Annotated in this window: 52 protein-coding genes and 1 tRNA gene (2 of these 53 cut by a window edge); 28 read left to right on the top strand and 25 right to left on the bottom strand. The window is 56.8% G+C overall.

Going from position 1 to position 57,671, the window contains the following annotated elements; all coding sequences use genetic code 11:
- From SADFL11_RS19185 to SADFL11_RS19165, 5 genes are all read right to left on the bottom strand, one after another.
- Positions 1–2,470 carry the 5' portion of an AsmA family protein gene (locus SADFL11_RS19185; protein ID WP_008195834.1) on the bottom strand. Its footprint begins 443 nt before the window's first position, so 2,470 of the gene's 2,913 nt are visible here — the first part of the coding sequence; it begins with the start codon at positions 2,468–2,470; the stop codon falls past the left edge of the window.
- 145 nt (positions 2,471–2,615) lie between these two features.
- Positions 2,616–3,758: a DUF1513 domain-containing protein gene (locus SADFL11_RS19180; protein ID WP_040451092.1), complete on the bottom strand. Its 1,143-nt coding sequence runs from the start codon at positions 3,756–3,758 to the stop codon at positions 2,616–2,618.
- The gene (locus SADFL11_RS19175; RefSeq protein WP_008194230.1) at positions 3,748–4,821 is read right to left on the bottom strand and encodes an imelysin family protein; all 1,074 of its coding nucleotides are present in this window, start codon (positions 4,819–4,821) and stop codon (positions 3,748–3,750) included. The genes SADFL11_RS19180 and SADFL11_RS19175 overlap by 11 nt, the downstream gene beginning before the upstream one ends.
- Positions 4,821–6,350: a di-heme oxidoreductase family protein gene (locus SADFL11_RS19170; RefSeq protein WP_040452626.1), complete on the bottom strand. Its 1,530-nt coding sequence runs from the start codon at positions 6,348–6,350 to the stop codon at positions 4,821–4,823. The genes SADFL11_RS19175 and SADFL11_RS19170 overlap by 1 nt, the downstream gene beginning before the upstream one ends.
- An 88-nt stretch (positions 6,351–6,438) precedes the next feature.
- Positions 6,439–7,701: an imelysin family protein gene (locus SADFL11_RS19165; RefSeq protein WP_008194508.1), complete on the bottom strand. Its 1,263-nt coding sequence runs from the start codon at positions 7,699–7,701 to the stop codon at positions 6,439–6,441.
- A 352-nt stretch (positions 7,702–8,053) separates the two neighbouring features.
- On the opposite strand from SADFL11_RS19165, the gene SADFL11_RS19160 reads away from it, so the two are divergent.
- The 3 genes from SADFL11_RS19160 (at position 8,054) to SADFL11_RS19150 (ending at position 9,909) form a co-directional block, all read left to right on the top strand.
- Positions 8,054–8,527: a tellurite resistance TerB family protein gene (locus SADFL11_RS19160; RefSeq protein WP_008190957.1), complete on the top strand. Its 474-nt coding sequence runs from the start codon at positions 8,054–8,056 to the stop codon at positions 8,525–8,527.
- Between the two features lie 93 nt (positions 8,528–8,620).
- The gene (locus SADFL11_RS19155) at positions 8,621–9,376 is read left to right on the top strand and encodes a glutamine amidotransferase (protein ID WP_050776011.1); all 756 of its coding nucleotides are present in this window, start codon (positions 8,621–8,623) and stop codon (positions 9,374–9,376) included.
- An 89-nt stretch (positions 9,377–9,465) separates the two neighbouring features.
- Positions 9,466–9,909, top strand: a complete 444-nt coding sequence (locus SADFL11_RS19150) for a GNAT family N-acetyltransferase (RefSeq protein ID WP_008197354.1) — start codon at positions 9,466–9,468, stop codon at positions 9,907–9,909.
- 444 nt (positions 9,910–10,353) lie between these two features.
- On the opposite strand, the gene pyc is transcribed toward SADFL11_RS19150, so the two are convergent.
- Positions 10,354–13,794, bottom strand: a complete 3,441-nt coding sequence (pyc, locus tag SADFL11_RS19145; protein WP_008193110.1) for a pyruvate carboxylase — start codon at positions 13,792–13,794, stop codon at positions 10,354–10,356.
- A gap of 822 nt (positions 13,795–14,616) precedes the next feature.
- Between pyc and SADFL11_RS19140 the strand changes: the two genes are divergently transcribed.
- From SADFL11_RS19140 to SADFL11_RS19120, 5 genes are all read left to right on the top strand, one after another.
- Positions 14,617–17,673 (top strand): helicase-related protein, encoded by a 3,057-nt coding sequence (locus SADFL11_RS19140; RefSeq protein WP_040451093.1) that lies wholly within the window; start codon positions 14,617–14,619, stop codon positions 17,671–17,673.
- A 47-nt stretch (positions 17,674–17,720) separates the two neighbouring features.
- Positions 17,721–18,092 (top strand): RNA-binding S4 domain-containing protein, encoded by a 372-nt coding sequence (locus SADFL11_RS19135; protein ID WP_228198292.1) that lies wholly within the window; start codon positions 17,721–17,723, stop codon positions 18,090–18,092.
- Between the two features lie 227 nt (positions 18,093–18,319).
- Positions 18,320–18,652: a ferredoxin FdxA gene (fdxA, locus tag SADFL11_RS19130; protein WP_008192880.1), complete on the top strand. Its 333-nt coding sequence runs from the start codon at positions 18,320–18,322 to the stop codon at positions 18,650–18,652.
- Between the two features lie 455 nt (positions 18,653–19,107).
- Positions 19,108–19,707, top strand: coding sequence for a CarD family transcriptional regulator (locus SADFL11_RS19125; protein WP_008196212.1), 600 nt, complete (start codon positions 19,108–19,110; stop codon positions 19,705–19,707).
- A 216-nt stretch (positions 19,708–19,923) separates the two neighbouring features.
- Positions 19,924–20,799, top strand: a complete 876-nt coding sequence (locus SADFL11_RS19120) for an RNA polymerase factor sigma-32 (protein WP_040451095.1) — start codon at positions 19,924–19,926, stop codon at positions 20,797–20,799.
- 51 nt (positions 20,800–20,850) lie between these two features.
- On the opposite strand, the gene SADFL11_RS19115 is transcribed toward SADFL11_RS19120, so the two are convergent.
- On the bottom strand, positions 20,851–22,302 hold the full coding sequence (locus SADFL11_RS19115; protein ID WP_040452628.1) for a M48 family metalloprotease: 1,452 nt from the start codon (positions 22,300–22,302) through the stop codon (positions 20,851–20,853).
- Between the two features lie 58 nt (positions 22,303–22,360).
- Positions 22,361–23,041: a hypothetical protein gene (locus SADFL11_RS19110; RefSeq protein ID WP_134853085.1), complete on the bottom strand. Its 681-nt coding sequence runs from the start codon at positions 23,039–23,041 to the stop codon at positions 22,361–22,363.
- 380 nt (positions 23,042–23,421) lie between these two features.
- Here SADFL11_RS19110 and SADFL11_RS19105 point away from each other — a divergent pair.
- A tRNA-Arg gene (locus SADFL11_RS19105) sits at positions 23,422–23,498 on the top strand.
- Here SADFL11_RS19105 and SADFL11_RS19100 read toward each other — a convergent pair.
- From SADFL11_RS19100 to SADFL11_RS19050, 11 genes are all read right to left on the bottom strand, one after another.
- The gene (locus SADFL11_RS19100; RefSeq protein WP_008190951.1) at positions 23,499–24,587 is read right to left on the bottom strand and encodes a tyrosine-type recombinase/integrase; all 1,089 of its coding nucleotides are present in this window, start codon (positions 24,585–24,587) and stop codon (positions 23,499–23,501) included.
- Complete coding sequence (locus tag SADFL11_RS19095) at positions 24,571–24,777, bottom strand: hypothetical protein (protein ID WP_008196394.1); 207 nt, start codon at positions 24,775–24,777, stop codon at positions 24,571–24,573. The genes SADFL11_RS19100 and SADFL11_RS19095 overlap by 17 nt, the downstream gene beginning before the upstream one ends.
- Positions 24,778–24,815: 38 nt before the next feature.
- Positions 24,816–25,403, bottom strand: coding sequence for a MerR family transcriptional regulator (locus SADFL11_RS19090; RefSeq protein WP_008189705.1), 588 nt, complete (start codon positions 25,401–25,403; stop codon positions 24,816–24,818).
- 201 nt (positions 25,404–25,604) lie between these two features.
- On the bottom strand, positions 25,605–26,372 hold the full coding sequence (locus SADFL11_RS19085; RefSeq protein WP_008190402.1) for a substrate-binding periplasmic protein: 768 nt from the start codon (positions 26,370–26,372) through the stop codon (positions 25,605–25,607).
- A gap of 377 nt (positions 26,373–26,749) precedes the next feature.
- Entirely contained in the window at positions 26,750–28,951 is a 2,202-nt protein-coding gene (locus SADFL11_RS19080; protein WP_008193986.1) for a xanthine dehydrogenase family protein molybdopterin-binding subunit, read from the bottom strand.
- Positions 28,951–29,403, bottom strand: a complete 453-nt coding sequence (locus SADFL11_RS19075) for a (2Fe-2S)-binding protein (RefSeq protein WP_008195912.1) — start codon at positions 29,401–29,403, stop codon at positions 28,951–28,953. Before SADFL11_RS19075 ends, SADFL11_RS19080 begins: the two co-directional genes overlap by 1 nt.
- Before the next feature lie 11 nt (positions 29,404–29,414).
- A complete protein-coding gene (locus SADFL11_RS19070; RefSeq protein WP_008189360.1) occupies positions 29,415–31,031 on the bottom strand; it encodes an MFS transporter in 1,617 nt (538 codons plus the stop codon).
- A gap of 63 nt (positions 31,032–31,094) precedes the next feature.
- On the bottom strand, positions 31,095–31,961 hold the full coding sequence (locus SADFL11_RS19065) for an efflux RND transporter periplasmic adaptor subunit (protein ID WP_040451097.1): 867 nt from the start codon (positions 31,959–31,961) through the stop codon (positions 31,095–31,097).
- Between the two features lie 27 nt (positions 31,962–31,988).
- Positions 31,989–33,725 carry an amidohydrolase gene (locus SADFL11_RS19060; RefSeq protein ID WP_050776012.1) on the bottom strand — a complete coding sequence of 579 codons (1,737 nt, stop codon included), beginning with the start codon at positions 33,723–33,725 and terminating at the stop codon, positions 31,989–31,991.
- A 73-nt stretch (positions 33,726–33,798) separates the two neighbouring features.
- Complete coding sequence (locus SADFL11_RS19055; RefSeq protein ID WP_040451099.1) at positions 33,799–34,449, bottom strand: hydrolase; 651 nt, start codon at positions 34,447–34,449, stop codon at positions 33,799–33,801.
- A gap of 16 nt (positions 34,450–34,465) precedes the next feature.
- Positions 34,466–34,726 (bottom strand): DUF1427 family protein, encoded by a 261-nt coding sequence (locus tag SADFL11_RS19050; RefSeq protein WP_008188779.1) that lies wholly within the window; start codon positions 34,724–34,726, stop codon positions 34,466–34,468.
- 146 nt (positions 34,727–34,872) lie between these two features.
- Between SADFL11_RS19050 and SADFL11_RS19045 the strand changes: the two genes are divergently transcribed.
- The gene (locus SADFL11_RS19045) at positions 34,873–35,832 is read left to right on the top strand and encodes a LysR substrate-binding domain-containing protein (protein ID WP_008191087.1); all 960 of its coding nucleotides are present in this window, start codon (positions 34,873–34,875) and stop codon (positions 35,830–35,832) included.
- 5 nt (positions 35,833–35,837) lie between these two features.
- Here the strand turns inward: SADFL11_RS19045 and SADFL11_RS19040 are convergent, their stop codons facing one another.
- Both SADFL11_RS19040 and SADFL11_RS19035 read right to left on the bottom strand, forming a co-directional pair.
- Positions 35,838–36,443 carry an alpha/beta hydrolase gene (locus tag SADFL11_RS19040; protein WP_008196337.1) on the bottom strand — a complete coding sequence of 202 codons (606 nt, stop codon included), beginning with the start codon at positions 36,441–36,443 and terminating at the stop codon, positions 35,838–35,840.
- Between the two features lie 13 nt (positions 36,444–36,456).
- The gene (locus SADFL11_RS19035; RefSeq protein WP_040451100.1) at positions 36,457–37,389 is read right to left on the bottom strand and encodes a ring-cleaving dioxygenase; all 933 of its coding nucleotides are present in this window, start codon (positions 37,387–37,389) and stop codon (positions 36,457–36,459) included.
- Positions 37,390–37,500: 111 nt separating this feature from the next.
- Here SADFL11_RS19035 and SADFL11_RS19030 point away from each other — a divergent pair, with 111 nt between their 5' ends.
- Positions 37,501–38,415, top strand: coding sequence for a LysR family transcriptional regulator (locus SADFL11_RS19030; protein WP_040451101.1), 915 nt, complete (start codon positions 37,501–37,503; stop codon positions 38,413–38,415).
- A 50-nt stretch (positions 38,416–38,465) separates the two neighbouring features.
- On the opposite strand, the gene SADFL11_RS19025 is transcribed toward SADFL11_RS19030, so the two are convergent.
- Positions 38,466–39,416: a LysR family transcriptional regulator gene (locus SADFL11_RS19025; protein WP_040451102.1), complete on the bottom strand. Its 951-nt coding sequence runs from the start codon at positions 39,414–39,416 to the stop codon at positions 38,466–38,468.
- Positions 39,417–39,513: 97 nt separating this feature from the next.
- On the opposite strand from SADFL11_RS19025, the gene SADFL11_RS19020 reads away from it, so the two are divergent.
- The 16 genes from SADFL11_RS19020 to SADFL11_RS18945 all read left to right on the top strand — a co-directional run bounded on the left by SADFL11_RS19020 (position 39,514) and on the right by SADFL11_RS18945 (position 54,576).
- On the top strand, positions 39,514–40,386 hold the full coding sequence (locus tag SADFL11_RS19020) for a dioxygenase family protein (protein WP_008194566.1): 873 nt from the start codon (positions 39,514–39,516) through the stop codon (positions 40,384–40,386).
- Entirely contained in the window at positions 40,383–41,444 is a 1,062-nt protein-coding gene (locus SADFL11_RS19015; protein ID WP_008195511.1) for a maleylacetate reductase, read from the top strand. Before SADFL11_RS19020 ends, SADFL11_RS19015 begins: the two co-directional genes overlap by 4 nt.
- Positions 41,445–41,469: 25 nt before the next feature.
- Positions 41,470–42,750: an ABC transporter substrate-binding protein gene (locus SADFL11_RS19010; RefSeq protein ID WP_008190836.1), complete on the top strand. Its 1,281-nt coding sequence runs from the start codon at positions 41,470–41,472 to the stop codon at positions 42,748–42,750.
- 51 nt (positions 42,751–42,801) lie between these two features.
- Positions 42,802–43,521, top strand: a complete 720-nt coding sequence (locus tag SADFL11_RS19005) for an ABC transporter ATP-binding protein (protein WP_008188884.1) — start codon at positions 42,802–42,804, stop codon at positions 43,519–43,521.
- The gene (locus tag SADFL11_RS19000; RefSeq protein WP_008188679.1) at positions 43,521–44,228 is read left to right on the top strand and encodes an ABC transporter ATP-binding protein; all 708 of its coding nucleotides are present in this window, start codon (positions 43,521–43,523) and stop codon (positions 44,226–44,228) included. Before SADFL11_RS19005 ends, SADFL11_RS19000 begins: the two co-directional genes overlap by 1 nt.
- Positions 44,225–45,088, top strand: a complete 864-nt coding sequence (locus SADFL11_RS18995; protein WP_008192725.1) for a branched-chain amino acid ABC transporter permease — start codon at positions 44,225–44,227, stop codon at positions 45,086–45,088. The genes SADFL11_RS19000 and SADFL11_RS18995 overlap by 4 nt, the downstream gene beginning before the upstream one ends.
- Positions 45,089–45,099: 11 nt before the next feature.
- A complete protein-coding gene (locus tag SADFL11_RS18990; protein WP_040451103.1) occupies positions 45,100–46,188 on the top strand; it encodes a branched-chain amino acid ABC transporter permease in 1,089 nt (362 codons plus the stop codon).
- Positions 46,181–47,938: an FAD-dependent oxidoreductase gene (locus SADFL11_RS18985; RefSeq protein ID WP_008192631.1), complete on the top strand. Its 1,758-nt coding sequence runs from the start codon at positions 46,181–46,183 to the stop codon at positions 47,936–47,938. Before SADFL11_RS18990 ends, SADFL11_RS18985 begins: the two co-directional genes overlap by 8 nt.
- Before the next feature lie 10 nt (positions 47,939–47,948).
- Positions 47,949–48,842 (top strand): intradiol ring-cleavage dioxygenase, encoded by an 894-nt coding sequence (locus SADFL11_RS18980; protein WP_008190674.1) that lies wholly within the window; start codon positions 47,949–47,951, stop codon positions 48,840–48,842.
- Positions 48,839–49,672: a 3-oxoadipate:acetyl-CoA acetyltransferase gene (locus SADFL11_RS18975; protein ID WP_008194063.1), complete on the top strand. Its 834-nt coding sequence runs from the start codon at positions 48,839–48,841 to the stop codon at positions 49,670–49,672. Before SADFL11_RS18980 ends, SADFL11_RS18975 begins: the two co-directional genes overlap by 4 nt.
- 76 nt (positions 49,673–49,748) lie before the next feature.
- The gene (locus SADFL11_RS18970; RefSeq protein ID WP_040452632.1) at positions 49,749–50,351 is read left to right on the top strand and encodes a malonic semialdehyde reductase; all 603 of its coding nucleotides are present in this window, start codon (positions 49,749–49,751) and stop codon (positions 50,349–50,351) included.
- A 12-nt stretch (positions 50,352–50,363) separates the two neighbouring features.
- Positions 50,364–50,756, top strand: a complete 393-nt coding sequence (locus SADFL11_RS18965; protein ID WP_008189029.1) for a YciI family protein — start codon at positions 50,364–50,366, stop codon at positions 50,754–50,756.
- A gap of 26 nt (positions 50,757–50,782) precedes the next feature.
- Positions 50,783–51,829, top strand: a complete 1,047-nt coding sequence (locus tag SADFL11_RS18960) for a C4-dicarboxylate TRAP transporter substrate-binding protein (protein WP_008193535.1) — start codon at positions 50,783–50,785, stop codon at positions 51,827–51,829.
- A 14-nt stretch (positions 51,830–51,843) separates the two neighbouring features.
- Positions 51,844–53,805, top strand: a complete 1,962-nt coding sequence (locus tag SADFL11_RS18955) for a TRAP transporter large permease subunit (protein WP_134853084.1) — start codon at positions 51,844–51,846, stop codon at positions 53,803–53,805.
- A gap of 8 nt (positions 53,806–53,813) precedes the next feature.
- Positions 53,814–54,122 carry a YciI family protein gene (locus tag SADFL11_RS18950; protein ID WP_008195743.1) on the top strand — a complete coding sequence of 103 codons (309 nt, stop codon included), beginning with the start codon at positions 53,814–53,816 and terminating at the stop codon, positions 54,120–54,122.
- A gap of 19 nt (positions 54,123–54,141) precedes the next feature.
- Positions 54,142–54,576, top strand: coding sequence for a GFA family protein (locus SADFL11_RS18945; protein ID WP_050776013.1), 435 nt, complete (start codon positions 54,142–54,144; stop codon positions 54,574–54,576).
- Positions 54,577–54,943: 367 nt separating this feature from the next.
- On the opposite strand, the gene SADFL11_RS18940 is transcribed toward SADFL11_RS18945, so the two are convergent.
- The 3 genes from SADFL11_RS18940 to SADFL11_RS18930 form a co-directional block, all read right to left on the bottom strand.
- Positions 54,944–55,861 carry a YihY/virulence factor BrkB family protein gene (locus SADFL11_RS18940; protein ID WP_008195736.1) on the bottom strand — a complete coding sequence of 306 codons (918 nt, stop codon included), beginning with the start codon at positions 55,859–55,861 and terminating at the stop codon, positions 54,944–54,946.
- A 315-nt stretch (positions 55,862–56,176) separates the two neighbouring features.
- Positions 56,177–57,091, bottom strand: coding sequence for a PRC-barrel domain-containing protein (locus SADFL11_RS18935; RefSeq protein WP_134853083.1), 915 nt, complete (start codon positions 57,089–57,091; stop codon positions 56,177–56,179).
- Between the two features lie 111 nt (positions 57,092–57,202).
- Positions 57,203–57,388, bottom strand: a complete 186-nt coding sequence (locus SADFL11_RS18930; RefSeq protein ID WP_008189426.1) for a PLD nuclease N-terminal domain-containing protein — start codon at positions 57,386–57,388, stop codon at positions 57,203–57,205.
- Positions 57,389–57,573: 185 nt separating this feature from the next.
- Between SADFL11_RS18930 and SADFL11_RS18925 the strand changes: the two genes are divergently transcribed.
- A protein-coding gene (locus SADFL11_RS18925; protein WP_040451105.1) for a DUF1328 domain-containing protein crosses the window boundary here: on the top strand, positions 57,574–57,671 show its 5' portion. It continues 73 nt past the right edge of the window; the window shows 98 of its 171 coding nt (coding positions 1–98); the start codon lies at positions 57,574–57,576; its stop codon lies off the right edge, out of view.

The following is a 57,671-nucleotide window of genomic DNA, read 5'->3' as shown; positions in this document are numbered from 1 at the left end:
GCTCTACGCGCCAGGACAGCCGTTGATTGGGCATGTCCGTGGTACCGCCACCACTCATGCGGATCAACGGCCCGATCAGAGACAGGTCACTGGTGGTCGCAATTCCGTTTTCGATCTGAAAAGAAGCCCCGAGCGACGAAAAGTCCGTCTTCTCGGAGGGGCTCGCCTGCCATCCAAGCAAGGTCTCAACAGAGAGGTTGCGCACCATCTGAGGAATATTGACCCCGCGGATTGCACCGTCTTCAAACATATAGCTGGCCGTGCCTTTGAGGTTCTGGACCATCTGCTGCTCGCTGGCACCTGACGTTGTTACATTCAGGCCAATCAGCGTTTTGCCATCGATCCAGGTAAAGTCCGCCGCGTCCCGAAGAAGCGGATAGGCATTCAGGCCGGAGAGGTCAAACTTTGCCGACAATTCAGGTGTAACAGCGGCGCCATTCAGTCTGACGGAGCCCGTGCCTGTGCCGTCATAAAGCGACAGTTTCTCAAGATCCGCAGTCAGGACGCCGTCCTGGATCGCAACCGAGAGGGCGCTTTGTCCAATCCGGATCTTGTCCATCCGGATCTCGTTTGCAATTGCCTTGAAGTCGACATTCGCGGCTTTCAGGCCCGAAAAATCGATTGGCTCTGTGCTCCAGGATTTGCCCGCCACCGGGGGCGCTGTTGCCGCTGGCGCCGAACCGCTAACGCTGCCAGACTGAGCTGCAGGTTGTCCGCCGGTCGACCCGCCGCCAAGGTAAGGGTCCAAGACGAGCTCGCGCAAATCAAGACGTGCCGTCACCGTCGGCTTGCCGCCCAGGGTCACGCGGCCATTGGCTTCGCCGGAAGTTTCATCCAGCGTGAAGCGTGTTTCCTCGAACGAAATCGTGTCGCCTTGAAAACCGAAAATCCCGGAGGCACTGAACGCACCCAAGCCACCACCGGCCGCCAAGGGCTGCCCCATCCAGGCCATCAAACCTCGAAGGTCAGCCGTTTGCATCCGAGCAGCGCCATCCACAGTGCTTGGCAGTTGAGCTGATCCATCAAACCCGACGCTCAACCGATTGCCCTTAAGGGAAACAGAAACTGCGCCGGATTGGCCTGCCAACAATGTGGACGTATCGGCTTCACCGGTCAGACTGAACCCTTCTCCGCGCCAGGTCAGTGCACCGCTTGCAGACAGTGGGGCTTCAAGTCCTTGCATCTCTAGAGCAAGAGACAGTCCGGTAATCCGGTCGGCTTCCGGGTCGCCGCCCACAGCATCTGCAAGGCCCAATCCGCCAATTTCACCTTCGGAGATGTTGACCGATCCGTTGACATCCAGTCCGGCCAGCATTTCTTCACCGGTCAGGCCAACCGTCTCAAATGCCAGATCTGCGCTCAGCAGCCCGCTTGCCGGCAACTCCTGACCGGCGAGAAGCAACAGGTCCGCAATGGAGCCGTCTTTCAGGACAAGCCGGCCGGAGACTTCCGGAACCAATCCAGAGAGATCCGCATCGGCCGCACCGCCAAGGGAAAGCTGGCCCAATACCAAATGAAGATCTGACACTGAAACGGCTGCTTCAGAGCCCCGCACCTTTGCATCAAACTGGAAGGCACCGGGATCCGCATCCAGCGACTGACCGCCCAGCGCGGCCAGGGTTTTCAACGAGGGCCCTGACGCCGCAATTTCCAGTTCAGCACGCACTGGCTCCAGCCCCGTGGTCCCCTTGAGCGTGATGGAGTTTTCCGACGAGGTCAAAGCCAAATCGACCGGCACCTGGTCGCCGGACGCCAATCCCAGAGGGTTGGACAACGTGCCGGAAATCTCAAGAGGAACGTCCTGAAACTGGAAATCGGAGGTAAGCTGGACATCCCCGGTTAAGTCCGGTGCAGCGAGTGAAAGGTTGAGGGCCTGAATGACAAAGTTCTGATCTGCCGTGGCATCAATGTATGTCAGCTGACCGCTGGTGATCTGGAGACTGTCGACACCAATGCTCTCCAGATATCCCTCACCGCCGGAATCCCCCGCGTTGTTCTCTGCAACGCTGTCCGGCGCGGACTGCGCTTTAGCGCTTTCCGGAGCGCTGGTTTCTTCAGCTTCGCCGGTCAGAACTTCCAATGACCGGCGCGGTGCCCAGCTGGTGGCGCCGTTTGCGTTTTTCTCGAGATAAATCAGCGGTTCGTCGAGCGCGATGCCGGTGACTTTCACATTGCCCGACAGCAGACCGGACCAGGCGAGACCGAAGTCCATGCGTTTTGCTTTGGCGAACTCAATGCCATCCGCGCCAGCGGCACCGGAAATACCAATATCCTCCGCCGTCAACTGAAAGCCGGGAAAGAGTGACAAGGAAACAGGGCCATCGAGCCGCACGCGCCAACCGAAGCGGTTGTCTATCTGTTGGACCACCTGCTGCTTGATCTGATCCTTAGGCAGGAAAAACGGAACCACAAGAAGAGCGGTGACAACCAGAAACAGGAAGCTGCCCAGACCGATCAAAAGCCGTTGCATATCAATGTCTCCTCGTGGCGAATCGCCACAATGTAGACCAAACCGACCGACAACATGCCGGTAGATTTTGACAAAAGGTGGAAAAACGGCGGTTTATCAGGAATTTCCATTGCAAGGCAAGTTTGGCAGGACCTATTTGGCCTGCTTAGATCCGCAGAGCCGTCATGTGGTTGTCCCACGCAAAACCAGCGGGCCGGGCCAGTATTTCCGCCCGCTCTCCGGGCTCTGAAAGATAGGAAACGCCACCATTCCCATCGGAGATCAGAAAACTTCCCTGATCGATAGGCGCGACACCGCACCCATCAGCAATGTTCTGATGGCCAAGATAGTCTCCGGTCTCCGCATTCCAGAACAAGGTCTTGCCGCCACGCGGCGCTGATGTGGCGATGACATTTTGATCCGTGGTGGCTGTCACAGACCCGATGTAGTTTTCAAGCTGGCTCGCAAGTTTCTCGGGCAAGTCCAACAAGACCGGCGCTTCATCTCTTGAAATAATGGCAACCAGTGGCGGTGTATCCGTCTTCGAGCCTTGAAACTGCCCACCGGCCCATGCCCGGCCAGTCCCATCCAAAGCCATGTGACGCAATGACAATTGATGCAGGGAACTGTCCAGACGATGTTCTGCCAGCAGGTCTCCGGTTTTCACATCGAGAAACACCACAGTGGGCGACATAGTCTCCAGGTTGAGCTTCTCGCGCCCGTGGTCGGGGTGCGTTTCAATCCCGCCATTCGCAACGATCAGGACATTGCCATCCTTGCTCAACAGAACCTCATGCGGGCCGATGCCATGACTGTCGAACTCGCCCAGCCAGGCGTTAGTCTCTCCGCTCACGTCATAAACGCCGACAACACCGCGAGCAGCCTCAAAATCATTTTCCACCGCGTAGAGAATTCGCCCATCTTTGGAAAAACAGCCGTGCCCGTAATAGTGCCGGCCGGGTGCGGCAACGATGGTCTGCATTGGCCGACCGGAAAATGGCCAGGCAACGACTGCGAAGATTCCCGGGCGACGGGCAAATGCGGCAAAACACTCCCTGGTCTCAGACACAGCAATCCCATGACCGCGCCCGGGCAGTGAGATTTCCGCCTGGATCTGACCCAGATCGTCGAGGACAGCAACGCCATACCCGCCCGCAGACTTTTTGAAAGCGCTGGCAAAGAGTGGCGCATCTGAAGTGCTCAGCAAACTCGCTCCGAGACCGGATCCAGCAAAGGCCGGGAACGCAGCCAGTCCGCCCAGCGCAGACAAAAACCCGCGTCTGGAAAACTCTGCAGGCCTAGTCGCCATCAAGGGCATTAAACCCTCCGGCAAGTCCCAACGCGCCCGCAACCCGCTCACCGACAAGCCGCTGAAGGGAGTTCAAGGAAATGACCAAGAGTGACAATTGGCCATAGGCGCCGGACACTTCAAATGTCTCACGCAACGGCGGTTGGAGTTTTTTCAGGGTTTTCAAAGCGTTTTCGAACTCGAAAGTCATTGACCCGATCAACCAAGCGTGTTCCTCCGGCATCATGGGTTCTAGATCCATGCTCCGGATTGCATCCAGGATTCCGTTCATTTCAGATGTCAGAAACACAACACCGTTGCCGGACCGTGAGAACGGGATCCGGTTCGGCCTCACCTTCTCTTCCGAGCTTCCCAATGCAGGCGTAATGTTTTGGTCCCGAACGACGATCAGCGCCGTGGACAGCGTTTGAAACACATCTTCCAAGGCTTCCGTGTCGGTCTGATAGCGGACGTTGCTGCCGCCTGTTTGCAGAAGAGTATTCGAAAAGCCATCGGCATCGAACCAGGAGAGCATGACGTTCCAGGCAATGCTGGCAACATTCTCAGAGATCGCCAGCGCATAAGAACAGGTGAAGTCCCTGCGTTCACCCTTTTCGCCAAGTATGACAGCGCCAGTCTTGTCGAATGCAATCAACTGAAGCGCTGTCAGCCCTTGCAAAGCCACACTTTTTTCCGAGAGGCTTTCGGCCGTCCATACGCTCTCATCCTGCACCGCATAGAGCTTGCGGATCTGCCTTTGAGCAATGCCGCGAGGGTCTGGCTGGAAGGCGAGACGGCTAATGCGGTCTTCTTCAATCAGTGGGCCAAGCCGAAGAAAATGAATGCGGGCAAACTGACCAACAGCATCTGAGAACACAACCTTGAAATCAGCTTTTGCCTCATCGGCCGGCTCTTGGCAGACCTCTTTGACAGCCTCCGGCAAGCGGGCTGCAACATCAGCAAATACCCTAGCTTCAGGCTGAATGTAACCGGCAATCATCTTCTCAACGGGCTGCGTGAGATCAGCAGCAAGTGCCGGCCATGCCATCAGGGCTGCAGCCGCGGAGACAAGAATTCGCTTCATTACAAGGACTCCAGAAACCGGATGAGAGACGTGCGGTCGTCCGGCTCCATGGCGACCACCTGATAGCGGGCAGCTTCCGCTTCCCCGCCGTGCCACAGAACGGCTTCAAGCCAATTGCGCGCCCGGCCGTCGTGCAGGAAACGGGTATGATTGTTGACCGTTTCCGTCAAGCCAATGCCCCAAAGCGGCGGGGTCCGCCACTCGCGGCCCGTCGCATCGCCAACCGGGCGATCGTCGGCAAGGCCGTCGCCCATGTCATGCAACAAGAGATCCGTATAGGGCCAGATCAGCTGAAACTGATGCGCCTTTGTTTCTGCATCACGGCGCGTAACAAACTTCGGCTGATGGCACTTGGCACAGCCGACCTCATAAAACAGCTCTTTGCCGCGCAGAACTTCCGGATCAGACACATCACGCCGGGCTGGAACTGCCAGGTTTTCCGAATAGAACGTCACCAGCTCCATGACCGGATCGGGCGCTTCTGACACCCCAAGTTGTGCCTGCTCACCGTGCGGCAATGAACGGCATTCGATCTGGCGTTGTGTGCAATCGCCATAATTGTCCGGCTTGTCCGGGGAACTGATGCCGATGTCAACGGAAAAGGCGCCGGCCGTCTGATCGCGGATGTTCGGGTTGGACCCCTTCCAGCCGAACCGGCCAATTGTCAGCTCGCCCGTGCGGCTATCCCGGACCCGGCTGACTTTGCCAGAAATCCCGTCTCCGTTCAGATCATCAGGATCCGCCAAGGCTTCAATGTCCCCGGGGTGAACGGCTTGAAGCAATCCGAGACCAATCATCGGCGGTGCGACCCGCGGCGAGATCATGGTTTCGGGATGCATGTCGCCAAAGCCGAGGTCCCGGATCTTGTAGTTGGGCTTTTTCAAGATAGCCGTCTCGCCGCCATTCAGCGGAACGACGATTTCCTCGTGTTCAATGTCGAAGCGCCCTTCCCCGGCAAGACCCGGGACGGCAAATGCTTGAAACTGTCCCCCATATGTGGGCTCAGGAATGCGGAGCAGGCTTTTGTCCTCAAGGGCTACCCGGTCTTCATCGGTTTGTGGCGGAATGGAAAGGCGCAAGAAGAGGGAAACCGCTTCATCGCCCGGACGCGGCGGCCGCCCGCGGCCATCCTTCAAATGACACCCCTGACAGGATCGTGCGTTGTAAAGTGGGCCCAAACCGTCGGACGCTTTGGTGGATGCGGGCGACGAGGCCCAGAGTTTCTTGAAAAGCCCGTTGCCGACCTTGAAGTCCTGCTCCTGCTCGAAGGTCAGATTGGCAGTGGCATGAGAAAAAGCATCGCGGTTGATGCGTTTGCGGGAAGTCCCGGCGCCGCCCTGCATCTGCTCGAAGGCTTCGGCCTTGGAAAAATCATCCGCGAGCGGGAGAACCTTTAAAACCTTGACCCGGTCCTGCTCCGACAAATCATTGCGATGGCTTAGCAACCCATCGGCCAAGGCGGTGTGGCCAATCACGCCCGCACATATAACAACAGCGCCCAATATGGCACTTCGTCCTGGGACAATCATAAGGTTCGCATCCTGATTTAGGCCCGCCAGAGCCCCAATTCCGACGGGCAAAAAATGGCGGGCAGCATAGCCACCCGCCACAAAGGTCTTACTCAAAAACAGCAGACGGGTTGTCCAGGCTGTCGGAGCCTTCGAACGCAATCTCATCGAGTTCGAGAACTTTCACGACACGCTCGATCGACGTGGTCTGGTCAACCAGCGCATTAACAGCCGCCTGAACAACTGCGTTGCCCTCGTCGTTGCCTTCGCCGATCATCTGGTCATACGCTTCACCAGCTTCGGCGCGTGCTTTCATCGCTTCGAATGCAGCCAGCGTGGCGTCCAGCTTGGCCTGCATTTCTTCAGCCAGAGCCGGATCTTTCGCGGCGACCATCTCGGCAAGGGACGCGCCCTTCACATCGTTGCCGAGCGGGCTCTTGTATTCACCGAAATAGACGTTCCGGATGCCAACAACATCGTTGTAGTGGGACATGTGCGTGTTGTCGGAGAAACAGTCATGCTCTTCTTCCGGATCGTGCAGCATGAGGCCAAGCTTCATCCGCTCACCGGCCAATTCGCCATAAGAAAGAGAGCCCATCCCGGTTAGGATGGTCGCCAGACCACCGGCTTCACCCTTGCCGCCCAGTTCTTCGCGCGCAGCCCCACCCGGTGCCCAGGCTGCAACCATTTCCTCAAGATCGGTAATCAGAAGGTCGGTGGCTGAATTTAGATATTGCGCCCGGCGCTCACAATTGCCACCGGTGCAGTTGGCAGTGTCAAAATCGCTGGCCGGGCGATTGCCGGCACCCGCATCCGTGCCGTTGAGGTCTTGTCCCCAAAGCAGGAATTCGATTGCGTGGTAGCCGGTTGCAACGTTGGCTTCCACCTCACCGGCTTCCTGCAGGGATTCAGCCAGAAGGGCCGGCGTGATCACACTGGCGTCAATGGTCTCACCCCCGACTTTCAGGCTTGGATTGGCAATGACGTTCGCTGCGTAAAAGGCGTTCTCTTCTGAATCCTCGCCATAGGAAACGTCGACATAATCGATCAGCCCCTCATCCAACGGCCAGGCGTTCACCTTGCCTTCCCAATCGTCGACAATGGCATTGCCGAAGCGGTAAGCTTCTGTCTGCTGGTAGGGATTGCGAGCTTCAATCCACGCTTTGCGCGCCGCAGCCAGATTGGTGTCGGTCGGTTCTGCAATCAGCTTGTCGATCGCGCTCTGCAGCGTTTTCGCTGTTTCAAGAGAATCGGAATACTTGGCGTAGGCAATATCGCTGTAGGTGCCGAGGACATCGGCAGGCGCTGCGGCCATTGCAGGCGTTGCCAGAAGGGTTGTTGCCGCAAGAAGCGCGCGCGTGAAGGATTTCATTGGAGTGTTCCTAAATCCGGGGCATTGCAGCCGGCCGGAGACCCGATCTGCATGCAATTTTGAAAAATTCGCAGCGCAATCCCGCGCCGCCCGGACAGTGAAAAACATTTCATGAAGCAAAAAGTCAAGTTATAAACATGAGAAAAATCAATAGATTAGAATGATTCCAAAAAAGCTGAAGATCAAATACTACTTTTCTAGACTATTCAAAAGTTTTAAACCGCTTCCCAACTGTTTGATGCTAAACAGGGATTAGGCCAAAAAAGGCAAAGAGAGAGTTCGAGACTACGTAGTACACCTAAGTGCACTGCCAAATGGCTGGTCCGCCGGCCAAACAACAGGGACTGACCGTATGCTGAACGCGCTGAAGAGCTTCGTCCGGGAGATCACGTTCGGAGACACTGGCAAGAAAACATTTGCCGAGGACGACAAGCGGCTTGCAGCCGCCGCACTGCTGTTTCACCTGGTGGACATCGATGGCATCATCGAAGACAGCGAAAGCGAAAAACTTCGGCAAATCCTGCAGGCGCGTTATGAACTCACGGACGAAGAGACCAGCGAACTGATCTCAGCTGCCAAACAGCGCGATGAAGAAGCGGTGGATCTTTACGGCTTCACCTCCGTTTTGAAACGCACGACAGACGAAGCCGAGCGCCTCGCCATCATCGAGATGATGTGGGAAATCGTCTATGCGGACGGTCATGTTCATGAATTTGAAGACAACACCATCTGGCGGGTTGCCGAGCTGTTGGGCGTTTCGTCCCGGGACCGGATGACACTGCGCCACAAGGTGGCCAAAACCGCTCCGGAAGCTGACGAGGCTTGATGCTCCGACATCTTGAAGCCTGGCCACAATCGGGGCGCAACCAACCCGCGCAAGAGACTCGATTTTTTCACGCCGCTCGCTAATATTGGACTTATGGATTTTTCTTCGAACCACGGAACGCATCGCCCCAAAGTGCTGATTGTCCTGCACCAGGAGCATTCCTCGCCCGGACGGGTGGGGCAGGAACTGGTGAAACGCGGCTTTGCACTCGACATTCGCAAACCCCGCTTCGGTGACAGCCTTCCGGACACTATGCGCGGCCACGCCGGTAGCGTCATCTTTGGCGGACCGATGAGCGCTAATGATCCGGACGGGTTTATTCACAAGGAAATCGACTGGATCAAGGTCCCGCTTCAAGAAGAAGCGCCGTTTCTCGGCATTTGCCTTGGTGCGCAGATGATGGTGAAGCAGCTTGGCGGCACGGTTTCCGGCCATAGAGATGAGCTGGTTGAAATCGGCTATTATCCGCTGAAACCAACGGAAGCGGGCAAGGACCTGATGGACTGGCCTAAAAAGGTCTACCAGTGGCACCGGGAAGGGTTCGATCTGCCGTCAGGCGCTGATCTCCTGGCGACCAGCCCAACCTACCCCAATCAGGCCATTCGGGTTGGACCGGCAGCTTACGGGATCCAGTTTCACCCGGAACTCACCCACCAGATGATGGTGAAATGGACCACAAAGGGCGCTCCGCGGATGGAACTTCCCGGCGCGCAGCAACGCCGCGATCATTTTGCCGGACGTTTCGTCTATGACACTGCGGTCCGCGCCTGGCTGGACCGGTTTCTGGACCTTTGGATCGGTACCGCCGAAGCCCCTGTTCAGCACAACCGCTTGAAAGCAGCCGAGTAACAGAAGTTCTGTAATTTCTTAGGTTTATAAAGTCCTCGCAATTGCTCCGGGAACAATCGCTCAAAATACGCCCAGCGCTCCCGTCAGACTTGGACCGGCTCGCAGAGGCGGGCCTGCGAGCCTGGCAAAAAGGCATAGGTCCGCTGGTGCCGGAGGATGTTTACCAACGCATCAGCGAAGAAAACCCGTTCCGAGCATTTTTAGCAGCTCTTGGTGAAAATGTTCTTGTTGCTGAGATTGAGAACCACGTAGTCGGCCTTGCCGCCCGCGAAAACGGTGACAACCACATCACGGACCTTTGGGTCGATCCGGACAGCGAAGGCCTAGGCGCAGGGTCAGCCTTGCTGCAAACGTTGGAAACACGGCTCTCGGCCAAAGGATATCGGATCGCGAAAATCGACGTCGCGGCTGCCAATGCCCGCGCTCTCAGCCTCTACCAGCATCGCGGGTACGAGATTGACTGGCAGGAACGGCGGTTTGATCCCATTCTGCAGATCGAACTGGATAAAATCGGATTATCCAAATCCCTATAAGGCAAAGTCGGGAAATGCCTTGCCTTGGGGTCAGAAGGCTTACTCTTCCCAAGCCGCCCCTCAATACGGTTGAGGTGGATGACCAACCCTCAATGGGTCATCCCAACGCTGCATCGCGTCGATCCAGGATCGGCGAGTTTGGGCGCCTCGATTTTATAGTTAAAAATCAAGTCTTTGAGTTCTCCGATCCCGGCCCGCGCTTCGCTTGGCCAGAATGACGTCGGGTGTTCAGAGCTTTGCCAGAAGTCTGAGTCACCCTGAAGCGTCATGTTCGGACTTGTTCCGAACATCCATAAAATATTAAAAATAAGGATCGTCGGCACAAGACCAAGGATGACTATTGAGAGGAATGAGGTTTCACATCTAGCTCAAAGGCCACTCCAAAGAGCGGCCTTCAGGTCTGTGAACCATGTCCATACACTACCGAAATTCAAGGACAGTACTTTATGCCTCGAACACCACCAGGAGATCCTTGGCATCGATCTGCGCGCCCGGTGCGACGAGCACTTCGGAGACCTTGCCGTCGCGCTCGGCATGAAGGGCGGTTTCCATCTTCATGGCTTCGATCGAGACGAGCACATCACCGGCCTTGACCTCCTGACCGGCAGCAATTGCGACCGTGGAAATGACGCCCGGCATTGGTGCGCCAACATGGGCCGCATTGCCATCTTCGGCCTTGCGCATGGCAGCGGCCCCAGCAGCACCATGCGCCCGATCCGGAACCTTGATGATCCGCGGTTGGCCGTTGAGTTCGAAGAAAACCTTCTTCTCGCCCTTCTCATCGGTTTCGCCGATCGCCTGACAGCGGACCACAAGTGTCTTTCCGGGTTCCAGGTCAACAAAGATCTCGTCGCCTGATTTAAGACCGTAGAAATAGACAGGTGTCGGCAGCACGGACGTCGGTCCATATTGCTGCTGCGCTTTGTCAAAGTCTGTGAAGACCTTCGGATACATCAGATAGGAAGCCAGCTCCGTATCATCGATGTCGTGACCGGTTGCAGCAGCCGCGGCTACCCGTTCAGCTTCAAGATCTGCCTCTTCCAGCAGGGACCCCGGGCGAACGGTGATCGGCTTTTCCCCTTTAAGCGCTTTTTCCTGAATTGCCTTCGGCCATCCACCAGGTGACTGGCCGAGGTCACCATGCAGCATCTTCACGACACTGTCCGGGAAGGCGACGTCCTTGGCCGGGTCTTCGACATCGGCAACGCTGAGACCCTGGCTCACCATCATCAGCGCCATGTCGCCGACCACCTTAGAGGACGGCGTGACTTTAACGATGTCGCCAAACATCTGGTTGGCATCGGCGTAAGCCTGGGCAACTTCGTGCCAGCGGGTTTCAAGACCGAGGGACCGCGCCTGTTCCTTCAGGTTGGTGAACTGGCCACCTGGCATTTCGTGCAGGTAGACCTCGGAGGCCCCTGACCGAAGGTCGCTTTCAAACGCTCGGTATTGCGCGCGAACAGCTTCCCAATAGAAGGAAATCTGGCGGATGGTCGCCGCATCTAGTCCTGTATCCCGGTCCGTCCCCCGCAACGCCTCAACAATAGACCCAAGGCACGGCTGTGACGTCAGACCGGACAGCGCATCCATAGCCGCATCAACCGCATCTACGCCCGCTTCGACGGCTGCCAAAATGGTTGAGGCCGCGATGCCGGAGGTGTCGTGGGTATGGAAGTGGATCGGCAGGCCGACCTCTTCTTTCAGCGCTTTCACCAGGATCTTGGCAGCTTGCGGCTTCAACAGGCCTGCCATGTCCTTGATGCCAAGGATATGGGCGCCGGCAGCTTCCAGTTCCTTCGCTAGATCGACGTAGTATTTCAAATCATATTTCGGACGCGCACTGTCGAGCATGTCGCCGGTGTAGCAGAGCACGCCCTCGCAGAGTTTTCCGGTTTCCTGGACCGCATCCATGGAAACGCGCATGTTCTCAACCCAGTTCAGACAGTCAAAGACGCGGAAAAGATCCACGCCGTTTTCGGCCGCCTGGTGGACGAAGAACCTGACCACATTGTCCGGATAGTTGGTGTAACCAACCCCGTTGGAGCCCCGCAGCAGCATCTGAAGCAGGATATTCGGCGCCCGTTCGCGGATCTGATGCAGCCGCTCCCAGGGGCTTTCCGTCAGGAAGCGCATGGAAACGTCGAACGTCGCACCGCCCCAGCATTCCAGGGAAAAGAGCGTCGGCAGACCGGTTGCGTAAGCATCTGCGATGTTGACGATGTCATGGGAGCGCATGCGGGTCGCCAGCAAGGACTGGTGGCCATCACGCATCGTGGTGTCGGTGAGCAGCGCCCGTTTTTCCGCCTTCATCCACTCGGCGAAGCCTTTCGGACCGAGCTCATCCAAGAGCTGGCGCGTTCCCTTCGGTTTTTCGTCCCCGAAATCTGGCACGACCGGCGCAGCTGCATCCTTCGGTGGCCGGACCCGGTCCTTGGTTTCCGGATGCCCGTTCACCGAGACATCGGCAATATAAGTCAGCAGCTTGGTTGCCCGATCCTGGCGTTTTGTCTGTTCAAACAGCGCAGGCGTGTCGTCGATGAAGCGGGTGGTATAGGTCTGGGCGCGGAAATCGGCGTGATCGATGATGTTTTCCAAAAACACCAGATTGGTCGCAACACCACGGATCCGGAACTCGCGCAAAGCACGGTCCATGCGTTTGCGCGCATCTTCGGCCGTCGGTGCCCAGGCCGTCACTTTTTCCAGAAGCGGATCATAGAACCGGGTGATCACCGCCCCTGAATAGGCGGTCCCGCCATCGAGGCGGATGCCGAAGCCGGTTGCCCCGCGATAAGCAGTGATCCGGCCATAATCCGGGATGAAGTTCTGCTCCGGATCTTCCGTGGTGATCCGGCATTGCAACGCGTGACCGTTGAGGCGGATGTTCTCCTGCGCCGGCACGCCGCTCTCCGGCGTTCCGATCTTCTCGCCATCGGCGATGTGGATCTGTGCCTGGACGATATCGATGCCAGTCACTTCTTCGGTCACCGTGTGCTCGACCTGCACCCGGGGATTGACCTCGATAAAATAGATCGCGCCCGTGTCAGCATCCATCAGGAACTCGACCGTGCCAGCACCGCGGTAGTTCACTGCCCGGCCGATTTTCAGGCCGTATTCGCAAAGCTCTGTGCGCTTGGCATCATCGAGATAAGGGGCCGGTGCCCGCTCGACCACCTTTTGGTGGCGCCGCTGGATCGAGCAATCCCGCTCGAACAGATGAACAACACTGTCACCGTCACCAAGGATCTGGACTTCGACGTGGCGTGCCCGTTGAACCAGCTTCTCCAGATAGATCTCATCCTTGCCGAAGGCGGCCTTGGCTTCCCGCTTGGCAGCCAGCACTTCCTTTTCCAGGGTCGCCTCGTCCGGAATAACCCGCATGCCACGGCCACCGCCGCCCCAGGACGCCTTCAGCATCACCGGGTAGCCGATTTGCAGAGCCTGCTTCTTGATCTCATTCAGATCCTCAGGAAGCGGGTCCGTTGCCGGCATGACCGGCACGCCGGCCTCGATTGCCAGGTTCCGTGCGGCCACCTTGTTGCCCAGACGGCGCATCGTCTCGGATTTCGGCCCGATAAAGGTGATCCCGGCTGTTTCGCAGGCATCCACGAATTCCGGGCTTTCCGACAAAAGGCCGTAGCCCGGGTGGATGGCGTCAGCGCCGGAGTGTTTGGCAACACGAATAATCTCGTCGATGGACAGATAGGCCTCAATCGGGCCAAGCCCTTTGCCGACCTGATACGCCTCATCAGCTTTGAACCGATGCAGAGCCAATTTGTCTTGCTCGGCATAGATCGCAACGGTCTTCAGACCGAGCTCGTTGGCAGCCCGGAAAACCCGGATTGCAATTTCAGACCGGTTCGCAACGAGAATTTTTCTTATCGCCAAACGCCCACTCCCCCTAATAATCCGCAACATGCAAGGCACATTTCGGCAAGATTTCTACTTACGTCGAAGCCAATTGAAAAGGGGCAGCATGCTTGTCCTTTTTCCCGAAAGCGAAATATTTTTTCCCTGACGGCGATAAACCTTAGAAAAATAGGCACAAATCCTACGCCAGGGGATGAGCACTTATGGGAGATTTTTCTGCTGGCGGCCCGTCTCACTTAGCAGTGCGAACGCCAAACCACGCCCCAAACTGAAACACTCTCCCGTCACCGAAGTGAAAAATCGTAAACATTCGGGAGATCTTTTGGGAGCCCAACTGGTGTTTCGAGGAACCAACCTACCAGATCGAGTAGGAACAAATCAAAAACATGATCAAAACACCGATTCGTCAGCGATTCGTTCTGCATGTGTCCATGGTTAATGGCAAAAGGTGCGCCACATCCGAAAAACAAATTTTTTCGATTTGGAGATTGACAGGTTTTCAGCTCTGAAATTCTGACCCAAAGTGATTTGCCGCAAATCCCTGAGCAGATTCAGCATTTCGTACTGGAAGGTGGATTCAAATCCACATTTCGTAGAGAACAAATCCTGAATCCCCGAGAGTCCGCGATTCGGTTCCGGTTTGTTCCAGAGTCGTTCTCCACAACTTTATGAAAGTACATAGATCCAACGAAGGAATAGCGGGAGCGCATCGAAAAAGGGCAGGACAGAGCCACAACGCCTATGCTAGATACGCGCATCCGAGTTCAGGGCATATGCCTTGGGAGAGCAGGCCGCCGGAACGGCGCGCTACACACTGAGATTTTTGACCGCATCACCTCTATGTCCCGCCCCCAAACCCTGCAATTACCGCCGAGCGCCCGCTCCCGCACGGTCACAGCTGTGCTTGGGCCAACCAACACCGGCAAGACCCACCTTGCGATTGAGCGTATGCTGGCGCAGCCGTCCGGCTTGATCGGTCTGCCGTTGCGGCTCTTGGCCCGGGAGGTTTATGGGCGGATTGCTGAACGCGCCGGGACTGACGCCGTTGCCTTGATCACCGGCGAAGAGAAGATCATTCCGAAACAGCCGCGGTTTTGGGTGTCCACGGTCGAGGCCATGCCACTCGATCTGAACACAGAGTTTGTTGCCATCGACGAAGTGCAGCTTGCTGGAAATCTCGACCGCGGCCACGTCTTCACGGACAGGATCCTGAACCTGCGCGGCCGTTCTGAAACGCTGCTTTTGGGATCTGCGACCGCCCGCCCGCTGCTTGAAAAGCTCATCCCGGGCCTGAATGTCGTCACCCGGCCGCGCATGTCGATCCTCTCGTATGCTGGATCGAAAAAAGTCTCCCGCTTGCCGGCACGATCAGCCATCGTCGCGTTTTCATCAGATGAAGTTTACTCGATTGCCGAGCTTTTGCGCCGCCAGCGGGGCGGGGCGGCGGTGGTGCTCGGGTCATTGAGCCCACGGACCCGGAATGCGCAGGTCGACCTTTTCCAGAACGGCGATGTGGACCATCTGGTTGCCACAGACGCGATCGGCATGGGTCTCAATCTGGACGTCCATCACATCGCCTTTGCCGGAAACCGGAAATACGACGGGTATCAGTACCGCCAGCTGACGCCTTCGGAGATGGGTCAGATCGCCGGACGGGCCGGCCGCCACACGAAAGACGGCACCTTCGGAGTCTCCGGCCGCGTCGATCCATTGGACGATGATTTAATCGAACAGATCGAAAGTCACCATTTTGACAGCCTGAAAGTGCTGCAATGGCGCAACAGTGCTTTGGATTTTTCATCCACCAATGCATTGCGCCGCAGCCTTGATTTGCCGCCGAGAGAAGACGGATTGGCGCGCGCGCCGACTGGGGACGACATAAAGGCGCTCGAACATTTATTGCGCGACAGCGCAATTTCTGACATGGCAAAGGGCGCAAACGCAGTAGAATTGCTATGGGATGTGTGTCAGGTCCCCGATTACCGGAAGATCGCCCCGGCCAATCATGGGGACCTTCTGGCAACGGTTTACAATCACCTGATGCGAGACAATGCGATTGAAGATGACTGGTTCGCCCGTCAATTGGCCTTCGCAGACCGTGTAGATGGTGATATCGACACACTCGCGAACCGGATCGCTCACATCCGGACCTGGACATATGTTGCAAACCGTCCTGACTGGATGGCCGATCCGGCCCATTGGCAGGACGTTACCCGCGGCATAGAAGATAAACTATCTGACGCCCTTCACGAGAAGCTGACGCAGCGGTTCGTGGATCGGCGGACAAGTGTATTGATGCGACGTTTGAGAGAGAACGCAATGCTGGAAGCGGAAATTACATCGAGTGGGGATGTGCTCGTCGAAGGTCAGCACATCGGAAATCTGCTTGGCTTCCGGTTTGCCCCTGATGCGGCGGCCGAAGGCCCAGACGGCAAGACCGTCCGTGCTGCCGCACAAAAAGCACTGACCACGGAAATCGAATCCCGTGCGGAAAAGCTTGGCAAATCAGAGAACAGTGATTTTGTCCTGACATCGGATGGCGCCATCCGCTGGCGCGGTGAACCGGTGGCCAAACTGTCCCCGACCGACGATGTTCTGGCCCCTGCAGCTCTGCTGTTGGCCGACGAGCACCTGACCGGCCCAGCGCGCGACACCGTGCAAAACCGCCTGGATCTTTGGGTGAAGGCCCAGGTTGATACACTTTTGAAACCGCTGATGGACCTGAAGTCCGGTGAAGGTCTCGAAGGTTTGGCGCGCGGCATTGCATTCCGGATTGTCGAAGGCCTCGGCATCCTGGAACGTCAGGAAGCGTCAGACGAAATCCGTCAGCTGGACCAGGACATGCGCGCGTCCTTGCGCAAACACGGTCTCCGCTTCGGCGCTTACACGATTTTTGTTCCGGCACTTTTGAAACCGGCTCCGAGCCAATTGCTGGCTCAGCTTTGGGCGCTGAAGCACGGTGAGCTGGACATGAATGGCATGGAAGAACTGCCGCAATTGTCCGCCTCAGGCCGGACATCCATCCCGGTCGACCCGGAGATCCAGCCGGCGCTCTACAAGGTCGTCGGGTTCCGCGTGTGCGGCCCGCGCGCCGTGCGTGTAGACATCCTGGAGCGCCTTGCCGATCTCATCCGGCCGCTGATTGCCTGGAAACCGCTCGACAGCGAAGTCGCTCCGCCGGAAGGAGCAACCGCAACCGGCGGCGGCTTTACGGTGACGGTTGCCATGACGTCGCTGCTGGGCTGTGCCGGCGAAGATTTTTCCGCTGTTTTGAAGTCCCTCGGCTACCGCCTTGAGACCAAGGAAGTACAGCGTCCAGTAGCACCAAAAGCCGAAGCGACAGAAGCAACGCCAGACACAGCCGAACCCGCTGCAGTTGCTGACACACCTGCGGCTGAAGCAGAAGCTCCTGCCGAAAGTGCTGAGACCGAAGCTGCTGCAACTGAAACAGTGGAAGCCTCTGACACTCCCGCATCCGAACAGGCAGCCGAAGAAGCACCTGCGACTGACAACGCTGAAACGTCCACAGAGGCGCCAGCTCCGGAAACCGCGGAGACACAGACGGCGGAACCAACGCCGGCCGGCGAACCGGAAATGGAAACTGTCACCATTGAAATCTGGCGCCCGGGCCGTCACGACCGCCGCCCCCGCGGCCGTCAGGATCAACGCCGGGGTGGTGACAATCGCAAGCAGCAAGGTGCTAAAAGCGCTCCTGGTGAACGCCGCCACGGCAAACCTGGCAAGGGCGGTCCGAACAAAGGGCGCGCCGATCAGAAGCCCTTTGATGGGGGCAACCGCCGCGACAAAGCACCGAAAGACAAGCCGATCGACCCGAACTCGCCTTTTGCAGCCTTGATGGCGCTGAAGGAGAACATGGGCGACAAGGATAAGAAGTAATTCCGGGCGACGATCCAAAGTCGGCTGCCGCCTCAAATCAAGGTAGCCTGCGTGTCGACAAGTGGCTCTGGTACGCCAGGGTCACGAAATCCCGTTCCCTTGCACAGAAACTGGCTGCAGGCGGACATGTCCGGATCAACAAGGACAAGATTTCCTCCGCCAGCAAGACCATCAAAACCGGCGACGTTTTAACCATTGCCTTGGAACGCCGCATTCTTGTTTTGAAAGTTGTAGCACTTGGCTCAAGGCGCGGACCTTACGAGGAAGCAAAAGGACTCTACGAAGACCTGTCTCCGCCACCGCCACCTAAGGCCGAAGCGCCACCTCCCCGCCCTGGACAGAGGGAGCCTGGCAGCGGGCGGCCAACAAAACGTGACCGGCGGAAAATGGATGCTTTCAGGCAAGAGGACGAGCACTAGAAGTTCTATGAGCCTGATCCGTTTTATGAATCCGTAAAAAAAGGAAATAGCTTTCTCAAACAGAGCTGCGATGCGACCTGTTGAACGCTTGCACCCGCCTCCCAAAAGCGATACCCAACTGCAATAATAAAGGCAGCAGAGGTCAGAGCCTGCGCATCAAACCGACGCCAGATGACTGCATCCGGTTACAGCTATCGTACCCGATGCTCTGACTAAAGAGGATTGCGATGACCTACGTCGTCACAGACAACTGTATCAAGTGCAAATACACCGACTGCGTTGAGGTGTGTCCAGTTGATTGTTTCTATGAAGGCGAAAATTTCCTCGTCATCAACCCGGACGAATGCATCGACTGTGGTGTTTGTGAGCCGGAATGTCCGGCGGAAGCAATTCTTCCGGACACGGAACCAGGTCTCGAGAAGTGGATCGAAATCAACGCCGAATATTCGGAAAAATGGCCGAACATTACTGAAAAGAAAGATCCAATGCCCGACGCAGATAAGTTTGACGGGCAGGAGAACAAACTGGAGAAGTACTTTTCTCCAAATCCGCCCGCATGATTCGCCTATCTTGAGTTGCGATAGATTCAGAATTCTCGATATCTGCAACCTGAGATAAGTTAAATACACTATTGATTTCAGCTGCCTGAGCGGAAACTTCGCTCGGGCTTTAATGCTGTTTCGTGCGCGCGGAAGAGTTTCTCTTTAATTTTCCACAAGAGTATGTTATATTGTTTCGATAGTCGCCAACCACGAGAATAACCCCAAAAAACGGAGTCGTACTTACGTGTCCCGTGATCCTGATCTTCCGGGCCGCAAGTGATCCCGACAGCTTATGTATCCAAGCAAGGTTCTAAAGTGGAATTCGACGACTGACCAGCCCGACACGCTGAATATCAACAGGCCTTCCAAGATTTGGACGTCAAAGCGATTGCGTGCCGCACAAACAAGGACCGTCTCAGCGGTCCATTTCCGGTCTGCAACAGACCGCTAACTGCGCAGGAGAAACTACGAGTATGGCAACAAACACCAAAAAGACCGCGCAGCGTCAAGGTTTCAAGACTGGCGAGTACATCGTTTACCCGGCTCACGGCGTAGGCCAGATTACCGCCATTGAAGAACAAAACGTAGCAGGTCACTCTTTGGAGTTGCTCGTCATCGTTTTTGAACAGGACAAGATGACACTTCGCGTCCCGGTCGCGAAAATCGCATCTGTGGGAATGCGGAAGCTCGGCGACCCGGCTGCCGTCAAGAAGGCACTCGAAACAGTCCAGGGACGTCCACGCATCAAGCGGACAATGTGGAGCCGCCGTGCCCAGGAATACGAAGCGAAAATCAACTCCGGCGATCTGATTGCAATTTCGGAAGTCGTCCGGGACCTTTTCCGCTCCGAGAGCCAGCCGGAGCAGTCCTACTCCGAACGCCAGCTTTACGAAGCCGCCCTGGATCGTATGGCGCGCGAAATTGCCGCAGTGAACAAATGCTCGGAAACCGAAGCAATCAAGGAAATCGAGCAAAACCTCGCGAAGTCGCCAAGCCGCATTAAAGCAGCCGCCGCAGCTGCTGCCGCAGCGGAAGGCGACGAAGACGGCGATGACACCGAAGAAGCAGCCTGAAAAACTGCTGATCGCTGATAAGTCAATTTGAAAAGGCTCGGAGCAATCCGGGCCTTTTTCTTTTGATTTAAGCGGAGCGATCTTCAAGCTGATTTCAGCAAATCCCTCCCTTCCGGTCACGACATTGTGCGCATTCGTGCGTCCGTGCGTCGTCGAAGTGATCTACTCTGACTTTGGGTCCGTAGTAACACTAACGTCACGCCTGGAGTGCTACATATGTCCACGTCTATGAGTGAAAGAAGGCATTTGGTAAAAACGGCGATGAAAGCGCCGTATTTGACCCGCGAGGAAGAGCTGGAGCTCGCCATTCAGTGGCGGGATAACAAAGACGAAAAGGCTCTGGAGAAACTTTCTCTGTCCCACATGCGCCTGGTCATTGCCGTCGCCTCGCGGTTTAAGAACTTCGGCCTTAATATCGGTGACCTGATCCAGGAAGGTCATGTTGGACTGCTGGAGGCAGCAGCGCGGTTTGAACCGGAACGTGAGGTTCGCTTTTCGACATACGCCACTTGGTGGATCCGTGCCTCAATCCAGGACTACATCCTCAGGAACTGGTCCATTGTTCGGGGCGGCACTTCCTCCTCTCAAAAGGCGTTGTTCTTCAACCTCCGCCGGCTGCGTGCGAAGCTGTCCAGCAATCAGACACCTTTGACAGACAGCGAGTTACATCAAAAGATCGCAGACGCTATCGGCGTGAAGCAGTCCGATGTTGCTGTCATGAATGCCCGCCTGTCCGGACCCGATACATCACTGAACGCACCTGTAACAGATACAGAAGGGTCCAGCGCCGACCGTCAGGACTTCCTCGTCTCTGATGCACCGCAACCGGACGAAATCGTCACAGAGAACATCGACGCAGAGCGGCGGAACACATGGCTCGCCTCTGCGCTCGACGTATTGAGCGAGCGGGAACTCAAGATTGTCCGCGAACGGCGCTTGTCTGAGGACGGGGCGACTTTGGAGTCGCTCGGCAAGAAACTCGGCATTTCTAAAGAAAGGGTGCGCCAGATCGAAAGCCGTGCACTTCAGAAGCTGAAGTCTGCACTGCTGGCAAACCAGCCGGACAAGTCGGTTTACGCCATTTCGATGTAAGACAAGTCCGGGCCATCGCCCGGGCTTTTTTGATTGTGGTTCTTCAGATGCTCAGTCTACAACCAGCTTGACCGAAGTCCCTGCCGGAATTGCTTCGTTCGGGCTCAAATCATTCAAGATTGAGAAAAATTCCAGGCGCCGGGACGGCTCGACGCCGCTCATGCCCACGGCCACCTTGCGTGGCGTATCGCCGGCCTGAGTGGTCACCACCTTGATCCTCAGAGATCGCAGGCGCGCACGTTCAGTCGGCGTCAATTGCCGAAAGCTCTCAATCGTTCTCCGGAAATCTTGATCAAACTGATCCGTCGGAGACCGGCTTGCAAAGATGAACCGGTACCCGGTCTTGCCGATGCGGACAACAGCTATCCGGAAAGACCAGCCTTGTGTGATCGCAGCCCCCGTCACGGCTGGCAGACCACCAATGGTTATTTCGCGCACACTTTGCGGCAACAGTCCATTGATCCAACCGGACGTCATGTAATCGGCAAGGCTGGAATAGGTGCTGACGTCAGCCCCGTCAAACCGGATCGCCGTGCCGGACCCGTTGCTTGCAAGGACTGCTTCCGGCGAGTTCTCCAAAATATACCCGGACGGAACCGTGAAACCGATGCCAAGCGCCTTGTGCAGGAAGGACCTTCCACGCACAAACCCCTCAAGGGGGTCATCTCCATACAACATGCCGTCGATCTGGCTGAGGTACCGTGTGCGATCCCGCTCACCGATACCAGGAGCCCCGATTTGGCGCGCAGAGCGCACAGCGATTTGAAGCCGCTCGGGTGTAGACGGGTGCGAAGACAGGAAATCGGGCGCTGAACTGCCTTCTTTGCCAGCCGTTTGGTACTGCGCAAATTTCGCCATGGACCGCAGAAAGCGGGCCGCCGCGTAAGGATCAAACCCGGCTTTTGCCAGAGTTTTTACACCAATTGCGTCTGCCTCAAGCTCCTGGACCTGGCTGAAACGCGCGAAGGACAGTTGGGAGGAGACAATTGCCTTGCGCGCCACTTCCGTGTCCTGGACCACATCGGTCAGGATTTGATCTGCAAGCTCACGGGCTTCTGCCCGCTCTTGCCGTTTGATCGCATGATTGGCGGTCACATGAGCCATTTCATGTGCCAACACGGCCGCCATTTCGGACGTGTCATTGGCCAAGGCCAAAAGCCCGCGCGTGACGTAAAGATATCCGCCGGGAAGCGCAAAGGCATTGATCGCCGGCGAGTTTAGAATTGTAATTTTGTAGCTTTGGGACGGATCTTGAGAAGCAGCAACCAGACGGCCAACCACGCTGGCAACGGCCCGCTCTGCCCCAGGATCCTTGTAAACGCCACCATAGGTCGCCACCACTCGCGGATGTTCCCGCGCCCCGATGTCCGCTGCAAGGCTTGGCCGAAGAGTGCCAGGCGCGACAGTTCCAACCGACGTTCCATCGCCAAGCAATTGGCATCCGGCAAGCGCAAGGGCCGCGCCGGCAAGGACGGCCATGCGCAAACGCGCCTTGAAACGCATATAAAGCTCACCGGACACGCTACTTTTTGGAGCAGAGACCGGCAAAAAAGCCAAATTTTCAGTCCCGGTTTTGGCCGTCACGACCTGCCCTTTTTTGCTCGACAACAACCAGCTGCTCTGGATGAGACCATGCCATGAGCGGTCCATCTTTCACATCCAAAACACCGCGAATTTCGACAGCCTTCTGAGCAAGATCCTCAAATGACAATCCGATCTCAGAAAGATGCATGGCGATCGCGTCCTCTTCGCTACGCGCGATCGTCACGGTGAAATCCGTTTTCCAGTATCTTCCAAAATTCAGATAGCGGGTGCGCGGGGTTTTTCCAAGGGAAACAATACGGCCTTGGACAATCACATAGTCTCCAGCAGCTTTCAGCAGCAGGTCCGGATTGCCTGCCCAGTAAACCGGCGCAGCACGGTTCTGCCCCCACAGACCGCGCCCGGCCCGGCGCGCAGCTTGTTCACTGCTGCGAAGAAGCTTCGCACACGCACCAAATGAGGCTTGCGGCATGAAAATCGCCTTGCCCGCCGCCAGAAGTTCTTTTTGAAGCAACGCCGGAGCGGAGTTCGCATTCATCACGATCATGGCAGGTGTCATTTGCCAGCGGTTTTGTGGAGCAATTGGCAATGCCTGAAAACTGGATCGATTGACGGATGATCCGGCGCGCGGCAGGCCACTTGTCGAAACCTGCAAGACATCACTGGCGTGATATTGCTGCCCGGTAATGTCTGAAAACACGCCAGCCTCCTCGGTCTCAACGACCGGGACAGGCACTCCGTTTTCTAAGACACAGGAGGTAAATTCGGCATGAGCGCCGGTAGCAAGGAAGACAGAGAACGCGGCAACCACTGCACCCGTCCACAATTGTCGTTGCCAGCGAGCCACGACGCAGCGCCCTCCCTTGTTTCCGATTGCCCCACACTCGTGTTTTCTGACCTGAAAGACAGGAAAAAAACTCCGACAGCGCACCTTGCCAAATAACCTCTCATTCGGGCTAAGCGGAAAATACGGCGCACCTAAGACAGAAGCGGATTTCCGGTAGAAATATCTGCCGATCCGACCCCGCCTGCCTTTGCACTCGCCATCCCGGATAATTCATGATACTCGAGCAAATGATCGGCCCCGTAGCTCAGCAGGATAGAGCATCAGATTCCTAATCTGAGGGTCACAGGTTCGAATCCTGTCGGGGTCACCACTACTTAGCATGGTTTTGCCTATCCTGTTTTGCAGTGTGTTTTGCAGAATCTGTTTCTAAAACGTTCTCAAACTTGGCGATTGCGTTGTCGGCCATCGTCGATGTTCTGGCGAGATATTTGTCGAGAATGTCCTGTGCTCGTCGCAGGCAGTGGCCGGTGATCGATACGATCTCGCCAAGATTGCAGCCTGCCTGGAACAACATCGTTACAGTCGTTCCACGGATATCGTGGAAGTGCAGGTCCTCAATCCCGGCTTCCCTGCATGTCTTTTCCCATTGAAGGGCGAAGTAGCGTTTCTTGAACGCCTTTCCGGTCTTGGTCGTCAAAATGAGTGTTGAACGTTTGGGGAGGTGATCCAGCGTCTCTTTTAGGGCTCTGGTGCACTTAATTGTGACCAGGCGCCCTTCGATCTTGCCGCGCCGTGATTTCCCCTGGCGGAGCGAGATGCGCTCGCCATCATAATTGTTCCAGTTCAGCTGAAGCAGGTCTCCGCGGCGTTGACCCGTGTGCAGCGCGAGCACCATCGCCAGCTTCATTTCCGGGCTCGCCACTGCCATAAAAGCTTCGACATGTTCCGGCAGCCAAATCTTGTCAGAACGATCGCTCTGATAGGCCCGCTCGAACCCATCTAGGACATTACGTTTTAAGGGGCCGTCCCTGGTTGCCCAGGACAGAACACGAGCGAGAACTGTTACCCGATTGTCCGCCTCACGCGGTTTGGCTTCAGAAAACGCATCATGCCATTTGATGACCGCCCGTCGAAAAGCCTTGTCCTCCAAGGCCGGATAAGGGCATGTGCCATACTGATCTTCCCAGAACTTGAAAATTCTGCGGTATTCATTTTGTGTGGTTTCTGCCAGCCGTCGCCATTTGGCCGTTTGCTGAAACTCACGGATCAGCCCGCCCAACGTTCCGGCATCCCGTTGCCGACACTGCTCAACAGCTGCCGCGATGCTGCTTAAGAACTCCGGAGACCCAGGCTCACCTTGGAGCCGCGTATTTGTGGCGCGATGGTAATAGTAGGTTCGAACTTCACCGGTTGCGAGCCTGCGACGGATGATATTGATGCCTTTAAGGTGTGTCCGCATGGTTGGCTTCCCATTGCTCGAATGGCGAAAGCGGCGCAGAGGCTCTTGTCGATGGCTGGTCTTCACCGACGAGTTCAATTCTGCCGTCCGGATGCTTTATAACCCGGCCCCTTTTGAAACCCGCTTCTTTGACCGCTTTGAGGTAACGGGTTGCCTCTACTGTTCCGAGTTTCTGGTGACGCTGCGCCATTTTTTCCTGTCCATACACCGGCAAGCGACACGCGGAACTTAAGGTAGCTTTGCCTTTTTTCGATCTCCGAGCAATTCCTTGCTCGCGGAATAGATTGCCTTTTCGGCCTCGGTTTTTTGGTCTTCTGGCGTTTCTTCAAACCTTATGTCGCGAATACCGAACACCACAAAGGAGGCAATCCGTGTCAGCGAGACTTGAATGAAGGCGAACCGCTGTTCCGCCCAATCTTCCTCGTACGCGAACCTGTCATTGTCTTCGCTGCTTGCAATCAATCTTGCAAACAAGCCGTCAGCATCGAAAAAGATCCGGCAAATGTATTCCTTGTCCGGGTCTTGAAATGCTGACTTGAACCAGTCACTGACCTTCGCTTCACGTTCATAAAACAACTGCGAAACGAGGTTTGGTGAGACCCCGAGCGCACCCAGATGCGCGATCATGGTCACCGCCATAATATCAAGCTCCGAATACAAACGCCGCCGCCCCTTGCCGACACTGTCCTGACTAAGGCGCAGGATCCCCCGATTGGGATCTGTCCAATTCTGGAGCGTTTTCGCGCTCACAGCCGTGATGCGAATGACGTCCGCCTGGGTGTACTCAGGAATTTCAATGTCGACTCGATTACCCACACAAAAAACCTCGCATGAGGCTTAAGTGATGTCAAGATAAAACCTCAGGAGAGGCTTTTACGAGTTCTGGTCCATCGATTCCTTTAATGCAGGCTTTTAATAGCAGCACCGTCGAAAATAGAAGTTTCCTAGATATGATGCGGGCTGCAAATAATGGCTTTCGATATCAATAATCCGGCTTACCCAATTTGGCGTTTGATCCTAACAGCCTGGGCGTTTCACGAGCCGGTCAATAGTAGAATCAGACTGGTACTTGGAAACAATGCGCTTAAGAGTTCCATCTTGCCTTATTTGGCTCATGGCACCACGCCATGCAGCCAAAAAAACTTCGTCAGCTACCTTGGATGTGACTAGGAACATAACCTCATTGCGGAGTGTTGTTGCGACGTATAGATCGGATATGTCGTGTCCGAGCTCGACATAGATTCGTTCCGCCACCACTCTAGGAGATGCCCAAAGATCCGTCCGTCCCAAAGCCAGCATCTTGCCGTTTTGAATTTCGGTTTCGACCTCAATAATATTATTAAAACCGGCTGATTTGACGTCTTTCTTATAAGCGGTTCCACCCAAAAGACCGACGCGCAGCTTTTTGAAAACAGGTTCAGCCAAACCAAGGAGAGCTGGATCGCGGGCTAACAATACGAATTCACTTGAAACTTCAGGCAGGGAAGTCAGCCAAGTAAAATTGGATTCCCGATCACAAGTCCGGATAAGAGGGCCAGTGGCTACAGAACCTCCGCTTGCATTTACCAATATCTGAGCTCGGCTCCATGGCACAATCTCTACAGAAATTGGTTTACCCAGCCGTTGACCTGCTGCTTCGACGATCTCGGGAATAATACCCGATATAGAACCGTTCTCAAAAATGACATACGGCGGAAACTCGGACGTAACAAATCTTTCGACTGATTTGGCTTCCGGTGAGCAAACAAACAAGTAGGCAAAAAGCGTTACAAGAAAAACTTTCATCTGCTTGCTCCGCTAACGTAACGAGACATTGGTCTACATTAAAAGACGTTGTCATACTGAATTCAATGCCGAGGGCCCATGACCGATGAAAGGCATCGGTGCCTGTTGGTTTGTCGGCGCACCTTAGCGAGTGCGACGGTTTACCGATCCTGGGCACCGATTCAATTGAAATACATCAGGATCACGCCTTAGTCCCGTTACGAATTCATGGAGCAGAATTCTTATGTCGTCGGAGCATCAAAGCGCTCATTTACGAGAGCGCAATCGTAATCGCACTTAAAGACCCAGGATGGCTAGAACGCTCGACTCGTAAATGCCCTGCACTGAATTCTTTTAACCTGTTAGGCACCAGCCAAATAGGCCGGTGCCTGTTGATCCTAAGATTGGAGTAAGGCCGAGACCCGATCCGGCGTGAATGGCATGTGCCGCAAGCGGCGGCCGGTTGCCCGGTGGAAGGCATTGGCGATCGCTGCCGACACCATCGGCGTGCCGACTTCTCCTACGCCAACCGGCGGCGCATCAACCTCGGCCATATAGATCTCGATCGGCGGGATCTGGTTCGCCCGGGCGATTTCATAATCCCAGTAATTGTTCTGCACGACCTCGCCATTTTCGATGTCGATTTTTTCGCGCAGCGCCATCGAGATGCCGAAAATGATGCCGCCTTCGATCTGGTTATGTGCGTTGTCCGGAGAGACAATCAGACCTGCGTCGACCGCGGCCCAGAAGTGTTTCACGGCAATATCGCCCGTGGATTGATCCACCTCGATCTCGGCAACCCCTGCCGCCATTGAAGAGCTGTAGCCCGCAAAGGACAGCCCGAGGGCCCGGCCGTCCTGATTAGACCAGTTTGACATCTCGGCGACCTTTTCCAGAAGATGACGGCCGCGCGGGTTTTCGGCGACAAGATCCATCCGGAAGTCGAGTGGATCGCGGCCCGCTTGTTCTGCGAGTTCATCCATGAAGGCTTCAGCGGCAAAGCTTGTGTAGGCTGCCCCGATGCCCCGATAAGGGGCAAGACGGGCCTGCCGCGGGGTGATGATGTGATCGGCCCGGAAATCCTTGATCCCGTAGAACTTGCTCTCCGCACCGCGCATAGAGATCACATCATTTGGTTTGACCGCGTCCCATCGAACCGGATTGAAGAACCCGATCACCGTTGGCGTTGCTACCTTGTGGTGCCAGCCATCCAGTTTGCCGTCGGCCGTCAGGCCGGCCTCCAGCCTTTGGGCCGCAGCGGGACGGAATGTGCCGTTCTTGACATCGTCTTCCCGGGTCCAGATGACTTTCACCGGACGTCCAACCGCTTTTGAACTGAGCACAGCGTCGCGCACATAGTCTTGCGTGAAAGCTGTCCGTCGGCCGAAGCTGCCGCCCATGGTCATCATGTTGAGCCGCACCTTGTCTTGCTCAATGCCCAGGACGTCCATCACCGTCCGGGTTGTCCAGGATTGTGTTTGGGTCCCGGCCCAGACTTCGGCGCCCTGACCGTCAGCATCGACACTCGCAACGGCAGCCATCGGCTCAATCTGCGCGTGATAGGCGTAGTCGGACAGATAGAGCTGGCTGTAGGTCTGGTTTGCAGCTACAATGGCCGCTGGCGCATTTCCGTTTTCAGCCCATACAGCCTGTTCGGCTTCGGGATCTTCTGCAGCTTCGGCGTAGAGCCGGAGCGTTTCCTCGCTGTTGAAGGCACGGGCCGGTGCGTCCTCGCTCCAGGTCACCTCCAGCATGGACCGTGCGCCCAAGGCACTCCACAAGCTCTCTGCGACGACCGAAACGCCATCCGGCAGCGCGACGACATCCAGAACACCCGGAACGGCGCGCGCTTTAGCATCGTTGATGGACAAGGGACGTTCGCCCTCCACCGGGGCCCGCAAGACCGTGGCATAGGCAATGTTTGGCAATGCAACATCGATCGCAAAAACAGCTGTTCCGGTGGACTTTGCCACCACATCACGGCGCGGCACATCGTGGCCGATGATCCGGAACTCGGATCGCTCCTTCAGCGTGACAGCATCTGCTTCCGGGACTGACGTGCCGGCCGCGCCACGTGCAACCAGCTCGCCGTAGCCAAGGCGGGTGCCATCCGGCGCCACGACGGCGCTTGGCCCGGTTCGAAGTTCTGCCTTTGAAACGCCAAGCTCACGCGCGGCGATCTGCAAAAGGACGTCGCGGGCCTGGGCGCCGGCGCGGCGCATCGGGTCAAAATAGGCCTGCACGCCCGTGCTGCCGGCCGTGTACAGCACATTCCCAAACAGGGGATTGCCGAACCGGCGGTCATCGGCATTCAGCTGCTCGATCACAACATCATCCCAATTGGCATCAAGTTCTTCTGCCAGGATTTGCGGCAGGGTCGAGTAGCTGCTTTGGCCCATTTCCGTTGACGGAAAGACGATGGAAATCGTGCCGTCGGGCCGGATCGTCAGCCAATGATTGACATCCAGGGACGTTTCAGTGGAGGCCGCCGCACGCACCGCAGAAACACCGCCAAGACCGATGGCAAAGGACAAGCCTGCGGCCATTTTCACGAACCCGCGGCGGGATATGTTCAGAGCTTCATTCGCTTTGGTCATCATCAAGCCTCCTTCGCTGCCCGTTCAACCGCCTTGAAAATGCGGTTGTAAGTGCCGCACCGGCACAGGTTCGCGCTCATCGTATCGACGATTTCCTCGCGGCTTGGCTCCGGGTTTTCCGCAAGCAACGCAGCTGCACGCATGATCTGGCCGGACTGGCAGTAGCCGCATTGCGGAACCTGCTCTTCAATCCAGGCCTTCTGGACGGGATGCGACCCATCTTCAGAAAGACCCTCGATCGTGGTGACGTCAGCCCCTTCAACATCGGCAAGCGACATTTGACAGGAGAACATGGCTTCTCCGTCGACGTGGACAGTGCAGGCACCGCACATCGCTGCGCCACAGCCGTATTTGGTCCCTTTCAGATTGGCCGTATCGCGCAGGATCAACAGCAGCATTTCTTCAGGCGGATTGGTGTACTCAACGGGGCGACTGTTCAGGATAAACTTTGTCATTCCAAAATCTCCTAGATTGGCTGCGGTGTTGCGGCCTGGGGCACGACAAAATGCCGAACCACAGGACCGCTTTCGCGGATATCGAATGTGCGCACGCTTTGCTGCAAATCGGCATCATGACGCGTCACGCGGGCGTGTTGTTCCAGGTGCTCGGCCCAACTCGGCAGGTGGAAACTTTCAATCCAAACCTCCGGGTCCTCCACGCTCTGGTGAAGATCCCAGCGTGTGGCTCCATTGCGCAGGCGCTCTTTTGCGAAGATTTGAAGAGCGGCTGTAAAACCGGCGCGATCCGCTTCGGCGATCCGGTATTCAACCGTGACCATGGCACGCTGATCCATCGAACTGCTGGGATCCAACGCTGGAGCCTGCGGCCAGGCGTTTGCAGCGAAAAGATCCAGGGACTCCGCCTGCCCGACGTCCACCTTGCGCGTCAGAAGCATTCCGGCAATCAACCCCGTCGCCGCGATGAGAAGCGTGATCGGCACCGAAGTCGCAGTCGCAATCTGACCCCACAGAATGGATCCCAGGGCCATGGACCCGAAGAACCCCATTAGGAAAACGGCCAGACCGCGGGCACGGACCCAGTCGGGCAATGCCAATTGGGCAGACACGTTGAATGAAGTGAGTACGGCAATCCAGCTGAGACCACCAAGGAAGGCCGCAGCCATCAAGGCGAGGGGTTCTGCCGACAATGCGAGTATCGTCAGGGCAGCCGCTGTACCGAGCGTGCCGAACTGCACTGTCTGATTGGATGTCAGTTTACCCGTCAGACGCGGCAGAACCAGCGCGCCGGTGACAGCTCCTGCACCGATCAAGGCCATAAGCATTCCGTAGAGCTCTGATCCCCCGTCAGCCACACCCCGAGCGATAAGCGGCAACAAGGACCAATACGCCGATGCGAACACAAAGAAGGCGACCGCGCGGACTAGAGTTGCGAGCATCGGGCCGTTGTACCGGACATGACGCAGGCCAGTCGCCATCTCGGATAAAATGGATCCGTGATGGGTACGAGAAGGTGCAGCTTCGGACCGCCAGAAAACAAGAGCCGCGATAATCACCAGATGTGTGGCCGCATTCAGTGCGAAAGGTGCCGCCAGACCAACCCCGGCGATCAGGATACCGGCCAGCGCCGGTCCGATGGCCCGGCTGATGTTGATACCCATGGAGTTAAGTGCAATTGCTGGCTTAAGGGTTTCGCGCGGGATGAGTTGCGGCACGACCGCCTGCCAGGCAGGTGCCATGAAGGCCGCGCCTGTGCCGATCACAAACGTGAACAGAATCAACAAAACCGGCGTCATCTGCTCTTGCCACACAAGCAACGCCAACACAGAGATAACCCCAAACAACACGAGATTGATCGTGATCAGCATACGCCGTTTGTCCAGCCGGTCTGCCAAGGCACCTGCCAGCAAAGCAAACAGAAAGAACGGCAGCGTCGTTGCCGCTTGCACAAGTGTGACAATCGCAGGGCTGGAATTCAGCGTCGTCATCAGCCAGCCTGCCCCCACATCGTGCATCCAGGTGCCGATGTTGGAGATCAAGGTGGCTACCCAGAGCAACGCAAAGGCGCGATACCCAAATGGTGACCATGGGGATACGACCGGTTTGGCATCAGTGAGTGTCGACATGGCAAGCGGCCTGTTCCTGTTAAACGCTTGAGAACTTCGGTTATCTAGAGGTTCAGAATCGGATTACTGCGTTGCCGATCCGCTTTTGATCACCTCTGACAAAACACGCACCCGCATTCCGGGACGCAGGACCCCTGCGCTGTTTTCCAGAGTGGCCCAGACGCGAATTGTCCCGGTATCAGGCTCCACCCAAACGGCTGTCGCGGTGGGAACAAGCCCGCGGGCTAGAAGTTCCCCATCAGTCGTCATGACTTGCAAACGGACAGTTTGAAGAAATTCGTCGGCGGTAGAAGCCCCGGATTCCTTCATTTGGCGCAACCGGATTTTATATGGAACTTCGTAGACAATCTGGACTGGGTCCAAATTCACGATTTGAAAGATCGGTGGGTCTCCGGAGCTGAACTCCAACAATGCGCCCACTCGAACTCTAGGATCTTCGACGAAACCGGCAATTGGCGCTCGGATCACGGTATCGTCGAGCGACGTACGAGCAAGTGAAAGCTCCGCGCTTTTAGCGCGTTGAGCCGCCTCGGCCAACACGAGATCCGTCTTCGCTTCCGTAAGTGCAACATCTGATGCAGTTCCGGATGTCGTGAGGCGTTGTATCCGCGCCAACCTTCCGTGAGCCTGCTCTAACAGTGCATTCGCCCGCGCAAGCCTGGCTTCCGAAACAGCAACCTTCAGCTTCGGCACATCTTGCTGCAGTCGCGCAAGTACCGTTCCTGCATCCACAGAATCCCCTTGCGCTACCAGTACTTCGGCAACGATTCCCTCAGCGCGGCTGTAGACATCGGCTTGATGAACAGCCTCGACCTGACCATCGAACTCGAGCGTTTCAGCATCCGCAGACACCATCAGGCCAATAGTGCAGAGCGCTGCCAGTAGCAGAGCGCGACCCTTGCCAATTCCATGCATCCGAAAAACAAGCATGATTTTCTGCTCTCCCACACCAAAGGCCTATTCCGCAGCGACGAGCGATGACCCGCTTAACCGGCCTTTAGACGCACCTGGCGCACCGAAGACGGGGACGGGTGACCAGTCAGGCAGTTCGGGGAGCGGGGCCGGGGCGTGTTCGGCAAACGGACCTTTGGCGTGGACGATGTTGCCGCCCGAGAAGGTCAGATCAGCTTCGATTTCAATGATCTCGTCCTCCGGGATCACGAAATAGTCACGATCTAGAACCGCAATGTCTGCCAACTGACCGGCCTTGATCTGGCCTTTCTTGCCCTGCTCCCGGCTGAACCATGCCCCGGCCGCAGTCCAGTGCTGAAGCGCATCCTGCCGCGACAAGCGGTTTTGGGCCTGCCAGATAACATCACCGCCACGGCCCTTTCCGGACACGGCCCAGTGGATCGCGAGCCACGGATTGTACGACGACACCCGCGTTGCGTCCGTGCCTGCAGCAAGCGGCGCACCGGAGGCCATCATCTTCTTGACCGGCATGACGTCGTTCAGTGCAGCTTCACCATAGCGGTCGCGATAAGCCGTAGCCTGGAACGCGATACGGTTCTGGTAACTGATGCCGCCGCCCAAACGCGTCACCCACTCCATGGTGCTTTCGGAAATGGTCTCACCGTGATCGAAGATCCAGTTGAGCTCCTCAAGACCTTTGTCGCGCCCAACCTCTTCCAAAACTGTCAGCAGGCGATGTGCACTCTCTTCGTAAGTGCAGTGGAATCGAATTGGCCAACCGTTTTCCAGGAGGAATTCCAGTACCGGCCGCAAATCCCCCTCCATGCGCTTCGGCAGTTCGGGGCGCGGGTAGGAAAAGTCTTCGAAATCGTAGGCCGATGCCACGAGCATTTCGCCCGCACCGACGCACTTTAGATAGTCGTTGCCCTGGTCCGGTTTGACGATGTCGTTCCAGCGCTTAAAGTCATCGAGTTCAAACAGTGGCCTCTGCGCAAAAAGCTGATACCCAATGCGCACGGTCTGCTCGCCGCGCTTGTTCAGTTCTGAGATAACGCCGTAGTCATCCGGATAATTCAAAAAGCCGCCGGCGCAGTCGAGTGCCGAGGTTAGGCCAAGCCCGTTCAGGGCCCGGAAATAGTGCTTGGTCGACGTGATCTGCTGCTCGAAGTCGAGCTTTGGCGCCATGTCGAGCAGAGCGTAAAGCGGCTGCGCGTTCGGGCGCGCCATGGCCAGGCCCGTGGGATTGCCCTGATCGTCCCGCTCCAATCGGCCGGAGACGAACGGCTCATAAAAATGCTTGTCGATGCCAAGGGCACGCAGCGCCGCCTTGTTGAGCCAGGCCCGGTCATAAAGGTGCAGAACGTAGACCGGCACTTCCGGCGCGGCAGCATTGATCTCGTCAATGGTCGGAAGGCGCTTTTCAGCGAATTGATCGGCCGACCAACCACCGACCACCCGGATCCACTGACCCGCAGGCGTGCGTTGGGCCTGGGCTTTCAGCATTGCCAGACCATCGGCCAGGGACGGCACATGGTCCCACCGCAACTCCATCGCAAAGTTGTTGCCCTGACGTATGATGTGGGTGTGGCTGTCAATCAGGCCGGGGATGACACGCTGACCATTCAGGTCGATCACCTCGGTTCCGGCGATCTTCAGCCGCAGAATACCGGCATCGCTACCGACCTCCAGGATCAATCCATCCTTGAGTGCGATGGCCGTTGCTTCCGGTTGTTCCGGATCCATCGTTGTGATCTTGCCGTTAAAGAGGATCATATCCGCCATCACCACACCTTTCGATAATCATCCAAAGAGAAGACCGTCCCGGCATCCGCCGGGACGGAAAAGACTTGCCGGGTTACTCGGCTGCGATACCAGCCTCGGAAGCGTGTTCACCAAGTGCCCACTTTGAGAAACGGACCTGGATACCGTAAGGCGTATGCGTTTTGAGGATATCCATGACACCGTCATAGGTTTCTCCGCGAGCCCAATCCTGCTGAAGCTCGAAGATGAACTGCAGTGCATTCATCGGCACCGCGCCGGCCTGCATAAGACGGTTCATTGCGCGCTCATGCGCTTCGGGTGTGATGTCGCCGCAGGCGTCGGCAGGGATGTAAACTTCGTAACCTTCTCGCAGCAGATCCAGTGTAGGGAACATTACGCAGGCTTCCGTCCAGAGACCGGCCAGAACAATTTTTTTGCGGCCAGTGGCCGCAACAGCCTTGCGGAAGTTCTCATCCACCCAAGAGTTGATGGATGTGCGGTCAACGACCTCTACTTCCGGGAACAAATCGGTCACTTCCGGCATGAAGGGGCCGGAAAAGCTGTCTTTGGCAACTGTGGAGATAACGGTCGGCACGTTGAAAAGCTTTGCACCCTTGGCCAGGATCTGCACGTTGTGCATCACTGACAAACGGTCGTGGCTCTCAACGCCCTGATACATTGCCGGTTGAAAGTCAATCAGCACAAGCGCTGCATTTTCCGGGCTAATCATTTCATGTTTAGACATGGGGTAAGTCTCCTTCTCAGGTATTGCTAGAGGGGGGCGTATCTTTCGCCGTGGCATTGTCAGATTTCGCCACGGAGAACGACTTGGAGTGAAGACAGTTGGAAAGCACATCGTTGTGGCCGCGCACCCACTGGACGGCGGCTTCGCCTGCCAGCATGCCCAAAAGGCCAAGCAGGGCGATGATCGGCGGGGCGGGCGAGCGCACGGCAATCAGGCCGTAGATCACGCCGATTCCGATGCCGGCGGCCAGTGACAGGACATAAGGTTGCCAGGTCATTCGCTTTGTTCTCCTGAGGCGGGCAGCTGAATGCCAGAAACCCCGCCTTTCACGTAGTTGTACGTATGTTCCTGGAGCATAAGTGGAGCGTTATCTTTTCTGGACAAAGCAGAAGATTTCGGCTTACAGTTTAGAAAAACTAACTCATGAAAGCCGCAATCATGCCGCTGAGCCGTTTGCCTTCCCTGTCCAGTCTGCGCGCCTTTGAGGCCGCGGCCCGTCGAGGGTCTTTCAAAGCCGCGGCTACCGAACTTCATGTGACTGCCGGCGCAGTTAGTCAGCAAATCAAGGGACTTGAGGCGGATCTTGGCGTAATCCTGTTCACCCGCAAGATCCGGGCGGTTCATCTCACGCCCCATGGTCAAGCGCTGCAACCAGTCCTGAGCGATGCCTTTTTGGCGATACGCCAGGCGGTTGACGCTATCCGTCCAGGCAAGACGCCCACCCGCCTGCGGATCAATTCCAGCGGGCCGATCATCGGCAAGTGGCTGTTGCCACGACTGCATAGATTCACCGAGCTCAGACCCGACATTTTCGTGAACATCGAGACTGAAGGCGGTGTGAACGCAATGACCGAAGATGGGCCGGATATAGTCATCCGCTATGCCCATGCGGCGCCTAGCGATCTTCACAGCATCAAATTGCACACCGAACTTCTGATCCCTGTTGCCAGCCCGCAACTTCTCGCAGCGCGCGGCATTCGCAGCCCGGACGACCTGCACAAAGCCCCCATTTTGCATGTTGCCAATCCGATGAGGAAGCGGCAACGACCAGCCTGGGCACGCTGGTCCAACGTTGCGGGCCTTGCCGACCAATCGACCCGGCAAGACTCGGTGATGTTCCAGCCTCTTGCTGCCGACCAGGTGGTCGACGCCGCGGCCTCTGGTGTTGGCATCGCGCTGGCCCAATCCCTGCTTGCGCATGGCGCGCTGTCGGATGGAAGGCTGACCTGCCCCTTCGGACCGGTCATCCCCTCGGGACTGTCGTATTACCTGTGCTGCCGGCCAGGCCGGGAAACCGTCCCGGACATCGCCGCCTTTTTCGATTGGGCAATGCACGAAGCCGCCGTTCTGACGACGCTCAACGCTCTGCATTCTGAATCTTGACCGCATCAGTCTGCAAAGCCTCGCACCAGTGCAGCCAGTTCGCTGTCACGCAACTCATGTCCGCCGTCATGAACATCAGTCTCGATATCGGCGCCCGCTCGTTGCAGATCTTCGATCAGACGCGCACTTTTTGGCCAAGGCGTGATCGGGTCGTTCCGGCCTGCAGTCAACACGACCTTGCGCCCCGATAAATCAAGGTCTTGCGGCATTTCCCAAGTGACCAGTGGGTGCAGAAGGCCCACACGGTCGAACAAGTCCGGCTGCTCCAGAAAGACAGCCGCCAGAATATTGGCACCATTGGAATATCCGAACCCGTAGGCTGGACAGTCCGGGTAAAGTGCGCGATGCGCCGATATGAAATCCGCCATCTTCGCTGTCGCACGAGACAGATCTTCCATGTCGTAGACGCCTTCGGCCATGCGTTTGAAGAAGCGCGCAGCGCCACCTTCAAGGACGTCACCGCGCGGTGAGACAACGCCGACTCCAGGGGCCAGCTGGCCAGCAAGCTGAAACAGCTGCCGTTCGTCACCACCCGTGCCGTGGAAGGCAAAAATCAGCGGACGGCCTGGCTCCGGGGCCTTGGTCAAGTTTTCATAGAGTTTGGTCGGCATTTGTCGTCTCCGGTCACTGATCAAGTGGCGGCAGCTGCGCCTCGATCTGCGCACGATGAGGTTCGTATCGTGTGGGCAATTTCAGTGCTTCACCGAGGTGAGCGGTGTCCTCGTCCCGGTCAAAACCAGGTTCATTTGTGGCCACTTCAAAAAGGACGCCTCCCGGTGTACGGAAGTAAATCGCCCAGAAGTAATCGCGATCGATCACCGGTGTGACCTGATAACCGGTATCCATAAGGGCCTTGCGGACAGCCAGCTGTGCCGTCCGGTCTTCAACGGCAAACGCAATGTGATGGACGGACCCTGCCCCCTGGCGTGCCGGGGATGCCTGTGGGACTTCCTCCAGATCTATGGTACGGGCAGCATTCACGTCCTCGATCCGATACCGCGTTACAGAACCGTCCGTCTCATCCTTTTGGTAGCCCATAAAGCTAAGCAGCTCGCCGGTGGCCGCGGCATCACGCAACCGGAACCGGGCGCCATGGAAACCAAGAATTCCAACATCCTGTGCGACGCCGTCGGCAGTCCAAGGGATGCGCCCCTCAGCCTCAGTTTCAACAAACGCGAAGCTGTCCCCGTCTGGCCCTGAGAAAGTCAGCCGGTCTTCATTGAGGAAGCGAACGTTCTGCAAGTCGGAAACGCCGTGAGATGCCAGCCGGTCTGCCCAAAAGCCGAGTGACCCGCGCGGCACGGCAAATTCCGTCACACCGACTTCACCACTTCCCCGGGCACCGTTCGGCATTTGGCCAAAGGGGAAATAGGTCATCACGGAGCCCGGCGTTCCGGTCTCGTCTCCATAGTAGAGATGGTAGGCGTCGGGGGCATCAAAATTGACGGTCTTCTTGACGCGGCGCAGCCCCAAAGCCTTTGTGAAGAAATCATTATTCTTTTGAGCATCCGCCGCCATCGACGTGATGTGGTGGAGCCCCTTAATGAGCTTGTCCATGCCAGCCTCGCAGTTCTGTCTCCTGTGTCAGAACCAAAGATAGAAGACTGGTGAGTTGATTAGAATGATAATGAATTTGCATTTACTGTTGCATATGTGACAATAAAAACTATGCAAGATCTCAAACCAATCCGTGTCTTTCTGGAAGTTTCCAGGTTGCAAAGCTTCGCGGCTGCCTCGAAAACGCTTGGCATGACCCCCGCATCAGTCACCCGCGTCATCGCGCGGCTGGAGCAGGATCTGGGACACCAACTTCTGGTGCGCACCACACGGAAGGTGGCGCTGACATCTGTCGGCGCAACTGTAGCCGCCCGGTATCAGCCGGTGGTGGAGTCATTTGATCGCATTCAGCGTGATCTGGAGCGGGAAATGCAGCCACATCGGGGGCGTTTGTCGATCAACGCACCTATGTCCTTCGGCTTGCGCATGCTGCCCAGCCTTTTGGAAAGCTTTAAGCTGGCCTATCCGAACATCGATCTCACGGTGATGCTGACGGACACGCTGGTCGATGTTGTTGCTGAGGAGTGTGATCTCGCTATCCGCTTGTCAGAACCGCCTCGAGACAAATCAACTATTTGGCGGAAAATCTGCGAGGTGCCGAGATGCGCCATTGCAGCCCCAGTTTTCCTGGAACGCGCCGGCCGACCCGAAACGCCAGATACACTGACACCTGACATGTGCCTGTCTTACGGGTCCGGACAGGAACCAGAGGCCTGGCGTTTTCAAAAAGGCGGTATCAAACGGACCATCCTCACGGGACCGGGCTTGCACTCCAACAATGGAGACTTTCTCTATGCCATGGCCCGCTCAGGTGCCGGTATCACTGTTTTGCCGGAATTTATCGTGGCGGACGGTCTGCGCAGTGGTGAGGTTGAGAGGGTATTGCCAGATTGGATTTTACCATCTCTTTGGCTGTCCCTCTACTATCCGCCTTACGAAGCACTGCCGCCGCTGGTCGCAACCTTCACGGACTTCTTCGAAGCCTTCCTGGACGATCGTGACGGTTTTGATTTCAGTGGTGTTTGATTGGTGACGCTAACCGATGGCGTGCTTGTGCATTGGGCCCGAAATAGCAATCACCCACCCCAGACGACTGCATCTTCATGTCTCTTGATGAGGTGACGCAGGTCTTGAAAACCGCCGACGATGTGCTGCGCATACTTGTCGACCGCCGGAAGATAGGGCGCATCAGCCGGACGCAAGATGCCAAGTGCGCGATCGGGATGCGGGATCTTGAAGGGCAGCGCGGTCAAGCTACGGTCTTTTCTGTAAGCAAAGACCACGCTGTGCGGCAGAACAGTCAATGCGTTTGTGCGTGTCATGTAATTAATCACGCTCGCAAGAGACCCGCCAGAATAGCGGATCTTGATTTCCGTCGCCCCTAACGACAGCAGAATGGAGTGCAGGTCCGCATAAAGAGGACTGCCCGCTGGAGGGGCAACCCAGGGGTACTCGAGCAGTTCGCGCGCTGTCGGTTTGCGCTTGTTTAAAAGCGGATGCAACACACTGCAGGCAACCACATTTCGCCCTGGAAGGATTTCTTCAAACACCAGACCCGACCCTTCGCCCAGTATGTCGATCGGGCAAATGGCAAGATCTATTCGGTCGGCGTGGATCGCTTCCCGCAGGTCCCTCACGTACCCGTAACTTTGGTCAACCCGGATCTCTGGAAAGGAGTTCTGGAACTCGGCTGTCATACTTGAAATCAGCGCGTCCATGAAAAAGGGCGTCCCGCCCACACGAACGCTACCGGCCTTGCCCTCGCGAAAAAATTTAACGGTTTCGGAGGCCTTGCGCGAGGCCGACAGCATCGCATTGCCCTGATCCGCAAGAGCGCGGGCCAAAGGTGTTGGCTGCAGCGGGCGCTGCCCTTTGAAGAAGAGCGGTTCGCCAAGGCGTTTTTCAAGGGTCGAAAGGGTTCTGGAAACCGCAGGCTGCGTCATCCCGAGGAGGTCCGCTCCCCCGGTGACACTGCCGGTTTGAACCACTGCAGCCAACTGAATGAGATGACGCTCATCTAACTTCATAGCAATTTGTTATAAAGATAGGCTCACAAATCATCAACCGTTCTGGTTCGCCCGATAAGCTTCTCTCAAGGTCACCAAACGACCGACGGGAGGAACCATGGCTGGCATGTCTGACATTGCCTTCTTTAAGGCCGATGCATCGGATCGTCTGTTCGCAGAGCGGATCAGCGGCGCCGCAGATGAACGGCTCGCAGCTGTCCTGTGCAAGGTCGCCGAACATGCTCACGCCATCATTCGCGAAACACGCCCATCCTTGAGCGACTGGCGCGCGGCCATAGAGTTCCTGACCGAAGTGGGGCATCTGTGTGATGAACGCCGTCAGGAATGGGTTCTTGTGTCGGATTTGCTCGGAACGTCAACCCTTGTCGACGCGCTCAACTCGGACCGTCCGGAGCAAGCCACTCCAAACACCATGCGTGGGCCATTCTACCGGGACGATGTCCCTTTGATGCAGCAAGGCGGTAATATCAGCCTGGATGGGATTGGCAGCCCTGTCGCTATTACGGTCAGCATTTTGGATCTCGACGGGTCTCCGATCCCCGGTGCGCGTCTAGAAACCTGGCAGGCAAATGCTCAAGGCTTTTATGAAAACCAGCAGCCCGACCTTCAGCCCGAGCACAATCTGCGCGGCCATTTTGTGTCTGGAGACGATGGCAAGGTCTCGTACTTCACGATTCGGCCGTCCGGTTACGAAGTGCCGAAAGACGGTCCCCTCGGCGATCTTCTTCAAAGGCTGGGAGCCCCGCTGTGCCGGCCCGCGCACATTTACTTTCAAGTGTCCGCGGATGACTACGAAACACTGACCACACAAATCTTCGACGGGGACGATCCCAATCTTGGAACTGATCCCCTCTTCAGCGTCAAACCCGGCCTGATCGGGTGCTTCAAACCCGATGCCACCGGGAGGACCGTACTGCGCCTCGACGTTGAATTTCATCTCAATCCACTGCCGCCGGAGCCGCGTTCATGACCCGGACCTTCACCTATCGGGGCAGTGCTGCCCACATCGTCTTTGGCGCAGGAAAGCGCTCCGAAATTGGCGACTGGGTCGAAAAACTTAGTTGCTCGAATGCTCTGGTCCTGTCGACGCCGCATCAGGAAGGCGACGCTGCACGCCTGTCCGACCAGCTAGGCAGCTTGAGCGCCGGTGTCTTTGCAAAGGCCACCATGCACACTCCCGTTGACGTGACCGACGAAGCGATGGAAGCGGTCAAGTCAGCCCGCGCCGATTGTGTGGTGTCACTTGGCGGCGGTTCCACAACCGGCCTTGGCAAGGCAATCGCCTACAGAACCGACCTGCCGCAAGTGGTGATCCCGACAACCTATGCCGGATCGGAGGTTACACCGATCCTGGGCCAGACCGAAGGCGGGCGGAAAACGACCGTCCGGGGGGACAGCATCCTGCCGGAAGTGGTGATCTATGACCCTGAGCTGACGATGGGCCTGCCACTCAGCATGAGCCTGACAAGTGGCCTGAACGCCATGGCCCATGCGGCTGAAGCTCTTTATGCGCAAGACCGCAACCCGGTCTCCAGCCTGATGGCAGCCGAGGGGCTGGCCGCCTTTAAGCAGTCCTTGCCTGCACTCGTTGCCGACAGTTCGGATGCCGATGCCCGCGCAGATGCGCTTTATGGCGCCTGGCTGTGCGGCACCGTGCTCGGCACTGTCGGCATGGCACTGCACCACAAAATTTGCCACACCCTCGGCGGCAGCTTTGACACCCCGCATGCCGAAACCCACGCGATCATGTTGCCGCACACGGTTGGTTTTAATGCCGGTGCAGTACCTGCCGAACTTCAGCCGATTGCCGATCTCTTCGGTGCAACACCCGGCGCGGGTCTCTTTGACTTCTCTAAGGAAATCTCTGCCCCGCAGGCGCTCAAGGATCTTGGGCTAACCGAAGCCGATCTGGACCGCGCATCGGAAATCGCGACAGAGGCCCCGTATTGGAACCCGCGTCCCATCGACCGCGTGTCCATTCGCCAACTGCTTCAGGACGCTTGGGAGGGATCCCGTCCGGCACTTTAACCCTGTTGTTCTGGGAGGAACCAACATGTGGAATAGAAGGACTTTTCTAAAAACTTCGGCAGCGGCAGCGGCCGTTGCCGGAACATCCGGTTTGGCGCTCCCGGCCCGTGCGCAGGGAACACCAATCAAACTGGGTTATGTTAGCCCGCAGACAGGCCCACTCGCAGCCTTTGCCGAAGCGGATAATTTCATCATCAGCGGTTTCAACGCTGCTGCAAAGGCTGAAGGCCTGAACATCGAAGTCATCGTCAAGGACAGCCAGTCCAACCCGAACCGGGCCGCCGAAGTTGCCCGTGAATTGATCATTGATGACGAGATTAACCTGATGCTTGTGGCCTCGACACCGGAAACCACCAATCCGGTGACCACGACCTGCGAAAGCGAGGAAATTCCCTGCATTTCAACGGTCGCCCCCTGGCAGCCCTGGTTCATCGGCCAGCAAGGAAATCCCGGTGATCCAGGAAGCTGGGAGCCGTTTTACTACTCCTATCATTTCTTCTGGGGCCTGGAGGATGTCATTGCCGTCTTCACCAACATGTGGGGACAGCTCGACACCAACAAGCAGGTCGGCGGTCTTTTCCCGAATGATGGCGACGGCAATGCGTGGGGTGATCCGAATGTCGGCTTCCCGCCGGTTCTGGACAAACTCGGTTACGGTCTGACAGATCCCGGCCGCTACCAAAACCTGACGGACGATTTTACGGCCCAGATCAACGCCTTCAAGCAGGCCAATGCCGAGATCGTAACCGGAGTGATGATTCCGCCGGATTTCACGACCTTCTGGACCCAGGCCAAACAGCAGGGTTTCACGCCCAAGGCTGCATCGATCGGCAAGGCCATCCTGTTCCCTCAGGCGGTTGAAGCTCTGGGCGATGCGGGCAACAACCTGTCCTCCGAGGTGTGGTGGAGCCCGACCCATCCCTTCTCGTCTTCTCTGACAGGAGACAGCTCGGCGGCGCTAGCGGCGGGCTTCACGGAAGCAACCGGCCGCCCCTGGACACAGCCCATCGGATTTGTCCATGCGCTGTTCGAACTGGCAGCCGATGTCATGAAACGGGCCAACGATCCGACCGATGCCGACGAAGTGTCGGATGTCATAGCCGCAACCAGGCTCAACACAATCGTCGGCCCAATTGCATGGGACGGTAAGGGCCTTCCGCCTTTCGCTCAAAAGAACGTTGCGAAAACCCCGCTGGTCGGCGGTCAGTGGCGTTTGAAGGACAGCGGCGGATACGACCTCGTCATCACCGACAACCAGACGGCCCCGGAAATCCCGACCGGCGGCAAGATGGAACCCATCACCTGATGAGACGACCAGCGCAAGTGTCCGCTTGCGCCTCTCAATAGGACCGGACCCATGGCAGTTCTCGCCTTAGACAATGTGTCGAAATCCTTTGGCGCGCTGAAAGTGTCGCAACACATCACCTTCGAGCTGTTTGAAGGCGAGGCACTCGGCGTGATCGGGCCGAACGGCGCTGGAAAATCCACGCTGTTCAACCTGATTACCGGGAATATTGACGTAGACGATGGGCAAATTGAGTTTCTTGGACGTGATGTCACCCGCGTGCCGCCCATGGAACGCTGCTTGAGTGGACTTGGACGCACCTTTCAGATCCCGCAGCCCTTTGAAAAGCTGACTGTTTTCGAAAACCTGATTGTGGCCGGTGCGTTCGGTAACAGACTTCCGGAAAGCGAGGTGGCCGATCAGTGTGCGGACATCCTCGTGGAAACCGGATTGATCGGCAAAGCCAATGAACTGGCAGGCCGTTTGAGCCTTCTGGAACGCAAGCGCCTCGAGCTTGCCCGGGCCATAGCAACCCAGCCAAAAGTGCTGTTGCTGGACGAGATTGCCGGCGGCCTTACGGAGGGCGAATGCCACGCACTGGTAGCAACGATCCAGAAAATTCACACCTCCGGCATGTCGATCATCTGGATTGAGCATGTCCTTCACGCTCTCACATCTGTTGCCGAGCGTCTTCTTGTACTCGATTTCGGCAAGGTGATCGGGATCGGCGAGCCCGATGCGATCATGAATTCCAAGGAAGTGCGTGAAATCTATCTGGGGCTCGAGGTCTGATGGCACTTCTTCAAACACAAAACCTGATCGCCCACTATGGGGATTTTCAAGCCCTTTTCGGCGTGGATGTCCACCTTGAGGAAGGCGAAACCGTTGCCATCATCGGTGCCAACGGTGCCGGAAAAACAACTCTGATGCGCTCGATTTCCGGTGTCTTGAATAACCAGGCCGAGGCAATCACGTTCGATACGGACAAGATCGGGTCCACCCATGCCGCCGATGTCCTGAAAAAGGGCATCGCCATGGTACCCGAGGGCCGCAAGCTTTTCCCGTCCTTGAGCGTAGAAGAAAACCTTTTGATCGGCGCCTACGGGCGAAAGGGAAACGGCCCGTGGACGCTGGAAACCATCTACCGGATGTTTCCGGTCCTTCAGGAACGGCGGAACAATCCGGGTACGGCTCTGTCGGGCGGGCAGCAGCAGATGGTCGCCATCGGACGCGCGCTCATGTCCAACCCAAGGGTTCTGCTCTGCGATGAAATCAGCCTGGGCCTCGCACCCGTGATCATCAAGGACATCTACGCCGCGTTGCCGAAAATCAAGGAAACCGGAACATCTATCATCGTAGTGGAACAGGATATCGGCCAGGCTCTGAAAGTTGCCGACCGGGTTTATTGCATGATGGAAGGCCGGATCACTTTGGAGGGCTCGCCTTCAGATTTGAGCCGTGACGCCATCCACAACGCATACTTCGGAGCATCGGCATGATTTGGCTCGACACAATCGTCCAAGGCGTTTTGCTCGGCGGGCTCTATGCACTGTTTGCTGCCGGGTTGAGCCTTGTTTTCGGCATCATGCGTTTGGTGAACCTTGCCCATGGCGACCTGATCGTGATGGCCGCGTACTTGATCCTTGTTCTGGTCACGCTAATCGGGGTGGATCCCTTTGTTGCCACCCTGATTGCAGCACCCATTCTGTTTTGCATCGGCTGGCTCTTGCAGATGTATGTCCTGAACCGGACGCTGGGCACCGACATCCTGCCGCCGCTTCTGGTCACATTCGGACTTTCGATCGTCATTCAAAACGCGCTTCAGGAAGGCTTTTCCGCGGACAGCCAAAGGCTTTCCGTCGGACCACTGGAAACAGCATCGCTGCCCTTGGGGCCAGTGACCATCGGTGTCATGCCGCTCCTGACGTTCCTGTCGGCAATCCTTGTGATCGTTGCGCTGAACCAGTTGTTCTACCGCACATCGCTGGGCCGGGCCTTCCGGGCGACCTCGGACGATGCAACTACCGCAAGCCTGATGGGCATCCGGCCGCAGAACATCTTTGCGACAGCAACCGGCATTGCCATGGTCGTAGTGACCATTGCCGCGCTCTATCTCGGGACACGGGCGAACTTCGATCCGACGATTGGTCCGGCACGTCTGATCTATGCCTTCGAGGCCGTGATCATCGGCGGTCTCGGATCACTTTGGGGAACGCTTGCCGGCGGTATCATCATCGGCGTCGCACAGACCCTTGGCGCTGCAATCAATCCGGAATGGCAGATCCTGGCCGGACACATCGCATTTGTCATCGTTCTCTTGCTTAAACCACGCGGGCTGTTCCCGCGGGCCGTGGACTGAGGAGCACCGTCATGACCATGCCCGCACAAACCGACTGGTTCGTTGAAACGAAAACCCGCACGTCGACACTGTTCCTGGGTGTCGCTGTCGTCGTGGTCATCGTCGCGGCCTTCGCACCGTTCTATGCCTCCCGCAGCCTTATCCAGGACCTGTTTTTCATCCTGACCATGCTCGTCCTGGCTCAGGGCTGGAACCTGCTCGCCGGGTATGCCGGTCTTGTCTCTGTCGGCCAACAAGCCTTTGTAGGGATCGGTGCCTACGCGATGTTCTCCGGGGTAATCCTCCTTGGACTGGACCCGGTCGTCTCCATCCTGCTCGGCGGCATTGCCGCGGCACTGCTCGCAATACCGGCTGCATTTTTTACCTTTCGACTCCAAGGCGCCTATTTCGCGATCGGTACCTGGGTCGTGGCAGAGATCGTCCGGCTTCTCGTGGCGCAGTGGAAGATGCTCGGCGGTGGAACCGGCACATCGCTGCCACGCAGCGCCTCGCGCGAAATGTTCGGCATCGAGTTTTTGAAAGACACTTTCGGGTTCAAGACCTCTGCCGCCGCCGATGTTGTGACCTATTGGCTTTCGTTGGTTTTGGCCGTTGCGACCATTGGGGTCGTCTACTGGCTGCTGCGATCCCGGCAAGGCCTGGGTCTGGCCGCTGTGCGTGACAATCAAAATACAGCTCGGTCAATCGGAGTGGACGCACAGCGGATAAAGGCCATTGTTTACCTGAGCACGGCCTTCATCACCGGTCTCGTCGGTGCGCTGATTTATGTCCAGAAGGCCCGGATTTCGCCCGATGCAGCCTTCTCTGTTCTCGATTGGACCGCTTACGTCATCTTCATCGTTGTGATCGGGGGGATCGGCACCATCGAAGGTCCAATCATCGGTGTTCTCGTCTTCTTCGCACTTCAAAACACGCTGTCCGGATATGGGTCCTGGTATCTCCTGGTGCTCGGCTTGCTCGGCATCGTGATCATGTTGTTTGCCCCACGCGGTCTCTGGGGTCTCTTCACGGACCGCACCGGCATCGAACTCTTTCCTATTCGCCGCAGGTTGACTGGCGGCCCGCTCAAGCAGTCATCCAAGGGAGGACCTCATGGCTGAGTACAATACAGACGTCCTGATCATCGGCACAGGCCCGGCTGGCTCTGCGACCGCTGCGCTGCTGTCCACTTACGGCATCGAAAACATGGCCGTGAACCGGTACCGCTGGCTTGCCAACACGCCGCGCGCGCACATCACCAACCAGCGCACAATGGAAGTCCTGCGTGATCTCGGACGCGATGTGGAAGACGAGGCGTATCTCTTTGCCGCGCATCAGGAACTGATGGGCGAAAACGTCTTCTGCGAGAGCCTGGCAGGCGAAGAAATCGGCCGTATGAAAAGCTGGGGCAACCACCCGCTGTCCAAGGCTGAACATCTGATGGCCTCGCCTACGATAATGAACGATTTGCCGCAGACGTTCATGGAACCGCTCCTCTTCAAGACGGCTTGTTCCCGCGGAACACAGGCCCGCATGTCAACGCAATACCTGTCCCATGAGCAGGACGCAGACGGGGTTACCAGCACGTGTCTGGATCGCTTGTCCGGCAAGGAATTCACCATCCGCTCAAAATACCTCGTGGGCGCAGATGGCGGCAATTCACTGGTGGCCGAACAGGCTGGACTTCCGTTTGAAGGGAAGATGGGTGTCGGCGGGTCGATGAACATTCTGTTCAGGGCGGATCTTTCCAAACACGTCGCCCACCGGCCGTCTGTTCTTTATTGGGTGATGCAACCCGGCGCGGATGTCGGCGGCATCGGCATGGGCCTGGTCCGTATGGTGCGCCCTTGGAACGAGTGGCTGATCGTCTGGGGCTACGACATCAATCAGCCCGCCCCGGAAGTCGACGAAGCGATGGCAACCGACGTCGCCCGCCAGCTGGTCGGCGACCCGGAGCTTGAGATCGAGTTGATCTCGGCAAACACCTGGACCGTCAACAACATGTACGCCACGCACATGCAGAAGGAGCGGGTCTTCATTATGGGCGATGCAGCTCACCGCCACCCGCCGTCAAATGGCCTTGGCTCAAATACTTCCATTCAGGACAGTTTCAATCTTGCCTGGAAATTGGCTGCAGTCCTGAAGGGCCAGGCAGGCGAAGCGCTGCTCGACAGCTACAGTGTCGAGCGTGCTCCTGTTGCCAAGCAGATCGTGACCCGCGCCAACCAGTCAATTAGCGAGTTTGGTCCAATTTTCGAGGCACTCGGCATGGGTGAAGGCGTAGATCCTGAAGTCATGCAGCAAAACCTCATTGCGCGCTGTGACAGCACCGACGAGGCCGAAGCGCAGCGCGAAGCGATCCGTAAGGCGATTGCCTTCAAGAAGTATGAATTCGACGCGCACGGCGTTGAAATGAACCAACGCTACAAGTCCGACGCGATCGTGACCGACGGTCAGCCCGAGCCGGCCTTCGACCGGGATCAGGAGCTGCACTACCACGCGACCACCTGGCCCGGCGCCCGTATCCCGCACTGCTGGGTGTTCGATCATGACACCGGCAACAAGTATTCAACGCTCGACCTGTGCGGCGGCGGCAAATTCACTGTGCTCACCGCGATTGGCGGGGAAGCCTGGGAAGACGCCGCCAAGACAGTCGGTGACGAACTCGGTCTGGACATCGCCGTTCACGTCATAGGCCCGCGCCGCAAATATGTCGATCATACCGGCGACTGGGCGCGCGCCAACGAGATCACGGATCGCGGCTGCGTCCTTGTCCGCCCGGACCAGCATGTGGCCTGGCGCTCGGAAGGCATGGCCGCCGATCCTGCCGGCGAATTGCGCCGGATTCTGAAATCCATTCTTGCAAAGTAAGGAGGCCGTTATGGAAGCGCACGAGCTTGGTTATTTCACCGAAGAAAACTCCGCCGAAGTTGTCACCGGCCGGAACAAGAACGCCTCGGATCAACGCCTCAAGGAAATCATGGAGGTCCTGACCCGCAAACTCCATGAAGCGGTGAAGGAGATCGAGCCAACCCAGGAAGAGTGGTTCCAGGCGATTCAGTTCCTGACCAAGACCGGCCACAAGTGTGACGACTGGCGCCAGGAATTTATCCTTCTATCAGACGTGCTCGGGGTCTCCATGCTGGTGGATGCGGTTAATTCGCGTCGGCCGAGCGGGGCCTCTGAAAACACGGTCCTCGGGCCCTTTCACCTCGGAGACGCGCCGGAATACGAGATGGGCCACAACATCTGCCTCGATGAAAAAGGCGATGATATGCTCGCTTGGGGCAAGGTCACGGATGTCGAGGGTAATCCGCTTGAAGGCGTCAAGATCGATGTCTGGCAAGCCAATGATGAAGGGTTTTACGACGTTCAGCAAAAAGGAATTCAACCGGAATTCAATCTGCGCGGTGTCTTCCGCACGGGGCCGGACGGCAAATACTGGTTCAAGGCCGTCAAGCCGAAACACTATTCGATCCCCGCAGACGGACCGGTCGGAGATCTCCTTAACCGTCTCGGACGTCACCCGTTTCGGCCGGCGCATTTGCACTACATCGTCTCCAAGGACGGCTACGACGAGCTGACGACGCATATCTTCGATCCGGATGATCCGTACATCGATTCCGACAGCGTGTTCGGCGTCAAGAAAAGCCTCATCGCGGATTTCAAGGAAACCAGTGATCCGGAAAAGGTCGCGGCCGCCGGTTTCGATGGCCCAACTTATTGGGATGTCGAATTCGATTTCGTGCTGGCTCCGAAGAAAGCAAAGTCATGAGCAAACCCTGCATCATTTGTGTTGCAATAACCGGCTCCCTGCCGCTCAAGGAGCACAATCCGGCGGTTCCGGTGACCGTGTCCGAACAGATTGAGAGCACCCAGGAAGCCTTTGAGGCGGGCGCAACAATCTGTCATGCTCATGTGCGCAACGACGACCAGACCCCAAGCTCGGATCCGGAGAAGTTTGCGCGCCTCAAGGAGGGACTGGAAAAGCATTGCCCTGGCATGATCATCCAGTTCTCGACCGGCGGACGGTCGGGCGCCGGAAAAACCCGCGGCGGCATGCTGCCACTGAAACCCGACATGGCGTCGCTCTCTGTCGGCTCGAACAATTTCCCAACACGGGTTTATGAGAACCCGCCGGATCTGGTGGACTGGCTCGCCGGTGAGATGCGTACCTACGGTGTCAAACCGGAAATCGAGGCCTTCGATCTCAGCCATATCGTACAAGCTGCGGCCATGAATCGGGACGGCCGCATTCCGGGCAACATTTACATCCAGTTCGTTATGGGCGTGAAAAACGCCATGCCGGCAGACAAGGATGTCTTCGATTTCTACGTCAAGACTGTCAAACGCCTCATGCCGGAAGCAGAGTGGTGTGCTGCTGGTATTGGAGCAAGTCAGCTAACCCTTAACGAGTGGTCGATTGCCGCCGGAGGGCATGCCCGGACAGGTCTTGAGGACAACATCCGTCTCGACAAGGACTGCCTTGCCCCCTCGAACGCAGCGCTCGTGAAACGCACGGCCGAGATCTGCGCAGCACATCATCGGCCAGTCGCAACACCCGTTCAGGCCCGGGATATTCTCGGCCTTCCGCAACACGCTTGAACCTTTAGACTGGAGACCCTTGATGTCTGATGCAGATCTCGCCGCCGATGCCGCCGCCCGTGAGGCCGCCAGGGCGATGCAGCTTGAAAATCTCAGAGCCGACGAAACAACGTTGCGCCTGCTCTTCACCGAAGCCCGGACCCACTATGGCTGGCAGGACCAAGACGTTCCGGACGAGGTCCTCAAAGATCTTTATGAGATTGCCAAGATGGGCCCGACATCCATGAACCAGCAGCCCATGCGCGTAGTGTTCATCCGTTCAGACGACGCCAAGGACCGTCTGGAACCGGGCCTGATGGAAGCCAACCGCCCTAAGATGCGATCGGCTCCGGTAACAGCAATCATCGCCTATGACCTGAATTTTTGGGAAGAGCTTCCTAAGGTGTTTCCGCCAAATCCGGCTGCTCAGGACATCTTCAAGAACAATGCCACAGCCGCACAGGTCAATGCCTTCAGAAACGGGACGCTTCAGGGCGCCTATTTCATGTTGGCTGCCCGAGCCGTCGGTCTCGATGTGGGTGCCATGTCGGGCTTCGACAACGCGAAGGTGGATGAAGAGTTCTTCCACGGAACGTCACTCAAGTCGAACTTTCTGGTGAACCTGGGCTACGCCGATACGGATCGTATTTTCAGGCGGTTGCCACGGTTCGACTACACGGACGTCTGCCAGACGCTTTAGGAGGAGGAAGCCATGTCCGGCCCAACAGTCACAAAAGACGACATCCTGAAAGCATCCGCCGGGATGCTTCAAAAACAGCTCTATGTGGTCTTCACCACACCGACCAATGGACTTGGACCGGTTATGGAGAACATTGAAGAGCACCTAAATTTTCAGGTCGATCTGGAGCAGCGCGGCATCATGCTTGGCGCTGGCCCGTTCTGGGCCGATGACGAACACACCTGGAATGGTGAAGGCATGGTGATCATTCGGGCGGACAGCCTGGAGCATGCCCGCCAGATTGCAGAAACGGATCCGATGCATTCCTCAGGCGCCCGCAGTTTCACTGTGCGGCCATGGTTACTGAATGAGGGACGCATCACGGTAGAGGTGAATTTCTCGACCGGACGGCACGCGGTGAGCTGAGAACCGCAATTTTGGGAGGAAGTACTATGAAACGCATGCTTGCAGCCATTGCTGCCGTCGCCTTCAGCGCCGCGGCACAAGCTGAAACCTACAACCTCACCATGGCATCCAGTCACCCGACTGTTCTGCCCTGGGTCGGGCAACTGTCTACATTGGTTGTCGGTGAATCCAACAAACGTCTCGAAGCCATGGGATCCGAGGACCGCATTGAATGGACGGAAGCCTATGGCGGTTCGCTTTATGGCTTCAAGGATACGCTGGAGGCCGTGGGAGATGGCCTGACCGATGCAGGATGGGTTGGCACGCTCTGGGAAGGCTCAAAGATGCCGCTCCAGAACATGACCTATTTCACGCCGTTCGTTTCCGATGATCTCGTAGCAACGCTCAAGATCATGAACCAACTTCACCGTGAAGTCCCGGCATTGCAGAAAGCCTGGGACAACCAGAACGTTGTCTTCCTGGGCGCAAGCGGCGTGGAGACCTACCACCTCCTGACCAACTTCCCGGTCAATTCACTCAAAGATCTGGAAGGCCGCAAGATCCTGGCGCCTGGACCATCCGCAAACTGGATCAAGCATCTGGGTGCCGTGCCGGTGAACGGGGCGCTGCCAACCTATTACAATCAGATCCAGACCGGCGTTGCAGATGGAATGGTGGTCATCCTGACCGGCGCATTCCCGAACAAGCACTATGAAGTTGCGCCATATGTCACCCTTGTCGGGATCGGGGCGCAGATGACCGGCGGTCTTGGCATCAACAAGGATGTTTGGGACGGATTGTCCGACGACGTCAAAAAAGTCCTGACCGAACTCGGTGATGAGTACACAGTCGCCCACGCTGAAGAAGTCATGGCACGCTATGACACCTTCCTGAGCAAGCTGCCGGAAGTTGGCGCAACTGTCACCACGCTGCCGGCGGAAGACATTGCAGCATGGGCCGACGGCCTGCCAAACCTCGCCGAGGACTGGTCAGACGCCAATGCAGGCAAAGGCGCTCAGGAAGCACTGGAGGCCTACATGGCAAAAGTGCGCGATGCCGGCCTTGAGCCGCGCATTGACTGGACACAACGGTAAGCGGGGGCCTCGCCGTGGCGATAACACTCAGACAATTCCGCCACGGCGCAGACCGGACGGTGACCGGGGTTTCCTCGCTCACCGGCGCTGTCAGTGCGGCTGCTTCGGTCTGGATTTTCTGCCTGATGCTCCTGATCTGTTCAGACATCATCGGGCGGACTTTCTTCAACTCACCTGTCCAGGGTGTGGCCGAGATTGTGGCCAACTCGATCGTTGCGATCGTTTTTCTACAAGCAGCACACACCGTTATGAGCGGGCGCATGACCCGCACCGATATCCTGATTGGCGCGATCGAGGAAAACCGGCCCTTTGCAGCCGCAGTCATGCGGGTTTTCTTCCATCTCGCGGGGATCTTCGTCTTTGCACTGATTGCCTGGGGCACCTGGCCGAAGCTGGTCGATGCCTGGGTTGAGAATGAATTCTTTGGCGCTCGAGGGGTTTTCACCGCTCCCGTTTGGCCAATCAAAGCCTGTCTTTTCGGCGGCTCCGTTCTGACCTGTCTTGCCTTCGCCACCCAGGTTCTCATAGACATCAAGGAAATTCTGAACTCCACGCGTGTTGAACCGCTGACAATCCGGCACTCGGTCACGGTCGAGCCGCGCGGTATTCCATTCCTGATCGCCTTCGGATTGGTCCTTGTCCTCGGTTACGCTTTGTTTTTTGCAGATCTCGGCCGCATTGAGATTGGCTTTGCAGCCATCGGTTTCATGTTGCTGCTGATCTTTTCGGGCGCCCACATCGCCGTGGTTTTGATACTGCTCAGTTTCTTGGGCATCTGGCTGATCCGGGACAATCCGAATGTTGCCATGCGCTCGCTGGCGCTCGCTGCTGACGGGGCCATCAATCGCTACTTGTTCGGTGTCGTCCCGCTGTTTGTTCTGATGGGGTTGATTGTCGACACCGCGGACATCGGCCGTGACGCCTACCGCGTGGCCGCATGGATGCTGCAGAAGATCAAGGGCGGGCTTGGTATGGCAACTGTGGCCGCCAACGCCGTCTTTGCCTCCATCACCGGGATTTCGATCGCCTCGGCAGCAGTCTTCTCCCGTGTCGCCGTGCCGCAAATGGTGGCCAATGGCTACAACAACCGCTTCGCTCTTGGGGTCGTCGCCGGGTCTTCGGTTCTCGGCATGCTGATCCCTCCGAGCCTTCTGTTGATCATCTATGGCGTTTTGGCAGAACAATCCGTCGGTGCCCTCTTCCTGGCAGCCATCGTTCCCGGAGCTTTACTGGCCTTCGTGTTCGGGGTCGGGATTTACCTGATGGCCCGCTTCCGGCCCAAGATGGTGATGCAAAGTGACCGCCCGGCTGTCATCGAGGGAGAGACCTGGGGTACGGCCGTCGTCAAGCTGATCCCGATCACGGCGCTGGTCGTCATCGTGCTTGGCGGGATCTATTCCGGCGTCTTTACACCTACCGAGGCAGGTGCCGCAGGAGCGGCAGCTGCCATTGTCGTGGCCTTGCTGAAGGGCAGCTTGACCTGGGCCCGGTTCTGGCGGGTTTTGGTCGATACAGGTCTGGTCTCCGTCTCGATCCTGCTCCTGATTATCGCGGCGTCCATGTATTCCCGAATGCTGACCCTTTCGACGATCCCGCAGGAAATCACCATGATGTTCTCCGATGCCGGGCTCGGTCTCATGGGCTTCATGATGATCTATCTGCTGCTGGTCATCGTGATGGGCATGATCCTCGATTCCACCTCGATCATGCTGATCCTGCTGCCGCTTTCGCTGCCGATTGTCACCGGCCTTGGCGGTGATCTGATCTGGTTCGGCATTGTAACGGTCATTGCCGTGGAAATCGGTTTGTTGACGCCGCCCTTCGGGCTCACCGTCTATGTGGTGAAAGCCACAATATCAGACCGGAACACGACCCTTGGCGACATCTTCATCGGCACGTTTCCGTTTGTCGTCATGATGACGTTTGTTACCTTGCTGCTGACCTTCATCCCGGAACTTAGCCTGGTCTTTGAATAGGATCCGCCATGCAGTTCGTGGTCTATGCAATCGATAAACCCGATGCCCTCCGGCTTCGTCTGGAGGTTCTGGAAGCGCATCGGCATTTTCTGGGAACAGAACCGGAAAAATACGGTGTAAAGGTTCTGCTCTCTGGTCCCCTGACCAAAGATGATGGGTCCACCATGCGCGGTTCCTTCTTCCTGCTTGAAGCGGACAACCGCGAAAAGATCAAAGACATGTTTGCCAATGACCCGCTGCAAGCTGCCGGCGTCTGGGCGGAGCAGCACATCTCCGCCGTTACGGTTCGGCAAAACAACATGCGAACAAACCAGTAGAACACACGGGAGAGAAGGAATGCCCGAATTTAAAGGCCGATGCCTTTGTGGTGCTATCCAATACGAAGTGACTGGCAAACCGGTCAACATGTGGAACTGTCACTGCACCGATTGTCAAAAGTCTTCCGGAGCCAGCTATGCGACTAATGTTTTTGTGAAGGTTGCGGACCTGACAATCACAAAGGGTGACCCTGACAGGTTTCAGCACAAGGCGGACAGCGGCAACACCATGACCAAGGAATATTGCTCCAACTGTGGTTCGCAGCTCTTTAATGGCAATTCCGGACGCCCGGCAATCAAGGTGATAAGGGCAGGCACAATCGATGACCCAAGCTTTGTCGTCCCGCGCGCCAATATCTATGCCTCACGGGCGCTCCCCGCTGCGATTGAGGGGACCGAGATCCCAACCTTCGACGAAATGCCTCCCGATCCATCGGTCTTTTTTTCAAGCTGAGGCCGATTTTCTTGAGAGTATTTTTGCAAATACCTGACCCTGACAATGATCCTGACATATCGCCAGCCACCGCGTGCTCGAGTTTCCCGCGGTGGCGAATGACCCCGTAGGACGACAAATGCTGTGAAAGGACCCGCTGGACATCATTTTTCATGGCGCAAGCCAACTACCGTTGACCGGTAGAACTGCCCGTGGATAAAACTTTCATGGATGCTCGCAGGGAATGTGACGAGACCTGTAATGTCTTGTAGGCGCCCCAGCGTCCCGCCAGAACACGAGACATAAGGGTCCGCGCTGGGTTTTTCATCTGCTTAGTGGGCGGCCGTATTGTCCGTTGGTATATAGCCCGAAACCACGGCGTTTCCATTCACGCCTCGCGGTCCAATGCCAAGTGGTCGGCGACGTATGCGCCGCGCTCGCCCATCGGGCGGTCCTTGCCGACTGTGGTGTCAACGCTCGTTTGGTGTTCCAGCTCCGCATTGAGTTCGGCTCCGAAGATGGCGACGACCGCAGAAAACCAGAACCACAGCAGGAGAACGACAATTGACGACAGCGCGCCGTGGACCTCTTCGTAGTTGGCGACTTTCTCAACGTAAGTCGTAAAGAGCAAAGAGCCGGCGATCCACATCAGCGCGCCAGCGATGGCGCCAACTGTGACCCAACGTGCTTTTGCCTGCCGACGCGACGGGGCGAACCGGTAAGTGATCGACAAACCGGTAATGACCGCAACGATCAGCAACGGCCAGCGCAAGAGCCGTGCGATAAACTCACTGCTCCCTGACAGCGGCAACAGCGACAAGGCAACTGGCAGTGCAAGAAACGCAATTACAGCCACCAAACCGATCAGCAATGCCGCGATCGTCAGACCAAGTGCCGTGAGGTGGAATTCCCAAACCGGTCGGTCCTCCTCTTCCCGGTAGGCGACGGTGATTGCCGTCATCATCGCCCGAACAGCGGCGGCTGCCGCCCAAAATGAAAGGCCCAAGCCAAAGACAGCCTTCAACGTGAGAGCCGTCTGGCGGTCATGTTCGTCGAGCACCGTTTCCAGTTGGTCTTTTATGAGCTGGCTGGAACTCTCCGGCAGGATCATTCCAACCTCATTTACAAGATCCTGTACGGCATCTTGCGGGATCAGCAAGTTGGCAATCGCCGAAAAGGCCGTAAGAGCTGGCGCCAAGGCCAGCAAAAAGAAAAAAGCAACGCCTGCGGAGATCAGAAACACGTTGTCCGCTTGAACCTGAACAAAGGTACGCCGAAGGATATCAATCCAGCCTTTTAGCGGCATTTCTCGCACCGAACGCGCGGAACTTCCTCGATCTGAAAGATGGGTTTGGTCGCAGTTGCTCATGAACATGAAACGCTGCCGGAGCGCATTCGTTCCGCAAAAAACAATTCTTGGAACCGAAACCCTGGCTGACCGATTGGCGATGATTTCTATTCACCCGACCAGCACTCCACCGGCCTAGAGCAGCCAGCAAGTTTGAGCGTTTGTTTGCATGTCCCTTTGAGATAACGCTCAACAGACTGTTCATTGGTTTGTTAAGGAACGTGAACGAAAAACGGGCCGCTGTGCGGCCCGCTCTTTCACTGGTGATCAAGATTATCCGTTCAGCGTTACAGCGTCGGGATTGTTCTTATAGGCGGCTGGCTCAAAGATCTTGGCGTTCTCAAGTTCAGACTTGGTGAACGGTGCCACGACCAGAAGTGCGCCGTTTTCAGTTTCATACATCTGAAGGCTGTCATAAGACACGGCAACAGGTTTCTCGTTGAACCCCAGGAAGCCGCCCACGTCGATGACAACGGCTTCAGCCTTGCCGTCTTCGTTCAAAAGCACTTGCGAAATTTCACCGATATTCGCATCAGCACTGGAATGAACAGAGGATCCAATCAAGGCTTCTGACGACACAGTGCTGCTCTGGACACGGGTCTTTTCAGCCGTCCACGATGCGATCGTTTCGTTGAGCCGCTTTTTCGCCGGATCAATCGCTTCGGTCCGGACCGTTTCATAGGTCTGTTTTGCGCTCTCGGAAATTTTGTCGATCTCGGTCTCAACCGCGGAAACCGTCATCCACTCCGGAACGTAGTCCGGGCGCACAAAACCATCGGCATTTTCTAGCTCTGCGCGGGTCACATCGCTGACAACGTCAAATTCACCGTCCGATTTTGCCGTGAAAGACAGACGGTCATAGTCGATCGCAACGTCCTTTTCGCCGAGACCGAGAAACCCGCCAACGCCGACAATTGCCGCGCGGATCGAACCATCACGGCTCAAGACCAGGTCGTTCACGGTGCCAATTTCTGTCGCCTCACCACTGGAGGTGTTCAAGACCGATTTACCAATCATGTTGGAGGCAAGAAAGCCTGTTGCCGTGTCTGGCTTCACTGTCGACACGTCAAATTCATAAATAACGCGATCATTTTGTGAACTCTTTGAAGTAGTACCGGCATCCTGAGTCAATGCTGGCGCGGTCAGAATGGCCAGAACAGCTGTAGAGGCAAGAAGGTTGCGGATCATTATCTTCTCCTTCACATAAAATTTTCTAACTGACATGATTGTCGAACCGTAAACAAACCCATCTAGAAATAGTTCCAAAAAAAACGCGCCCACAAGGCGCGTTTTTTTCTCTTAAGCTAATTGCCCGCTGCCCCGGGGCCCGGCAAGCAGCCAGACAATAAAGCCAACTACCGGGAAGATAAGGATGCCCAGTATCCAAAGGATCTTTGCGCCGGTAGAAGCGCCGCTCTGGACGATTTTGATGATCGCATAAATGTTCGCGATCAGGACCAGCAAACCGAGAAGACCATATTCCATGATTAAAACTCCTTGTTCTGTCATTATGGAAACGGTTCAATAGGGCTTTTGGTTCCATCACACCTGTTGTTGGGAAGGAAACTCTGCAGCGGCTTGAGCAAGCGGAACACAAATTTCAAAAGAAGAAATGGAACTGAATTCATTCTCAGGCGTTGAAAGTTTGTTATTCAACGCAGGAGGATACAATGCTTTCTTGGGCACTTATGTTTCTCGTCGTTGCACTTGTTGCAGCAGTACTTGGTTTCGGTGGTATTGCGGGTACTGCGGTATCAATCGCAAAGTT

Origin of the sequence: Roseibium alexandrii DFL-11 (assembly GCF_000158095.2) — a bacterium.
In the GTDB taxonomy this organism is placed as follows: Bacteria; Pseudomonadota; Alphaproteobacteria; order Rhizobiales; family Stappiaceae; genus Roseibium; species Roseibium alexandrii.
This window is presented reverse-complemented; position numbering and strand designations above follow the sequence as displayed.

Excerpts from the sequence above, each read along its gene's own strand:
- SADFL11_RS19100 (WP_008190951.1), bottom strand. The coding sequence starts at position 24,587 with ATGCGGACACACCTTAAAGGCATCAATATCATCCGTCGCAGGCTCGCA.
- SADFL11_RS18965 (WP_008189029.1), top strand. The coding sequence starts at position 50,364 with ATGTCCGGCCCAACAGTCACAAAAGACGACATCCTGAAAGCATCCGCC.
- SADFL11_RS18930 (WP_008189426.1), bottom strand. The coding sequence starts at position 57,388 with ATGGAATATGGTCTTCTCGGTTTGCTGGTCCTGATCGCGAACATTTAT.
- SADFL11_RS19080 (WP_008193986.1), bottom strand. The coding sequence starts at position 28,951 with ATGATGACCAAAGCGAATGAAGCTCTGAACATATCCCGCCGCGGGTTC.
- SADFL11_RS19060 (WP_050776012.1), bottom strand. The coding sequence starts at position 33,725 with ATGGCGGATATGATCCTCTTTAACGGCAAGATCACAACGATGGATCCG.
- SADFL11_RS18935 (WP_134853083.1), bottom strand. The coding sequence starts at position 57,091 with ATGATCCGCAACCTTCTTGCCTCTACAGCTGTTCTGGCCATTCTGACC.
- fdxA (WP_008192880.1), top strand. The coding sequence starts at position 18,320 with ATGACCTACGTCGTCACAGACAACTGTATCAAGTGCAAATACACCGAC.
- SADFL11_RS19170 (WP_040452626.1), bottom strand. The coding sequence starts at position 6,350 with ATGATTGTCCCAGGACGAAGTGCCATATTGGGCGCTGTTGTTATATGT.
- SADFL11_RS19040 (WP_008196337.1), bottom strand. The coding sequence starts at position 36,443 with ATGCCGACCAAACTCTATGAAAACTTGACCAAGGCCCCGGAGCCAGGC.
- SADFL11_RS18945 (WP_050776013.1), top strand. The coding sequence starts at position 54,142 with ATGCCCGAATTTAAAGGCCGATGCCTTTGTGGTGCTATCCAATACGAA.
- SADFL11_RS19055 (WP_040451099.1), bottom strand. The coding sequence starts at position 34,449 with ATGTCTAAACATGAAATGATTAGCCCGGAAAATGCAGCGCTTGTGCTG.
- SADFL11_RS19025 (WP_040451102.1), bottom strand. The coding sequence starts at position 39,416 with ATGAAGTTAGATGAGCGTCATCTCATTCAGTTGGCTGCAGTGGTTCAA.
- SADFL11_RS19005 (WP_008188884.1), top strand. The coding sequence starts at position 42,802 with ATGGCAGTTCTCGCCTTAGACAATGTGTCGAAATCCTTTGGCGCGCTG.
- SADFL11_RS19010 (WP_008190836.1), top strand. The coding sequence starts at position 41,470 with ATGTGGAATAGAAGGACTTTTCTAAAAACTTCGGCAGCGGCAGCGGCC.
- SADFL11_RS18960 (WP_008193535.1), top strand. The coding sequence starts at position 50,783 with ATGAAACGCATGCTTGCAGCCATTGCTGCCGTCGCCTTCAGCGCCGCG.
- SADFL11_RS19085 (WP_008190402.1), bottom strand. The coding sequence starts at position 26,372 with ATGAAAGTTTTTCTTGTAACGCTTTTTGCCTACTTGTTTGTTTGCTCA.
- SADFL11_RS19075 (WP_008195912.1), bottom strand. The coding sequence starts at position 29,403 with ATGACAAAGTTTATCCTGAACAGTCGCCCCGTTGAGTACACCAATCCG.
- SADFL11_RS19175 (WP_008194230.1), bottom strand. The coding sequence starts at position 4,821 with ATGAAGCGAATTCTTGTCTCCGCGGCTGCAGCCCTGATGGCATGGCCG.
- SADFL11_RS18940 (WP_008195736.1), bottom strand. The coding sequence starts at position 55,861 with ATGCCGCTAAAAGGCTGGATTGATATCCTTCGGCGTACCTTTGTTCAG.
- SADFL11_RS19115 (WP_040452628.1), bottom strand. The coding sequence starts at position 22,302 with ATGCGTTTCAAGGCGCGTTTGCGCATGGCCGTCCTTGCCGGCGCGGCC.
- SADFL11_RS19095 (WP_008196394.1), bottom strand. The coding sequence starts at position 24,777 with ATGGCGCAGCGTCACCAGAAACTCGGAACAGTAGAGGCAACCCGTTAC.
- SADFL11_RS19070 (WP_008189360.1), bottom strand. The coding sequence starts at position 31,031 with ATGTCGACACTCACTGATGCCAAACCGGTCGTATCCCCATGGTCACCA.
- SADFL11_RS19160 (WP_008190957.1), top strand. The coding sequence starts at position 8,054 with ATGCTGAACGCGCTGAAGAGCTTCGTCCGGGAGATCACGTTCGGAGAC.
- SADFL11_RS19030 (WP_040451101.1), top strand. The coding sequence starts at position 37,501 with ATGCAAGATCTCAAACCAATCCGTGTCTTTCTGGAAGTTTCCAGGTTG.
- SADFL11_RS19180 (WP_040451092.1), bottom strand. The coding sequence starts at position 3,758 with ATGGCGACTAGGCCTGCAGAGTTTTCCAGACGCGGGTTTTTGTCTGCG.
- SADFL11_RS19020 (WP_008194566.1), top strand. The coding sequence starts at position 39,514 with ATGGCTGGCATGTCTGACATTGCCTTCTTTAAGGCCGATGCATCGGAT.
- SADFL11_RS19065 (WP_040451097.1), bottom strand. The coding sequence starts at position 31,961 with ATGCTTGTTTTTCGGATGCATGGAATTGGCAAGGGTCGCGCTCTGCTA.
- SADFL11_RS19035 (WP_040451100.1), bottom strand. The coding sequence starts at position 37,389 with ATGGACAAGCTCATTAAGGGGCTCCACCACATCACGTCGATGGCGGCG.
- SADFL11_RS18985 (WP_008192631.1), top strand. The coding sequence starts at position 46,181 with ATGGCTGAGTACAATACAGACGTCCTGATCATCGGCACAGGCCCGGCT.
- SADFL11_RS19125 (WP_008196212.1), top strand. The coding sequence starts at position 19,108 with ATGGCAACAAACACCAAAAAGACCGCGCAGCGTCAAGGTTTCAAGACT.
- SADFL11_RS19120 (WP_040451095.1), top strand. The coding sequence starts at position 19,924 with ATGTCCACGTCTATGAGTGAAAGAAGGCATTTGGTAAAAACGGCGATG.
- SADFL11_RS18950 (WP_008195743.1), top strand. The coding sequence starts at position 53,814 with ATGCAGTTCGTGGTCTATGCAATCGATAAACCCGATGCCCTCCGGCTT.
- SADFL11_RS19165 (WP_008194508.1), bottom strand. The coding sequence starts at position 7,701 with ATGAAATCCTTCACGCGCGCGCTTCTTGCGGCAACAACCCTTCTGGCA.
- SADFL11_RS19140 (WP_040451093.1), top strand. The coding sequence starts at position 14,617 with ATGTCCCGCCCCCAAACCCTGCAATTACCGCCGAGCGCCCGCTCCCGC.
- SADFL11_RS18975 (WP_008194063.1), top strand. The coding sequence starts at position 48,839 with ATGAGCAAACCCTGCATCATTTGTGTTGCAATAACCGGCTCCCTGCCG.
- SADFL11_RS19045 (WP_008191087.1), top strand. The coding sequence starts at position 34,873 with ATGAAAGCCGCAATCATGCCGCTGAGCCGTTTGCCTTCCCTGTCCAGT.
- SADFL11_RS18980 (WP_008190674.1), top strand. The coding sequence starts at position 47,949 with ATGGAAGCGCACGAGCTTGGTTATTTCACCGAAGAAAACTCCGCCGAA.
- SADFL11_RS19155 (WP_050776011.1), top strand. The coding sequence starts at position 8,621 with ATGGATTTTTCTTCGAACCACGGAACGCATCGCCCCAAAGTGCTGATT.
- SADFL11_RS19050 (WP_008188779.1), bottom strand. The coding sequence starts at position 34,726 with ATGACCTGGCAACCTTATGTCCTGTCACTGGCCGCCGGCATCGGAATC.
- SADFL11_RS19000 (WP_008188679.1), top strand. The coding sequence starts at position 43,521 with ATGGCACTTCTTCAAACACAAAACCTGATCGCCCACTATGGGGATTTT.
- SADFL11_RS19015 (WP_008195511.1), top strand. The coding sequence starts at position 40,383 with ATGACCCGGACCTTCACCTATCGGGGCAGTGCTGCCCACATCGTCTTT.
- SADFL11_RS18970 (WP_040452632.1), top strand. The coding sequence starts at position 49,749 with ATGCAGCTTGAAAATCTCAGAGCCGACGAAACAACGTTGCGCCTGCTC.
- SADFL11_RS18995 (WP_008192725.1), top strand. The coding sequence starts at position 44,225 with ATGATTTGGCTCGACACAATCGTCCAAGGCGTTTTGCTCGGCGGGCTC.
- SADFL11_RS18990 (WP_040451103.1), top strand. The coding sequence starts at position 45,100 with ATGACCATGCCCGCACAAACCGACTGGTTCGTTGAAACGAAAACCCGC.